We start from the raw sequence: 57671 nt of genomic DNA, 5'->3' as shown, positions 1-57671 counted from the left end.
ACACAGCGCCACTATGTTCACACAGGCCGTATTGCCGCTTTACTTTCATTGGCAATTGCTCTGATTGTCGCTGAACCGTTATTAGGTAAATTTGATCAAGCTTTCCAATATATCCAAGAATTTACAGGCTTCTTTACACCTGGCATTGTAGTGATTTTTGTCATGGGGATGTTTTGGTCGAAAGCCAGCTCTGCGGGTGCATTGTCGGCAGCGATTGGTTCAGCGGTATTTTCGTTGGCGTTGAAAATGTACTGGCCGGAGTTACCTTTTATGGACAGAGTAGGCTTAGTATTTTTACTTTGCTTAATATTATGTGTTGTGGTTTCACTCATCGGAAAAGGGCAGGATAACAACGAAAGTGTAAACTTAGATCAAGTCAGCTTTACAACCAGCAGCGGCTTTAATATTGCTGGTTTAGGAGTTGCCATCATACTTACTGCGCTGTATGCAACTTGGTGGTAACAATATCGATAAAAAAACCCGCTGATATCAGCGGGTTTTTTATTTATTTCAAATGGTAGTATAGCTTGCTGTTGATTCTCGTTTGACCAAACGCGGCACATGCTTAATACCTTGTGAATTAATCGTTTCGTGAGAGTTTGTAGCCAGCGCAATGGCCAGTTCAGCTGCCTGTTGTGCCATTTGTTCAATTGGGTAATGCATGGTGGTTAGTTTAGGTCTTGAGTAACGAGATAATAATACGTCGTCAAACCCTATTACTGAAATATCCTGAGGAACCCTAAACCCGTTATCTTCTAGTGTTGAAATAGCCCCAATGGCCATCGCATCGTTATATACAAATAACGCACTAAATTGATGATTAGAAGCGAGAAGTTTTTGAGTTGCTAATTCTCCGCCTCGCAATGTAGGCTCGCTGAAACTGGTTAATTCTGCAATTAAGTTAAAATTTGCACTTTCTAAGCCTTGCCTAAAGCCGTTAAGTCGTAAACTTGGATCTTCAATTTGATAATTACTGCTAATACAGGCAAAACTTTGGTGCCCTAGTGTAACGAAGTGTCTCGCAGCGGTTTTCCCTCCCTCTTGGTTATCTAACCAAACACAGCGCTGAGCAATAGCAGGAATAAAGCGGTCAATGATGACTAATCCTTTAATTTGTTGGCTTAAGTTAATTAAGGTGTCGTCATCTAAAAACTTGCTGTGTACCACAATAACATCACATTGTCGTTCAATGAGTAGTTGGATAGCTTTCAGCTCTGCATCGGCACTGATTTGTCCGGTACTTAACAACAATTGTCGTTTGTAAGCGCGGGCAACCTGCTCAACACCGCCTGCCAATGAGGCAAAAAAAGGATCGGTAAGCTCTGGAATAACCACGCCTACTGTGGAACTTTTTTGTGTAACTAGCGCTCTTGCATTGGCGTTAGGTGTATAACCTAGTTCCGTCATCACTTGTTTAACGTGTGCAATAGTTTTTTTACTGACTTTTGGTCCGTTGTTTACTACACGAGATACAGTTGCAACGGAAACGCCAGCCTTTTGAGCAACATCTTTTATTGTCGTCATGGGTAAATGTTTACATTTTTATGATGTTAGTTTCAGGTATAAAAGTAAGTTTACACAAATAATCTCTTAAAATATCTATTTAATCTGAAGTATTGGGTTGAAAAATTAAGGGTAAACGTTTACATTTTTGCCATTAGTGATTTTGAACTGACAATTATGACTGGTAAATTTGACCCCACTGAACATCCACACAGACGCTTTAATCCTTTAACAAATGATTGGGTGTTGGTTTCACCTCATCGTGCTAAGCGCCCTTGGCAGGGGCAAGTAGAATCAAGCGATGAAGAAGTAAAAGCTGCGTATGACGATACCTGTTATCTTTGTTCTGGAAACACTCGCATAAATGGTGAGATCAACGCCAAATATGAAAGCACGTATGTTTTTACCAATGATTTTGCCGCTTTAAAGCCCGACACCCCCATTGTTGACGTCGAAGATCCCTTATTTCGTATGCATACTGAACAAGGTGAAAGTCGAGTAATTTGTTTCTCACCTGATCACAGTAAAACCTTGCCTGAATTATCAGTTGCAGAGATCACAGAAGTGGTGAAAACCTGGCAAAAGCAATGTGAAGAACTCGGACGTAAATATCATTGGGTTCAAGTGTTTGAAAACAAAGGTGCAGTAATGGGGTGTTCAAATCCACATCCACACGGACAAATTTGGGCGCAGCAGTATTTGCCCAGTATTGTTGAGAAAAAGCAACAAGCACAAACGGCGTATCATCAAAAATATGGTCGTTCAATGCTACAAGATTACGTAGCAAAAGAAGCCAGTGCGTTGGAACGTATTGTGGTTGAAAATCAAGACTGGATGGTCGTTGTACCCTATTGGGCAAGTTGGCCGTTTGAAACCTTATTGTTACCTAAATTTGCTGTGACACGCATGACTGAATTGTCATCGGCACAACAAACAACACTGGCTGATATTATTCAAAAGGTGACCATACGATACGATAATTTGTTTAATTGTTCTTTTCCATATTCTATGGGCTGGCATGGCGCTCCCTATGATGGTGCGCAACATCCTGAATGGACCTTACATGCAAGCTTTTTCCCGCCACTATTGCGCTCTGCTACAGTAAGAAAGTTTATGGTGGGCTATGAAATGATGGCAGAAGCACAACGTGATCTAACACCTGAACAGGCTGCACAACGTCTACGTGAGCTACCTGAACAACACTACAAAGTGGCGAGGTAAAGTAAATGACATCTATTATATCTCGAGCTCAACATTTGTTTGAGCAACACTTTTCAGCGCCAGCTGCATTTGTTGTGCAAGCCCCAGGTCGCGTTAATTTAATTGGAGAGCATACCGATTATAACGACGGTTTTGTTTTGCCTTGTGCGATTAACTTTAAAACTGTGGTGTGCGCCACTAAACGTGATGATGGCTTAGTTAATGTGGTTGCTTGTGATTACAACCAAGCACCAGATGCGTTTTCTCTCGATGCTCCGATTAAAGCAAGCCATCAGCAATGGGCTAACTATATTCGTGGTGTGGTAAAACACTTGAAACAACGTGGTTATCAATTTCGTGGGGCAGATATTGTTGTTACAGGCGATATTCCACAGGGCACTGGTCTAAGTTCATCAGCTTCTCTTGAGGTGGCGATAGCTCAAACGTTTAAGGTTCTTTACCAGTTGGACATCAGTCAAACAGACATTGCTTTAAACGGGCAAGAGGCTGAAAATCAATTTGTTGGCTGCAACTGTGGCATTATGGATCAGCTCATTTCTGCACAAGCCCTAGCGAATCATGCCTCGCTGATCGATTGTCGCAGCCTCGAAGTTACTCCAGTCCCGTTACCTACAACCTGGTCTGTTCTTATTGTAAATTCGAATAAAAAGCGCGGCTTAGTTGATAGCGAATACAACACGCGTCGTATGCAGTGTGAAAAAGCGGCTAAAACCTTAGGTGTTCTTGCTTTGCGAGACTTAGATATTGCGACGTTTGAAGTCAATCAGCATAAACTAGATAGTGTAACCGCAAAACGTGCAAAACATGTTGTCACTGAAAATCAACGTACACTAGATGCGGCTATAGCAATGGCCAATGGTGATATGTTAACGCTACAAGCGTTGATGTCGCAGTCACATGCATCAATGCGCGACGATTTTGAAATAACCGTGCCGGAAATCGACACTTTGGTTGATATCATCAAACAAGCAATAGGTGAATTGGGGGGAGTACGGATGACCGGTGGTGGATTTGGTGGTTGTGTTGTTGCCGTTATGCCAAAGGAATTGGTGGCCGGTACGATTAAAGCTATTGAAAAAGACTATTACACACTAACTGGTTTAGTAGCTGAAACCTTTGTTTGCACGGCAGAAAACGGTGCAGGCATATTAACCGTGAATTAGGGAGGATATCGTGACTATTTTAGTAACTGGTGGAGCAGGCTATATTGGCAGTCATACCGTTTTAGCGCTTTTGACAAGGGGTTATGATGTGGTGGTGGTTGATAATCTTTGTAATTCATCCGAGCAAGCATTAGTTAGGGTGCAGCAACTTGCTGGTAAAGCGCTTTCATTTGCCCAAGTGGATATTCGAGATAAAGCCGAGTTAGGTAATGTTTTTCAACAATATAACATTGATGCAGTTATTCATTTTGCTGGATTAAAGGCTGTTGGGGAATCCAATGACAAACCACTAACTTATTATCAAAACAATATTCAAGGTACCATGACCTTGTTAGAGGTCATGCAAGAGTCTGGTGTCAAAACATTGGTTTTTAGCTCTTCTGCAACCGTTTATGGTGAACAAAATCCGCCGCCGTATCATGAAGAGCAGGCAATAGGGAGCCCCTCGAGCCCTTATGGCAAATCAAAAGCAATTGTTGAGCAGATACTACAAGATATTTGCCGTGCCCAAGAGCAATTTAAAGTAGCTAGTTTACGCTATTTTAATCCTATTGGCGCTGATGTCAGTGGCTTAATTGGTGAAGATCCTAATGGTATTCCAAACAATTTAATGCCTTTTGTCTCTCAAGTAGCGGTAGGTAAGCGAGAAAAACTATCAATATTTGGCAATGACTATCCGACAAAAGACGGGACGTGTTTACGTGATTATATTCATGTAACGGATTTGGCCAATGGGCATATCGATGCGTTAGCTTGGCTAGACAAACAAGTGAACGGTTGCTGTGACGCTTTTAACCTCGGAACCGGAAATCCGTTATCGGTTTTAGATATTGTCCAAGGTTTTGAGCAGTTTACTGGGCAAAAAGTTTGTTATGAGTTTGCAGCAAAACGACAAGGTGATTTAGCTGCATTTTGGGCTGATGCCAGTAAAGCGCGCACAGAGCTAGGTTGGCAACCTGTAAAATCTTTAAAAGATATGATGGTTGATACTTGGCGGTGGCAATCACAAAACCCTAATGGTTACTGTTAACAGCAGCATGTATGGTTTGTAACTTTGAGATAATATCTTGTTGGTCATTAGGGTGTAGTTTGTCGTTACAGGCACCATCAACAATCATCTGTGCTTGTTCTACTAGCGCATGTTGATAATTAACTCGCTTTAAATTTGTTGCAACTTGCGTCAGCATGTCAATAAATGCTATCACCACGCTTGGATGCGGCATGCTGTTTTGTCGTATTTGGTCACATGCTGCTTTTACTAAACCTTGGTAATCAACAACATTGCGTTTGATTCTAATGGTGTTGTTTGAATCAAAAAGTAAGGTCTCAGGAAAGCTGCGCTCAGCAGTTTTACGTAACGCACTGCCTAAACGATTAATACACAAAATAGCGGTAAAAGGGTCATTAATACTTGGCGATAATGCTCTTAGTGCGATTTCAACCAGCTGGTTGATGGCAAATTCTGGATCTTGAATAGGCGTTCTATTTTTACCTGATACCAAATGTGAGTTTAGTAAGTCTTTTGGTGGTTGCTCTTGCTTATCATCAGGCCAATATAAGGTGCCAATACATTGTCCGGCAATAACGTAATTCCCTGATTTTATATCTAGCTCTGCGCCAGCATGATGTTGTTCTAGCGCTGCCATTAGTCCCTGATAGTCAATAAGCTGAATATAGCCATTGTGTTGGCTGATCAGCGGATGAGGCGATAAATTTTTGTCCCACACCAAGGTATGATGACTGTGCTGCTCTTTGTTTTGTGCTGCTGGAAATAATCGGTCGATGTCTTTTTTTAAGCATTGCCAGCATTGAGCGACGACACTTTCTGCTTGAATCGAAACGGCTACATGATGAATTAAAAACACTAAGATAAATACTGCAATCACAGCGAGTATTGATGCAAGTGTTAATCCAATACCCGGGACAAAACCTGAATCTTGATTGGTACTGGCCAGTCGTATCAGTGCCAAACAGTAACTGAATGTGGCAACTAAACTACCTAACGCCCATTGATTTTTTTTATCCTGCATAAAGGTACGCAAAAGTCGTGGACCAAATTGTGATGAAGCTAGTGTGAGTGTTACCACGATCATGGAAAATGCAATACTTGTCATGGTGATGACTGAAGTGGCAATGCTAGAAAGCAGGCTACTGGCATTGTCGGGTGAAATATTATAAAGCGTTTTCAGTATTGAATTGTTAGTTTGCCACAATGATTTGTCTAACTGATAACAAAAATAAACCGCAAGAAAAGAGGTAAAAATACATAACACCGGCACAAACCAAAAACTGGTTTGAATAAGATCAAGTAGCTTTTTAATTTGTGCGCTGAGTAAACTTGGCTTCATTTCATATCCCTAATCAAAGAATATTTTCACCCGCCTCAGGCGAGCGTGCTGCATCTGCTTGGCGTTTAATTTCTGTGACATCAGAACTTAAATCTTCCGACACCTCAAGCTGTTCATCTAGCGAAGTCTTTGTTATAGCTTGTACAGGGGGTTGTTGATCCGCTTGGATAATGATGCGCTCTCTTGCGTCATCAGGCATAGATATATTTTCGTCAAGCAATAACTGTAGTATGTTTTTTTGCAACATCGATTTTGCTTTTGGTAACGAAGTATCGTGGCTGTCGACCCAAACGCTAACCGTTAAATTAATAGTCGATGCACCTAAGTTATCAACCAGAACTTGTGCTGGCGGTTGATTCAATACCACAGGGTAAGATTGTAACTTATCCAGTATGAGCGCTTGCACATAAGATACTGATGCATCGTAGCCTATGCCTATAGTAAATTGCACTCTAGTATTCGGGTTTGCGGTGTAGTTTTTAATGACATTTTTATAAACGGTTGCGTTGGGGATCTGAATATGATTTCCATCAAAATCAACAATTGTAGTTGCCCTTGATGTAACTTGATCAACAACACCAGTGTAGTTTTCTATTGTTAACACGTCACCAATACGAAACGGCTTTTGAATACTGAGCAATAGGCTAGAAATAAAATTTTCAGCAATATCTTTAAAGGCAAAACCAACTATTAACCCGGCTAACCCTGTGCCACTAATCAGCGCAAGCGCAAACTGTGTTAAACCCGCTAACCTCAAGAAGATATAAAACCCTAACATCATGATAAAAAAAGAAACTAACCTTCTGCTGACCACGGTAAACAGCTTACTTTTACTGACAAAGCCTAAGGGTTTTATGGCAAGTTGCGAAAGTGGTCTAGACAACAAAACAAATAAAACAAAACAGACTAATCCGATAGCAACTGGAATAGCATTTGTCGTCAGTTGTTCAACATCAAGTGCTAGTCCAGAAAAATAATCAGTATTAGAGGCTGTTGTTGTCATCAAGCTAAGCTGCATTGTTAATCACTCCTAAATTAAACGTTTAGTCTTGTTTGTCCTTGGATTTATTTATATCAGTATTTACCGCATTTAGTTGGCTTGCTAGTGTATCTCCGCCTTCGATAGCAAAATCCAACGTGCGGATCGGAAATGGCACGCTGATTCCGGCGTTATCCAGCGCCTGTTTTACTGTGACAAACCCCTGATGCCTTGCTTGTATATAGTCGGTTTCTCCAGGGTAATTAATCCAAAACCAAACTTTTAGTGTGATACTACTATCGCTAAAGGCGTCACCAAACACTATGGTGTCCTTTTTATTAATAACAAAATCTAGTTCATTAAGTGCATTGGTGATGGTATCTGCTGCAGATTGAATATCTTGTGAATAGGGAATACCAACCTCAATTTCAATCTTTCGTTGCTGAGTCGCGTGATAGTTGGTTAACGTATTACGAAATAAGATTTTATTGGGAACCACTTTATACTGGCCGTAAAACGTTTCCACTATGGTATTTCGCAAATTAATCGTTTGTACTGTACCAAAGACATCTTGGCATTTGATCACATCACCAATTTGAAATGGTTTTCTGATCCCCATGGCGATACCAGCAATAAAGTTTTCCGTCATATCTTGAAAAGCAAAGCCAATTGCTAAACCAACAATACCAGCACCAGCCAACAACGAAGTTACGGTACCTGACAAACCAATAATTTTTAAAGCGATAAAAAAGCCTACTGTGATGACAATAACTTTGACGATAGAGGTCAGTAGACTGACTATTTGTTGTGAGTGAATGACTTTTGACGCCATCTGCTCGGTTAAACGGCCAATGATTTTTGATAGGAATAAAAACAGTAGGCACGTCAAAGTTGCCAAGACAAAATTTGGTAGATGCTCTATCAACTGATGTGCCCAAGATACCAGCTTTTCAAAAATCAGGTCATAAGCCTTTTGTAAGGTTACTAACGAATCTTGGCTTTGAGCTGTTTTGTTTCCTTCTGTCATAATTGTCTCCGTGTTTGGTGATAAGCACAGCCCACCATGTTATTCAGCTAAACAAAGATGAGATTGCATTGAATTGTCCAATACGCAGTTAAATCCTTGCTCTTTTAGCCAATTGATAGCTTGTTCAGGTGTTTCGACAAAGGTACGTTGATATCGGCTGTCTTTAGGCGTTATCAGCTTGAGCTGATCTTTTTTAAGGCTACCTTTTTGCACAATAAAAACCTCGCGGGTTAAACCTTGCTCTACCAGCTCTTGTAACGCGCTTTCGGTTAAGTATTGAAAATCAGGCGTACCTAACTCCCATTGCCTTGCATCAACTAATTTGGCGAATTTATTACCATTAAGTGCTGGCAGTAATTGGCTTATACTTTCAAACAACTCTTGCGCTGCTTCCTTATTCCAACCGCCTGCAGCAGCTAGCACAATAACTTGGTTTTCAAGCCACAGTTTATATTTTCCATGAGCTGTAAAACGTTTCATCACAAATCTCCTTAATCAATTGCAATCAACTAAAAACTAGGCGTCGCTTTGCTTGTTTTGTTTATGTTTAATTGCAAAATAAACGCTCAATAAAGCGATGGCTGCAATAACAAAACTTGCTGCAATACCAGACGGATCTTGCATTATTTCAATTGCACCTTTGCCAAAGAAAACTGCACTTAAACCTAAGGGGGCAATGCCTATAACCGAACCTATTACATATGATCTGAAATTGAGTCTAAGTGCGCCACAGATCATACTGGTGACAGTAAACGGGGGCGTTGGAGCCATTCGTAGAGCAAGCACAGCCCACACTCCTTTGTCATCGAGCTTTTTATTAATTTTTTCTAGCCTTTGCTCAAATTTTTCACCAAATGCATCTTGGTCTATATATCTACCAAGCAAATATCCAGAGCTGCTCGCCAAAGCAAACCCTGGTATGACAATGGCAACAGCAAATAGAGGATCAAAAATAAGGCTAACCGCTAATGCCATTAATGGGATTGGCACCAACATTGCGCCACCTAAGATAAACAGTCCTAAACAAGCAATTGCAGTAATAGCGTTTTGTGGCACTGCTTCGGTTAATTCGGTTACTTTTTCTATGGTTAAAAATTCCTTTACGGGGGTGAAAAAGTAGATGGCCACGACAACGGCAATAATAGACGCGGCTATTAGCCAGTTTTTCCAATTGATGTTTTTCATAACTGTCCTCCATTGACTAACCATTTAAAAATTGCACGATGCTGTTTTAGATAAAACAGGTATTCTGGGTGCCATTGAACCCCCAGTAATGGACGCCCATCTTTAGCTTCAATAACTTGTGTGATACCTGCAGGTTCAACGCCGGTTTGTTCGAGGTTGTGACCAGTTTTTGCGACCGCTTGTGAATGTATGGCGTTAACTGGAAGTGGTTCGTCACCAGCAATGTCATGGATCAACGTGCCTTTTTTGGCGTAGAACACGGTTTTACGAGGCAGCACTGTTCTGATGCGCGCGTTATCGTTTAACAAGTCGAGTGTTGAGGTGTACAAGGTGCCGCCTAGTCTTGAATTTAATAGTTGGTGGCCGCGGCAAATCCCAAGTAACGGTTTGTTATGCGCTACTGCGTAATCAATAAATTTTTGTTCGAGCTCATCTCGAGGTTTATCGTATGAAGACTCGGATAATCGGCTTAAAGTCTCCATGGGATAAAGTAACCCTTCTTTTACTCTGGTTAACAAGCTGCGCTTACTCCTCTGGGGTACTGGTTCTTTTTGGCGATTGTCTGGGTGAATGTCAGCACCACCGCCAATCACGTAGGCGTCATAATCCAGCTTGTTATCAAAACTGTTTGGCGTAATTCTAATAGGGTGACCGCCTGCCAATCTAATGCTTAACGCCGTAAAAAACCATGCGATTGCACCACCTTGGTCTGGTCCTGTGACGACAATTTGCGGTTTTGTTTTATCTGGCATGTTTTGTCTTCCAAAATGAACAGGTAATACTAGAAGAGCAACTTGTGTGCCTGAATTTAAATGTAATTAAAACAAACGTTTGTAATGTTTGAGGTAGTATTTCAACGATAGAAGGTAGAAAAATTACATGCTTTTATGCATTTTTTACAACGCTTAGAACAACGGTATATGCATAGATTTAGAATGAACAAGAAAAAAGGGATGGTTGAAATGGCGCACCCAGCAGGAGTCGAACCTGCGGCCTCTGCCTCCGGAGGGCAGCGCTCTATCCAGCTGAGCTATGGGTGCACTTTGCCTTAGCGCGGCAATACTAATGTGAAAAAAAAGCCTTGTCTAGGGCTAAAACTTTAATCTGGAAAGTTTCTATCAACAAATTGCACTATAATTGCACGAAACGCATGAAATCGTTGTACTTTCGCCCTGCAGACGCTTAAAGTAGCACTATAATAAATACGTGTTACTCCAACAAGGTCGTTTTGTTTAATCGTATGAAACTTTCTGTTGCCATTTTTTTCATCATTTTAATTTTTACTTCAATGCCTGTTACGGCACAGCAATTTGAAGTAGAAAAAATTAGTGCCACTGATTACCAGCGCTTTGTAACTCGCGCAGGCAAAATTGAATTTAAACGCACTAACAAACTGTCTTTTAAAACACCTGGCTACTTGACCACACTAACTGTTGACGAAGGTGATTTCTTTAAAAAAGGTGACTTGTTAGCTAGTCATGATACAACTGAACTTAAAGCGATCAAAAACAGTCGATACTCTGAGTTGATGCAAGCTAAACGTGAGGTTAATCGTATTAAGCGTCTGATTGAGGCGGAATTAGCGTCACAGCAAGACTTGGACGTTGCAAACACGAAAGTGGATATAACTCGTGAAGCCTATCAAATCGCTTATTACAACCTAGAAAAAGCTGAAATTCGCGCACCATTTGATGGGGTTGTATTAGCTAGGTACGCCGCGTTAGATGAATTGCAAGGGCCTGGCACTCAAGCTCTTGAAGTTGCAGCGATTGACAATAATTTAATTGCTCGTGTCGGCATGACCTTCGATGAAATTGGTTACATAACCATAGGGCAAACTGTTGATGTTCGTGTTAACGGCGATAAAAACGTACAAGGTAAAGTGACTAAGGTTCCAGTGAAAACCAATGGTGCAGGTAACATGTTTATCATTGAAGTCACATTGGATAGTCTTCAAGTGGGACAAAATGCGGTAGCAGGGCAACTAGCTTATGTAAAAGTTGCTTTATCTAGTGCTGAACAGGTATTTGCTGTGCCTAATATTGCGTTGCTGGCCACTGATAATCAGGGATTTGCTCAACTCATATTACAAAATGATGATGGCAGCATGAGTAAGGCAAGCTTTGCCATTGTAGGACTGGATAATACGTTTATTTATCTTATGCCAAGTGATGAAAAATCGACATTAAATGTTATCACTAAGGGTTGGCAACAATTTGAATTCAGTGAGTTTTAATTGATGCAATTACCTAAAATATCAATTAATAATGCCCAGTTTACTATGACCATAGTACTCCTTATGGTTTTAGTGGGTATTGTTTCATATTTCACCATTCCTCGCTCAGAAGATCCTCAATTTGATATTCCGGTCACCTTAATTGAAGTGATTTATCCGGGAGCGTCTCCTCAAGATATTGAGACTCTTGTAGTTAAGCCACTGGAAGAGGAATTCAATGAAATTGAAGGCATAAAGATCATTGAGTCCCAGATAAAAAATGATGGTGCGCGTGTAACGGTACACTTTTTTTATGGCACTAACATTGATTTAGCTTTTAGTGAAATTAAGCTCGCTGTTGCTTCGGTTAAACCGGTTTTACCTCAAGGTGTGCAAGAAATTCAGGTCATTAAGGCAACACCAACCAGTGTTGCTGTTGTGCAATTGGCGCTATGGAGTGAACCAACTGACTATAAAACAATGGAGTTTTATGCAAAACAGTTGGAAAAGCGACTAGAAGGCATTAGTGCGGTAAAAAAAGCTGATGTTTGGGGATATTCACAGCAGGTGGTCGCCGTTGATATCGATACTAACCGATTGCAGCATTTTGGCATTGATATTAATCAGGTCAGTTATGTTTTGAATAAGCGGGCTGCGAATATCACACCAGGCTTTGTCGATGCCACAACTCGACGTTTTAACGTAAAAGCCAGTGGTAACTTTCAAACGCTTGATGAGTTAAAAGAAACGGTAATTGTTGCGAAACCTCAGGCTAATGTTAAGTTGAAAGATATCGCGACCGTTTCATTTAATAGTATGAAACCCGCGTATTTAGCTTACTACAATCAACGACCTGTAATTTTTATCACTGCAGAGCAACGCGCCAATACCAACATATTTGAATTGACTCGTGCTATAGAGCAAGAAATAGCGAAATTTGCTAGCCAGTTGCCGCAAAACGTAAAGGTTGATTTGTTTTTTAAACAATCAGACAGTGTGGAAACACGCGTCAATGGCTTTTTTGACAACCTTTGGTACGGCTTACTGTTAGTTGGCGTTATGTCGCTGTGTTTCTTGGGAGTGAGAGAAGCGATTGTGGTAATCGCGGTCATTCCTTTGTCCTTCTTAATTGCCTTTGGCTGGCTAGATTTTGCTGGTTTTGGTTTACAGCAAATGTCAATTGTTGGCCTGATAATCGCCTTGGGCTTATTAGTAGATAACGCTATCGTTGTTACTGAAAGTATTCATCGAGAAAAAAGTGCGAATAATCGCTTAAAAGATGCAGCAGCTACTGGTGCAAGTAAAGTTGGCTGGGCGATCACTAGTGGTACGGTAACTACCATGTTTGCCTTTTTACCTATGCTTATGTTGGCTAGTAATACTGGAGATTTTATCCGATCAATGCCAGTAACGGTTGTATTTGTGCTGTTAGCATCACTGTTACTTGCACTAAGTTTTACGCCTTTGCTGGCGAGTAAAATATTTAGTGCTAAACCCAGCCGCTTTATTACTTTACAAGTGTTAGTTAATAAGTTCGCTGATACGTTATACGCAAAGATGCTCACAGTATTTATGCGTCTTAAGTTTATTGTATTACTGATTTTTGTCGTGGCGCTTGTAGGAATGGGATCGCTGTTTGGCCAAGTTGGCTTAAGCTTATTCCCAAAAGCAGAAAAACCTATGATATTGGTTGACGTACAAACGCCGCAAAACTCTTCTTTGGCATACACTAAGCAAGTGATGTCACAAGTGACCGAATTTTTAAAAGCGCAGCCTGAAGTTGCTGAAGTTGCCGAAAACATTGGTAACTCAAATCCTCGTATTTATTACAATGAAATTCCCAAACGCGGCGTCGCGACACTGGGGCAAGCCTTAGTGATCATTGATGACTTTGAAGAGCAAAAAATGCTTACTTTGGTTAATAAGCTGCGTAACGAGTTTTCAACTTGGCCACAAGCTAAGATCAGCATCAAAGAATTCACCCAAGGACCAGTGACAGATCAACCGGTCACGATCAGGCTTATGAGTGAATCTTTGAGTGATTTAGCCTTGGTCGCCAATGATTTAGCTCGCCATATGGCGACTATTGAAGGCTTGGTTAATATAGAAAACCCGATAGGTTTAGCCAATACCGAATTAAAAGTTGATATTGACTATGAAAAAGCAGGATTACTCAATGTTGATATCAATCACTTGGATCAAACACTACAAACCTTAGTAACAGGACAGGTTACAGGGCAGTTTAGTGATAAAAATGGTGAAAGTTATCCAATTTTAGTGAGAAGCTTAAATCAGAATATTGATGTATTTGAGCAAGCTTTTATTGCAGATCGAAAGGGCAATTTAATTCCGCTAAAACAGTTGGTTAAATTAACGCTACATCAAGGTCATACCGAGTTTTTCCATTATCAAAAACAGCGTATGGCAAAAGTATCTGCTGATGTTGCTTCAGGCTTCTCTATTGCACACGCGACTCAACAAGCGGTAGATTATTTAGAGCGTTATCAGTTACCGTCTGGAATGTATTACAGCTTAGGTGGTGAAGAAGAATCGAGGCAGGAGTCGTTTTCAGGCTTATCGCAGATAATGATTATTACCGCTGTCGGTATATTTGCGGTCTTGGTACTACAATTTAAATCCTTTTTACAACCAGTGATTATTTTTACCTCCATTCCTTTTGCTATGGCGGGCTCTGTTATTGGTTTGTTTATCTTTGATTTATCGTTTTCTATGATGGCGTTTATAGGCCTAATTAGTTTATTTGGTATCGTGGTCAATAATGCCATTATTCTTATTGATACTGCGAATAAAAATATGCTGCAAACTCGTGATAAAAGAGACGCTATTATCGATGCAGCACGTGTACGCTTTACACCAATATTGTTAACAACATTAACCACTATTGGTGGCTTATTACCACTTACGTTGTTTGGTGGTAGCTTATGGCAACCTTTAGGTGTAGTGATTATTTCTGGCTTGTGTATATCGGCAATTGCTAGTTTTATTCTCGTGCCTATTTTGACTGAGCTGTTTACTCAATCTAAACATTAAAATAAGAAAGTATAAGTTATGGAATTTGTAGGCTTTGTTGGCTATTCGTTAAATTTTATCGCCTTTTTGATCTTCACTTTTATGTTGATCACGGCGCGTAACAAATTAACCCTAGCAAGGTGGACTATTGTTGCTGTATTAGCTTCAACCACCGCAGCGTTATTAGCGGCTGCACAACTTAAACTGCATTTTAGCCTGCAATGGGTGATGTTGGCCGATGGCATTAAAATAGCAACTTGGTCAATTTTAGTGTTGGTGTGTAATACCGAATTAACCTCAATTCGCCAACTGTTAAGTAATTACCATATCCGTCAATACACCAGTATTTGGGCAATTCTAATGGTGGTTTGTTGGTTGGCAACCTACTTTTTAGATTATACCTACGAGTACATTTTCTTGCTGTTCATCGTGCTAAACCTTTGGAGTTTGGTATTAATCGAACAGTTATATCGAAGTGCAAATGCAAAAGTGAGGTGGGCCATATGGCCATTGATCATTGCCTTAGCAAGTATCGCCATCTTTGATTTTGTTATGTATGCCCAAGCGACTATGGTGGGAGCTATCGACTTCGATTTTTGGTATAGCCGCGGCTTTATCAGTGTAGCAGTATTACCTTTACTATTAGTCAGCACCAGACGAATCAAAGACGGCTCTGTTCGTATTTTTGTGTCGAGACAGGTGGTATTTTACAGCTCTATTTTGATGATGGCTGGTGTGTACTTGTTGGTGATGGCATTTGCTGGATACGTTATTAACTATATCGGCGGCGAATGGGGCAGTGTTGTTAGCATTGGCTTTTTAATGCTCAGTGTTATCGTGCTTGTTGCCCTACTGATCACGGAATCGCTTAGACGAAAATTACGGGTATTTATTGCTAAAAACTTCTTTGCCAACCGCTATGAATATCGTGAAGAATGGTTAAACTTGATTGAAAAAATTGAAACAACAAGTGCTCAATCATACCACCAAATGGCTACTTCTATCATGATGTCTAAGCTAAACGCACATGGTGGTGCACTGTTAAAACGTAAAACAGATTTGCAGTTTGATGTAAAACATGACGATGGTTTGTCACTATCAACCGCATTTGATTTGCAGCTGACCTTGATCAGTCAATTTTGTCAGAAAAAAGGTTGGATTATTGATGTTGAAGAATATCGAGATAATCCTGCCATGTATCCTGATCTCAATTTAGATGTCGATTTATGTGAAAGCTTTAATGTGCGTATTATTGTGCCCGTGTTTATTGGTAAAGCATTTTATGGTTTGTTTTTAATTGGTCACGTTCAGGGTAAGAAACAGCTTAATTGGGAAGACAGAGACCTGTTATTTGCTATTTCAAAACAGCTAGGTAACTTTATATCTCTTAATGAGGCAAATGATGAACTCGCTGAATCAAAACAATTTGATGCATTTAATCGTATGTCCGCCTTTTTGGTTCATGATCTCAAGAACATTCAGGCTCAGTTGGCACTAATTACCACTAACGCCGAGAAGCATCGCGATAATCCTGCATTTATCGATGACGTTTTTGAAACTGTAGAATCTGCTACCGATCGACTCGACAAGGTGTTGTCGCAATTGAGGAATAAGCGAGTTGAACAATCTAAGAGTTCTGACGTTGATATTGCCGCTTTAGTGACTAAGGTTGTTGAGCAGCGCAATGTTGATACCCCGAAGGTTGTGGTTGAAGAATTGCAAGCAGCCAGTATGTCGACTAACAGCGAAAAGTTGTTTTCTGTGCTAAATCATTTAATTCAAAATGGTCAAGAGGCAAGTGAAAACGACGGGCTGGTAAAAGTCTCTTTAAAGTCTAACGCAAATCATGTCACAATTAGCATAGAAGACAATGGTTGTGGAATGAGTGAAGAATTCATAAAACAGCGATTATTTAAACCCTTTGATACCACTAAAGGTAATGCCGGTATGGGTATTGGGGTATTTGAGGCAAAACAATTTATCGAGAGCATAGCTGGCACAATACAAGTTACCAGCGCAGAACATCAGGGAACAAAGTTTAAAATTACTTTGCCAAAGCGCCCTGTATTTCAATAATAATAACGAACACCAAGGATTTACCTAAATGGAAAAGTTACTGATCGTAGACGATGATAAAGGCATTCAAAAACAATTAAAGTGGAGTTTGTCTGATTACGAAGCAGTGTTGGCGGGCGATCGTGAAAGTGCAATTGCTGCGGTTAGACGCCACGAACCTAAGGTGGTAACGTTAGATCTTGGCCTGCCGCCAGATCCTGCCAATGCTTCAGAAGGGCTTGCTGCACTAGAAGAAATTCTACGTATTGCACCTCACACAAAAGTTATTGTGATTACTGGTAACGATGACAGAGAAAATGCTCTAAAAGCTATATCACTTGGCGCATATGACTTTTATCAAAAACCAATCGAACCAGACGTTATTAATGTTATTGTCGCGCGAGCATTCAGTGTTGCTTCGATAGAGGAAGAAAATCGTCTTATGCGTGCAGTAGGCGGTAACGACATTGGAATTATTGGTAATAGCAGCTCAATTGATCGATTACGCACTATGATCAAGCGTATTGCGCCAACGCAAATTACCGCTCTATTGTTGGGTGAAAGTGGTACGGGTAAAGAAGTAACGGCCAATGCTATTCATTTAGCCAGTGATAGAAAGAAAAAGCCCTTTATTGCCATTAACTGTGCCTCTATTCCTGAAACCTTACTTGAAAGTGAGCTGTTTGGCTTTGAAAAAGGGGCATTTACCGGCGCTGTGCGCACGACTAAAGGTAAAATAGAGTGTGCCGAAGGTGGTACATTATTTTTAGATGAAATTGGCGATATGCCGTTTAACTTGCAAGCTAAACTACTTCGATTTTTACAAGAAAAGAAAATTGAACGGTTAGGTGGTCGACAAGAAATAGATGTCGATGTTCGTGTTGTGTGCGCAACTAACCAAAACTTAGAAGAAATGGTTGCGGCCAAAGAGTTTCGCGAAGATCTTTTTTATCGTGTCAGTGAAATCACATTAAACATTCCACCATTAAGAGACCGTGAAGAAGACCCTATTATTCTGGCGAAATTCTTTTTACAACGTTACGCACAAGAATATAAGTCAAATGTTAAAGCATTTGCTGAGGATGCATTGAGTGCAATAAAGCACCATAAATGGCCAGGTAATATCCGAGAGCTACAAAACAAAGTGAAAAGCTCGGTAATTATGGCAACAGGTACTCAGGTAACTGCGATGGATTTAGGCTTTTTTGATCACGAAGGTAAAGAGCTGCAACTAGACTTAAACCTGCGCAAGGTAAGGGAACAAGCTGAATGTTTGACCATTCAAAAAGCTTATGCGTTGACTGAAGGCAATATGTCTAAATGTGCTGAATTGTTAGGGGTAACTAGGCCAACGCTATATTCTCTTATTGAGAAGTATTCGCTCAACATTGCTAATGATTAGAACGTGTCATCAATAATAAAAAAACGCTTGTAGATACAAGCGTTTTTTTATGTTTCAATCTGTACAGTCCTAATCTTCGCTATTTTCAATATTTTCCATAGCGTACTGCTTACTTTTATGTTTCAGCAGCTTGTCGACATACCTGGCCATCTTAACTTTTTCTTTAATCGATGATTCTAAAATCTCTTCGACATCGCGTAAAACTTCTTTGATATGTTCAACATTTTCCGTTGAATTAACCACCATAGGTTGGCTGGGCTCAGTACTGTCTAATGCCTTGTTATTTAATGAGCCTGTTAGCTCTACTTCCATTTCTTCAGCAACAGATAAGATAGCTTCAGAATCGATGACATCCAACTCTTCTAAAAACCCAAACAGTAGCAGGCGATCAACAAAGATGTTTATTTTACGCGGCACACCCAATGTTTTTTCGTGAATAAGTTCAAAAGCGTTTTCTGAAAATAGGTCATCTCGCTCACAACCGGCCTGATGAACCCTGTGATTAATGTATTCTTTTACTTCTTCTACAGAGAGTGGCTTTAGGTGTGCCGAGGCAATGATACGCTGCCTAAACTGTTCCATATTTGGCGCTTGGATAATTGGTTTAAGCTCTTCCTGCCCCAATAAAAAGCTTTGAATCAGTGGCTTGTTATCACGCTGAAAGTTAGACAGCATTCTTAACTCTTCAACAGTCTCAGCTGGCAGATTTTGCGCTTCATCTACGATAAGCAATGCACGTTTACCTTGGCGATTTAATTCAACAAGAAACTGTTCAATGGCTTGAATAAGATCAGCCTTTTTGTCACCTTTTGCCTTAATATTAAATTCAGAAACAATAAGAGCTAATAACTCGTGTGGATCTAATTTCGTCGTGACTAATTGTGCTGCGACAATGCTCTCATCACCCAGTTGGCTCAATAAGTTTCGGGCAATTGTTGTTTTACCTGTACCAATTGGGCCAGTGATAACAATAAAACCTTCACCTTGATCTAAACCATATTGTAGATATGACAAGGCGCGCTGATGATGGTTAGAGGCAAAGAAAAAGCGCGGATCTGGACTGAGTTGGAACGGCTTTTCCGTGAATCCGTAGTGGCTTTCGTACATGTTTGACTAAAAATCCTTGATGATGCTGAGCGTCACGCGACCCTCATCATAGTTAAACTGACTGTCTGTTGAATGACGATTAACGTGACGTAGATCGAACTTAACGGTTAAATTTGAATTAAGTGATTTGTCATAACCTACACCTACTTGGCGGTATCTATCGGTACGTTCATCGGCGGTGTTCAACTGAAAACTGTTCTCAGTATATGACGCTGTTAGTTTTACATTAGAACGACCGCTGACTCGACGAGACGCTTCAAAGGAAGCGCGTTTCGAATCATTTTTGATGCGAGTATTAAGGTCTTCACGTTCAGTGGTTGCAGCATTAAAGATAAACTTGGTGCGAGTTAAGGAAAGTTCTGATCGCCAATTCAACGTTTTATTTAACGATAAAACGTCATCTTCAACAAGTTGATAATCAGTGATTCGAACTAAGCGGTAACCACTTTGATCAATATCAGAGTCGCCACTAATAAAACAGCTTTCTAAATTAGTTGCATTGCCGTCAGGACACCAGAATATGCCTTGGCTAATTGCTGCAAAATTGTTTCGGGTAAAGCTTAAAACTCTCTCGTCATAGCTTATAGTGTTCGTTAACCGTCTATTTTTATGAGTAAGGTTGAAGCGATATGTGTCACCAAAAAAACGTTGCGAATATGAAGCTTCGAGGCTAGTTCTTGATGTTGGTTGCCAGTTTAGTGTTGCATCAACATATTCTTTTTGTTCCTTACCTTCAATATCGACAGTATCGTCGATTGGGTTATTGTAAGAAATATCAAGGAACATGCGTGGGTTTATTAACCAGCGTACACCAATACCATATGAATTTGATTCATTGGTTCCACTGTTGGCCATAGTACCTGAATTGTCTTCATCGTAATAACGAATAAATGGGTTAATATGCCAGTTAGTAATCCAACCTATTTTAAGTTCGGCTTGATATTGCTCACTTTTACGTCCTGAATTTTTACGTTCTTGGTAGTTACTTTGCAAATTCCAAAAAACGTGATCAGCACTATTACCATTTTGCGTATTTAAGCTGGCAACGAATCCATTTTGTTCGCCGATATTATCTTCAGTTTTGATATCAGAATATATGATGCTGCTGGTAAGTTGAAACTCGCTGTTAGCAACATTGTAGCTCAACCCAGCACCATAATTTTCTACTCGTGCTGTGTCTGCCGATACAATATCAGCCAAGGCATTTCTAGCGGCATTTCTAGATTGATTACGAACTGAGACATTGCCGATAACGGCAAAGCCGCTATTGCCTAATTTTGCTGTGATATCACTTTTAACTTCATGAAAGTCATTATCAATATCATGATCATGACTATAAAAGGCATAGACACTTTTTGACTTCAGATTGAAATCAATTAATCGAGACTTGTATGAACTGTCGAATAACAGACCAGCTTGGCTAACCAAACTGGATATTTCATTGGTATCGGTAACTGCAACATTATCAGTGTATGTTTCTTCTAATGACACACTTGGCGTAAACTGCCAGTCAGCGGCTGCCGTCGAGTATGATAATAATGTTGCACAGATTGCTAAAGCTACTTTATTCTGCTTCACCGTATCCGTAGCCATAGTAGCCATACAAATCCTTATGAGATCTAATTGCTTTGTTTAATACAATACCAACAGCAAGCTCTTCATTCAAAGATTCAGTTGCTTCTTTAATGCTGGCAATACTTGTTTTAGATTCTTCAACGACCACAAGCGCTTGACCCATTAAATTTGCAAGCACCAAAGTCTCGGTAACACCCACCAAAGGTGGACAATCAAAAATAACAACGCGATCTGGATATCTATTGGCTAATTCATTAGCTAATACTGCCATTTTTTCACTGGCTAATAGCTCATTAGATAAGTGATGAGGATGCCCAGCAGGAATTATTTTTAACTTGTCGATGTTGGTGTTGAACATGACATCGCTTAATGGCTTGTCATCTTCCAATAAATACTCGATTAATCCTTCTGATTGCTCCACACCAAGCTCGCGGTTGACACTTGGCCTTAATACATCGGCGTCAACCAATAATACGGTTTTGTCTTGTTCTAAAGCGATGCTCAAGGCAAGGTTTATAGAAACAAAAGTTTTTCCTTCGTTTGGTTTTGCACTACTGATCATGATCAGGTTTGGATGATTAAGCATTTTCGATGCGCTACCAAAAGCATTATTGAGCAGCTTACGCTTAATTTGCCTGAACTCATCTTTAATGCTTTTACGGCTACCTGTATCGATTAAGTAGCCTTTGTCGTTTAGGCTAGCTTTGTCGATATGCAATACTTTATTTTCTGTATAAGTAGCATCTACGTTTTGTGAGCTTGGTTGTTGCTCGGCGGCACTATCTGCAGAATTCTTCACTTCTTCAGACTGTTTTTTGTCGTTAGGCTTGCTGTCTTTTTTCTTAGCCAAGGCTCTTTCAATGGAACTCATAATTACAGCAATCCTCTTAGTGGCGCCTTAATTTGTTCGGGGAACATGGCGTAAGCAATAAAACCGACTAACAACAGAAACAGAATAGTATTAGAAGCAATAAAAATTAACGTTTTTTTCTTATGCCACTTTTGTAATCCAAGGTTTTCTGTCGCAGAGACAACACCAAACACAGGTATACCTGTTTCTCGTGTGACTTGGTTACGTGAAGTAACAACAGGGTTTATTTGACTAAACACTAACGACAAACCTACACCTACTCCAACGGCTAAGATTGTACTAGCTATTAAAAATAGGATGCGAGGAGGACCGCTTGGTTTAGTTGGTGCTCTTGGTGGATCGATAACTCTAAAGTTAATTTTACTGGTTGTTTCGTCAGCCTGTTTAGCTAACTGGGCAGTTTCTTTACGAGTTAAAAATTCTTCATACTGTGCTTTTGTGATTTCATAGCCACGGTTTAAGCCAGTAAGTTCTGCTTCAATTTCCGGTAAAATGTGAATTTTATTTTCTAACTCTTTTACGTTTTCAGCGTAGTTATCGCGACGTACTTTAAGTGAAGCCACTTGATTTTCTAGCTGGTTGATTTGAATTTGTAGGCTCTGAATTACTGGGTTTTGAGACAACTGCATAGTACCCGCACCATCACGTGCTTCAACATATTCAGCAATTTCTTTGTCACGTTGCTTAACTAAGTGATCAAGCCTATTTTTAACTTCTACAACATCAGGATGTCTATCTGTATACTTAAGCAGTAAGCCATCTAACATCGATTCTAATTCATCGATTCGTTCATCGTAGCTAGTGGCTACGGAGTTTGAATCGACAATACTGTTAGACTTTTTACCCTCTGCTTGGCTTTGACCTAGCTGAGTTAAAGCATTTTTCAATTGGGTTTCTGTCTCAGACAACACAAGCTCAATTGACTTTAATTGCTCTTTGGCGACGTTTAATTTGTCGTAATAACCACCATACTGGTTAGGTAAAACGTCACTATATTTTTGTTTGAATTCAGTTAACTTAGCTTCGTCGGCAAGTAGTCTGTTTTCGTATTCTTTAATTTGTGCATCTAAAAACTTTTCAGCAGTATCAGATTCATTACGATTTTCGCCTAAGGTATTTTCGATGAAAACGGTTAAAGCTGATTGCACCACATTCTTCGCCATTTCTGGGTTCATGTGTGAATATTGGATGGTAAAAATATTTTCTCGAGCAGACTTATTTATCTCAATGTCTTTTTTTAAGTCGTCAATGAGTTTTTCGTACTCTTCAGGCGTGTTAACCTGAATATCGAGATCAGTCATGCGGGTAATTCGCTCCAAGTTTGGACGACTTAGAAGCGTTTTAACCATTAACGAAACCTGATAATCCGGGTTGGTTTCTACTGTCATCCCTTTAAGTAAAGGGCGTAAAATTGATTGCGTATCGGCGTAAACTCGTGCTTCAGATTCATAAACATTATTCATCTGAGAGATAAACACCCAAGCGAGTGGGCAGATCAACCATGTCGATACAATAATGTATCGACGTTTTAGCCATATACCTTTTAAATAGTCTATGACTTGTTCTATTAATTCTTGCATTCCTGACCTCTATACAACAGGCAAATCGCGATAAATTCTGTGTAAATTAAAACCAGGTCTCTGGAATAACAATTATATCACCCGGTAGTACGTCAACATTTGCTGAGATATCACCGTTTTTAATCAAGTTCTCGATGAAAATATTGTATTGCTTTTGTTCACCATTTTCTATGCGAACAAGCACTGCGTCGTTTCCATCAGCAAACTCTGTCAGTCCGCCCACTTGAATCATTACATCAAGCAGCGTCATATTTTGTACATAGTTTATCGACTGCGGTTGACCTGCTTCACCGATAACACGGATTTGCTCGTTAATTGGCCCAACAAAATCGTTAACGGTTACAGTAACCACTGGATCTCGTAAATAGGTAGAAAGAATTTCTTCGATAGCTCTGGCAAGCTCTGTTGGTGTTTTACCTGATACTGGTATGTCTTCTACCAACGAGGTAGTGATCATGCCATCAGGTCTAACAACAAATGTCCCTGAAACTTCAGGATTTCGCCAAACAAATATATTAAGTACGTCACCCGCACCAATAAGATATTTATAAGACGCTACATCAACCGTATCAGACTGATGTAAAGTAGCAGGAGGAAGCGTATTAGAGCTACATCCATTTAGAAAAGTTAACACAGTGAGTAGTATTATGGTTTTTATTTTCACAAAGGTTTTAAATTCCATGGCTTCAACCTTGAGTTAGTCATTACTGTTAGTAAATAAATAAGCTATCAGATTCTATCACGATTTTACAGAAACAAAATTAAATTTAACAACTGTCACAAATTGTTGAGATTTGATATATTCACGTCTTCGTTGGCATAGCGTTCACATTTTGTTTAATAATTTCAAATTTTAATCATAAACAATCTGTACTCTTACTTAAGGCAAAACGTATTTCAGGGACCGTTTTTTTATATGTCTAATACTAAGTTTGGTAATCTATCTACTGGTAGTAAATCTCTAGTAATCATAGAGTTAGTTATATTCGCAGGGGCGTTTTTATTAACTTACTCGTTAAATCGATACTTTAAATTGGTGAATCACCAAGAGTTGGCCAGTAATTTTGTCGCTATATATGCCATTATCTATGCGCTTATAATTCAGCTATCTTCTTTAGCGTTAGGTTTGTATAACACAAAGCTGCGTGAAAGTTACCGTGGCTTAGTTAGACGTATTTTAATGTCAGTTGCGATAGCATTTTTCATCGTTACTTTCCTCAATCCTTTTTATCCTAACGGTGGTTTAGCCACAGAATTGTTAGCGCTTTCAGCGTTACTAAGCTTCATCTTAGTATCGATATCTAGATATTTTATGCTTAAGGTGGATCTTTTTGGTCTAAATAAAAGAAAAGTTTTAGTATTAGGTGCTGGTGAGCGAGCATCTATTATAGAAAAACGTATGCGCCGTGATGTTGACCGACAAGGTTTCTCTATGCATGGCTTTGTCGTGATGGATGGCGATTCAGAAAACGGCATTGTTAATGAAAATCGCATTGTATTAGACGGCGCTCTTGTCACTTATGCTATCGAACATGAGATTGACGAAATTGTTGTCGCTAGTGATGAAAGGCGCAACAACCTACCAGTTGATGAGTTATTTGCCTGTAAAATTCGCGGTATTGAGATCACAGAGATACTCGATTTTATTGAACGAGAAACAGGCCAAATAGCGGTAAATCTTATCTATCCTAGCTGGGTTATCTATTCAAACGGCTTTGCAAGTAGCAACCATTTACGCAATACCTTGGATTGGCTGTTTAATGCCAGTATCGCCTTTGTTCTATTTTTAGTGACATGGCCTGTGATGTTGATCACGGCAATCTTGATTAAATTAGATGAAGGTTTTAAAGCACCTATCTTTTATTTCCAGGAGCGTGTAGGCCTTGATGGTCAAGCGTTTAAAATTTACAAATTTAGAAGTATGCGTGTTGATGCCGAAAAAAATGGTGCTCAAATGGCGCAAAAAGATGACGATAGAACAACTACTATCGGCAAATTTATTCGCAAATATCGTATTGATGAATTACCACAAGTTTATAACGTAATGCGTGGCGACATGGGTTTTGTTGGTCCAAGACCAGAGCGTCCGGAATTTGTGCAAAAGTTAATTAAAACCATTCCTTATTATAACGAACGTCATAATGTGAAACCTGGTCTAACTGGCTGGGCGCAACTTAAATACCCATATGGTTCAACGGAAGAAGATTCTTTGGAAAAACTTAAATATGATCTGTATTACATCAAACATAGAAGCTTTATGTTAGATCTTTTAATTTTGATACGTACCGTTGAAATCGTGTTGTTTGGGAAGGGACGCTAATTAATGACAGACGCAAAAATTGTTAACGCGATGACGGTTGACGTAGAAGACTATTTTCACGTATCCGCTTTTGATGGTGTGATTAAACCTGAGGATTGGTCGAGTTGTAAACCGACAGTTGACTATAACACTAAACGTCTTATCGATCTTTTTGCTCAATATGATACCAAAGCAACTTTTTTTATTTTGGGTTGGGTAGCACGCGCGTTTCCTGACTTAATAAAATCGATTGCTGATGCAGGGCACGAAGTTGCAAGTCACGGCACAAATCATAGACGAGCTTCTACCCAGACACGTGAACAATTAAAAGATGATATTACGACTAGCTTGGACTTGTTAGAACAAGCATCGGGTAAAAAGGTGTTAGGTTATCGAGCGCCAAGTTTCTCAATTAATAAATCAAACGAATGGGCGTTTGAGTTGTTAGCAGAACTTGGTTTGAAATACAGTTCGAGTACTTACCCCATTGAGCACGACTTATATGGCACGCCAGATTGGCCACGCTTTAAATACTGGCGTGACGAGGGTTTATGGGAAATTCCTATCCCTACTATTAGAAAAAATGATCGTAATGTGGGTATTGGTGGTGGTGGCTACTTTAGATTGTATCCTTATTTCTTATCAAAGAAGCGTATCGATACTTTCTTAGCGCAAGAAAAGCAACCATATAGCTTTTATTTTCATCCTTGGGAAATCGATGCTAATCAACCCAGGGTTAAAGGGGCTTCTTTAAAATCTAAGCTCAGACATTACATCAACCTATCTCGTATGGAAGGCAAAATAGAAAATCTATTAAAAGATTACAGCTGGAGTACGATGGAAAATGTTTATCTAAATAACAAGCCGTAAGATAACGAGGGACGATATCTTGAGTGTAACAATTACAATAATAAATGCTGCACAGCACCAAGTTTGGAATGAATATGTTGAACAACACCAAAATGGAAGCTTTTTTCATTTAGCTGGTTGGCAAACCGTCATTGAAAATAGTTTTGGTCATGCTTGTTATTATTTAATGGCACAAGGTGATACTGGTGTTTGTGGTGTTTTGCCACTTGTCGAAGTGAAAAGTGCCTTATTTGGCCATGCATTGGTTTCAACACCATTTTGTGTATACGGCGGTGCCATTGCTGACAGTGATGACATTCTGCGCCAGCTAGAAGCGCGGGCTAAAGAAATCAGTGAACAACTTCAAGTTGATTATTTAGAACTACGTTATCGACATGCGCAAGATAATGGTATGTTGTTAAAACAAGCCCATGCAACTTTTGGCTGTGAAATAGCAGAAGACAGTGAGCAAATTCTTGCCAAAGTGAAGAAAAAACAGCGTGCGGTTATTCGACATTCTCTACAAAACGATTTGCAATACGAGTTTTCACAAGAAATTGATGTTTTCTATCAGTTGCTTTCTGAAAGCTATAGAAATTTGGGCACACCAATTTTCAGCAAGAAATATTTTAGTGAGTTAGTACATACTTTTTCTGAAAGCTCTGACATTTTGCTGATTAAGGATGCCAATGGTCAGCCGTCCAATGCAGTGATGAATTTCTATTTCAAAGACCAAGTATTGCCTTATTATGGCGGTGGTAATGCCGATGCTCGCCATATTAAAAGTGCTGACTTTATGTATTACCAAGTCATGTGTCATGCGAGAGAAAAGGGCTGTAATTGGTATGATTTTGGCCGCAGTAAAAATGATAGCGGTCCTTATAAATACAAAAAAAATTGGGGCATGGAGCCAGAGCCATTGCATTATTATTATCATTTGGTTAAGGCAACTGAATTGCCTAATTTGAGCCCAAATAATCCCAAGTACAAAATGTTTATTAACTTGTGGCAAAAACTTCCTCTATCGATCAGTCAAATGATTGGTCCATTTTTATCTAAGTATTTGGGATAGTTGCTATGAGTAAAGAGCCGTTACTGTTTTTATGTCATCGTATTCCGTATCCACCAAATAAAGGTGATAAGATCCGCTCATTCAATATTCTAAAGAAATTGAGTGAAATTTATGATGTGCATTTAGCGTGTTTTATCGATGATCCTTTTGATAAGCAATACGTTTCTACTCTAGAGGAGTATTGCGCAAGCGTATGCGCGTTAGATCAAAACAAAACGTTAGCAAAAATAAAAGGTATGCAAGCCTTTGTAACAGGCAAAGCGATCACTTTACCTTATTATGCAAGCAGAGAAATGATGCATTGGGTAAGGCGCACATATCACTCAAATCAAATCAAAAAGATCTTTATCTATTCATCATCAATGGCACAGTATTGCGATGCTGACGAATTTAACAACGCGATAAAGGTCATTGATTTTGTTGATATCGATTCAGATAAATGGCGTCAATATGCCGAGAAGAAAACAGGTATTGCCAAGTGGGTGTTTCATCGAGAATTTATCAAACTTGCCCAATATGAAGCACAAATAGCACAGCAATTTCAACATAGCTTGTTTGTGTCCCCTGATGAAGCAGAAATGTTTAAGTCACTGCAGCCTTATGAGGTGCACGAAAAAATTCATGGCTTGTTAAATGGTGTCGATATTGAATTTTTTGACCCTCAAGCACAAATGGACCCCGAAGATACACCGGAAGCTCCTTATATTGCGTTTACCGGTGCGATGGATTATTGGGCCAATGTAGAATCGGTCGTGTGGTTTGCTAAACATTGTTGGCCAGCAATTAAAAAAGCGTCTCCTGATTGTCTGTTTTATATTGTTGGTGGCAACCCTTCTAATGAAGTAAAACAATTAGCGGAACTAGAGGGGATTGTTGTCACTGGCCGAGTGCATGATATTCGCCCATACATCGTTAATGCTCGTTGTGTGGTCGCGCCAATGCAGATTGCTAGAGGCATCCAAAATAAAGTTCTTGAAGCAATGTCGTTAAATAAAGCTGTTGTCTGCACGACAATGGCAATGGAAGGAATAAACGCGCCAGCAAACGACACCGTTGTTGTGACTGACGACGCTGCACAGTTTACCGATGCCTGTCTCAGATTATTATCAAATACTTTCGATTCAAATAATCGTCAGTGGATAACTGAGCACTTTACTTGGCAAGCAATTTTATCTGATGTGAATAAGTATTTCATACCAAAATAAGTAGGATAAGCAAGATGCGTGTGACAAATGGAAAGTTTTTGCTGTATTTTGGTGTGCTAATAGTTGCTTGGTTAAGTTTATATTGGCCAGCAATCATTGGTATGGAAAGTATTTGGCGCCGTTCAGATACTTTTGCGCATGGTTATTTCATTTTACCCCTATCTTGCTGGTTAATTTGGCGAGACCGTCAAGTACTACTCAATTCCGACATCTCTACTAGTTGGTTAGCTGCTATCGTTTTATTGGGGTCAGTACTACTTGGTGTGGTAGCTTCAATTGCTGACGTTGCAGTGATTAGTCAGTTATCTGCAGTGATCAGTTTAATTGCCGTTGTTTGGTTGTGTATCGGAGATAAACTAGCTTGGCACTATAAATTTCCGCTAGCTTATTTACTGTTCCTAGTGCCCATGGGAGAAAACTTAATCCCTTGGCTTCAAGATGTTACCGCCTGGTTTACCGTTTTCTTTTTACAACTAACCGGTATTCCTGTTTTCCGTGATGGACTTTATATTCAAACGCCTACGGGATTGTTTGAAGTAGCTGTTGCCTGTTCTGGTATTCGCTATTTAATTGCGTCTGCGGCTGTTGGTTCTTTATTTGCGTATTTGAGCTATACCAAGTTCAAAAAGCAGGTGATTTTTACCCTTTTTGCCGTGGTGTTACCAATAATCGCTAATGGGATAAGGGCATATTTAATTGTCATTATTGCTCACTATTCAGATATGAAGTACGCAACTGGCGCTGACCATTTAGTTTACGGCTGGTTATTCTTTGGTTTAGTGATTATGTTAATGTTTTGGTTAGGTGGAAAATTTGCTGATCCTGAGCCAGAAAAATCTTCACAAGGCATTACTAGCTCCTCACCTTTTAATGCTGTGTTACCCATGATCGCGGTACTAATATGTTTGCTATCATTTGGCTTCCTTAAACAGCAGCACGTTTCCACAGTGCCTAATACACCTCAAGCATTACTAGAGGGTGAAACAATAGATAATAGCAATTGGGGCATTAAATTTAACGCCTCATTAGCGCAATCACACATATATTTTGGTCAAATTGAGTTATTTGCAGCCAAATATGCAAATAAACAAAATCAAGGCGAGCTTATTTCGTTCGATAACAAGTTGCACGATCATGAAAGTTGGACCGTAATCACTAAAGAAGTATTTGAGTCTAACGATAAACAAGTCACTTATTTGCTACTCAGAAATACTCGAGGTCAAGAACGTGCTTATATGTATCTTTATCAATTGGGTAATTTCAGTACTGGTTCGAATTTAAAGGCTAAAGTGTTTCAAGTGATAAATACCTTATCTGGTCAGGCTAACAACAGCTATATCTTCGCCGTATCTGAGTTATTACAAACCAACAAATCAGTTGATAAAAAAGTGATGTTAGAGACTTTGGAAAACATGATTGAACAATTGGATGTTAATCGTGACTAAACCTCGCATTCGAATTGCTCATTTGATATTGCAGCTTGATATCGGTGGCTTAGAAAGAGTCATGCTCAATACGATTAAGCGTATGCAGGAGACAAACGAAGAGTATGAACATGTTATTGTCTCTTTAACTGATGCCAATGACTTTTCGCAGCAAGGTTTATTAAAACCGATTGAAATTCATTGTATGCATAAAAAACCAGGTAATGACTGGGGCTTACATCTACGCCTATTTAAGTTATTTCGGCAACTCAATATTGATGTCTTACACAGTTATAACTTGTCGACCATAGAATATCAGTTTGTCGCGATGTTAGCTGGGGTTAAAGGGCGAGTGCATGCTGAGCACGGCCGAGATATTGGTGATCCTCAAGGATTAAACAAGAAACATAACTTCTTAAGAAAGTTAATATCCAATTTTATCCATCGGTATATAGCCGTTAGTGACGAGCTTTACCAGTGGTTAAAAACAACAGTTGGAATTAAAGACAACAAAGTCACCTTAATTACCAATGGCATTAACACTGATCTATTTAACTTACCAAAATCCTCAAGTGATCAAGTAAGATTTATCAATGTTGCTAGATTGTCACCGATAAAAGACCATGAAAACTTATTACAGGCCTGTGAAATATTATCAAATAATAGTGGCTTAAACGCCAACTGGCAGTTAACTATAGTGGGTGATGGCCCATTGAAGGAACAGCTACACCAGTCAATGCAAGCCAAAGGATTGGGCGAGAAAGTGACTTTTTTAGGTGCGAGAAATGATATCGCGCAATTGATAAGTCAAAGTGATGTATTTGTACTTTCATCAATTGCTGAAGGTATCCCTATGACGATTTTAGAAGCGATGTCTGGTTCAACACCTGTCATATCAACGGCAGTAGGTGGCATTCCACAAGTAATAACACCTGATGTTGACGGCTATTTAGTTGAGAATAAAAATGCTGCGCAATTAGCACAAGCGATGCGCAACTATATTGAAAACGATGATCTTAAAACGACGCATGGTAAAGCGGCTCGTGAGAAAGTGCTAACTAAGTTTGACGAGAAAAACATGGTTGATGCATATCTTGATTGCTACCAGCAAATTTTGAAGAAGGACAAAGCATAATGTGTGGTATTACGGGCTATATCAAGCTCGCTAACAATGCAGCCGTAGCAGACGGTGTGCTAGACAAAATGAATCAAGCGCAATTTCATCGAGGACCAGATGAAGGTGATACCTATGTTGACGAATATGTTGGATTAGCGCATCGACGCCTTTCGATTATTGATCTCTCTTCGGGTCAACAACCTATGTCGACGGAAGATGAGCAGTTTGTTTTAATTTTCAATGGCGAAATTTATAACTTCCAAGAAGTACGCCAAGAGCTTGAGCAACTAGGTCACACTTTTAAAACGCATTCTGATACCGAAGTAATTTTGCAAGCTTATGTCGCCTGGGGCGCTAAAAGTGTTGAAAAACTTAGAGGGATGTTCTCTTACGTATTGTGGGATAAACAGCAAAAACAAGTTTTCATCACCCGTGATCGATTAGGCATTAAGCCTTTGTTTTACAGCATCATTGATGATGTATTGTATTTTGCCTCTGAACTTAAAAGTATTAAGTTGTTGCCTGGATTAGACAAAACTATCGATCCAAAAGCATTGGAACAGTATTTTGCCTTTGGTTATGTTGCCGAGCCTAAAACTATATATCACTCAGTAACTAAGCTAAACCCAGGTCATGCCATGTTGCTTGACTTAACCAAGGTGGAAATTGCACCTTATCAGTACTGGGATGTTAGTTACGCTCACCAAGAAGAGTTGTCTGAACAGGAATATGAACAACAACTTGTTGCTGAAATGAAAAAAGCTATCGACAGTCATATGATGGCGGAAGTACCGCTTGGCTCTTTCTTATCTGGCGGAGTAGATTCTAGTGCCGTTGTTGCCATGATGTCGCAGCTGAGCGATAAAAGTGTAAAAACGTGTTCAATCGGATTTGATGTAAAAGACTATAACGAAACAGAATTTGCCCAAATGGTGGCAAAGCGTTACAACACAGACCATGAAGAGCGTACTGTTGCCAGTGATGACTTTGATTTATTAGATGAACTTGCAGGTTTATACGACGAGCCATACGCCGATAGTTCAGCTATGCCTACTTATCGAGTGTGTCAGTTAGCAAAAGAAAAAGTAACGGTATGTTTGTCAGGCGATGGTGCTGATGAACTTCTGGCGGGTTATAGACGTTATGCACTGATGATGAATGAAGAAAAAGTGCGAAATGCTATCCCAGAGTCAGTGCGTAAACTTATTTTCAAACCTCTTGGTAAGTTGTATCCAAAACTAGATTGGGCACCACAATTTTTAAGAGCAAAAACGACCTTTCAATCATTAGCGATGGACACTACGGAAGGATACTTCCATGGTGTTTCTATTTTAAATAATGAACAGCGCAAAGCGTTGTTTTCTGACAAAGTACTCAATTCACTCAACGGTTACTCTGCATTGCAAGTATTTCGTGAGCACGAAGCAAATTTTGATGGTCATGACCCATTATCGTTAATTCAATATTTAGATTTAAAAACTTACCTTGTTGGTGACATTCTAACTAAAGTTGATCGCGCGAGTATGGCGCACAGCCTAGAAGTTAGGGTGCCATTTTTAGATCATGAATTTGTCGAATGGACGGCAAAAGTCCCTACCTCCTTGAAACTTAAAAATGGACAAGGCAAATATATACTGAAAAAAGCAATGGAACCGCATTTACCGCATGACGTGCTTTACCGCAAAAAAATGGGCTTTAGAGTACCACTAGCGGATTGGTTTAGAGGCCCGTTGAAAGACAAACTAAAAGACGCCTTGTTAAGTCAGGAAATGCGAGAGTCGGGCTTGTTTAACATGAATACAATCAGACAGTGGATTGACGATCACCAGTCAGGCCGCAAGGAATATAGCGCTCCATTGTGGACATTGCTGATGTTTGCTTCGTTTTATCGTCAATCGCTAAGGTAGTCCTATGAAAGTTTTGCATGTATTTGATCACTCAATCCCGTTGCATAGTGGTTATACTTTTCGTTCTCGCTCAATATTGAAGCAACAACATGCTTTGGGCATTGAAACTTGTCATGTTACCAGCCCAAAACATGGTAACGATGAAAAAGAAATTGAAGAGGTTGACGGCCTAACATTTTATCGCTCTGCACCCCCGAGTGGCTTAATGAGCAAATTGCCCGTATTACATCAGTTTGCCAATATTCAGCCAATGACAGAACGTATTCTCGAAGCCATTGAAATTGAGAAACCAGATATTATTCATGCTCATTCGCCAGCACTTAATGGCATAGCGGCTTTGCAAGCGGGTAAGAAGTCTGGTTTACCTGTAGTCTATGAAATTAGAGCATTTTGGGAAGACGCAGCCGTTGACCACGGTACATGTAAAGAAGGTGACTTGCGCTACAAAATGACGCAATCACTTGAAAATTATGTGGTTAAAAATGCTAACGCTGTCACTACCATCTGTGAGGGACTTCGTGGTGATTTGATTTCTAGAGGTTTTCCAGAGTCTAAATTTACCGTAATACCCAATGCAGTAAACATTGAGCACTTTGATGTAATCACTGAAAAAGATACTGATTTAGAGGCGTCTTTACAGCTTCAAGGTAAAACCGTGTTAGGATTTTTAGGGTCGTTTTATGCCTACGAAGGCATCGATTTAACCATTAAAGCATTAGCTAAAGTAGTTAAAGATAGACCTGACGTTCATTTGTTATTAGTTGGCGGTGGTCCTCAAGAAAATAATTTAAAAGTATTAGTGAGTAGTTTATCTCTAGAAAAGCACGTAACTTTTACTGGCCGCGTACCACATGAGGTTGTAGGCAAGTACTACAGCTTGGTGGATCTGTTAGTGTACCCAAGAAAATCAATGCGACTTACAGAACTGGTAACACCGTTAAAACCACTAGAAGCTATGGCGCAGGGTAAATTGTTAATGGCGTCGGATGTTGGTGGTCATCATGAACTGATTAAAGATAAAGAAACCGGCTATTTATTTAAAGCTGACAACGTTGATGAGCTAGCGAACAAAATTATACAGGCGCTGGGAGACCACGAAAATTGGCCTTCAATCATTGCTAACGGTAGACGATTTGTAGAGCAAGTGAGAAATTGGCGTGTTAGTGTTGAGAACTATTTACCCTTATACAATAAACTAATTGGACGTTAGTACAGTGGATGAATTAAAACACGTCACAATCGTTGGGCCTTTACCACCTCCTGCAGGAGGCATGGCGAATCAAACAAGAAAGCTAGCTGAGTTTTTACGTGGTGAAGGGCTTGAGGTAAATGTTGTTCAGGTAAACCCACCGTATTTTCCACGCTTTATTGAAAAGGTCCCTGTGGTTCGTGCTGGTTTTAGGTTAATTCAGTACTTTTTTTCACTATTTAAAGAGCTACGTAAAACCCAAGTGGTGCATATTATGGCAAACTCAGGCTGGTCTTGGCATTTGTTTGCAGCACCCGCTATTTGGATCGCGAGATTGTTGAATAAGCCAGTGGTACTCAATTATCGAGGTGGTTATGCACAAACCTTTTTTGAAGCATCTTGGCGTTGGGTAAAACCTAGCATGAGCCGTTGCCAAAAAGTGTTAGTGCCTTCAGTGTTTTTGGAAGAAGTGTTTGCACAATTTCAATGTAAAGCCGAAATCGTGCCTAATGTGCTTGATCAACAGAATTTTTACCCTTCAAATAAAGCGTTTTCTGTCGACGCTCCGCACATTATTGTTACTCGAAATTTAGAAGAAATTTATGATGTAGAAACCGCTGTTCGTGCATTTGCTCAAGTGCATCAGCAATATCCTAAAGCGACGCTTTCTGTAGCGGGAACGGGGCCAGAGTTAAGCAGCTTAGAAGCTTTAGTAAATACACTACAAATTAAAGAACATGTTAAATTTGTTGGTCGCCTGTCCCCAACAGAAATAGCTGAGCTATACCGCAGCGCAGACATAATGGTAAATACCAGCGTTGTTGATAATTCACCAAACTCAATTATTGAGTCTTTGGCATGTGGTACGCCAGTTGTTTCTTCAAACGTTGGAGGCATCCCTAAGTTGGTGACTCACGAACATGATGCTATTCTGGTGGAACCCAAGCAGCCAACCCTTATCGCTAATGGTATTTTTAAGCTATTAGAAAATGAAGAGTTCTGTCAGCAAATAAAAGAAAATGGGCAACAAACGGTAAGTAAATTTTACTGGCAAAATGTATGGAAGCTATTAAACGAGCATTATCAGCAGGCCATGCGAAGCTCAAGGTAACTGGAATCACACGATGTATACAAAACTAGTCAGTTCATTCTTATTTCCGCTTCATGAAAAACTGAAGAAGCATGACACGGTTGCGATTAAAAAGTCGCTGGAGCAATCTCAATGGTTGTCTAAAGATGAGCTGTTAGCGCGGCAGCAGCAGCGTTTACAATCTTTTATTGCTAATGCCGTTAAACACGTGCCTTATTACCAAGGGGTATTTAGTTCACTTGGCTTATCGCCAGATGCTATTCAATCAGTTGAAGATTTGCAGCAGCTGCCTTTTTTAGATAAAGCAACCATCAAACAAAACTTTGAATCAATGAAGTCAAACTGTGCTGGTCCTACTAGTCCCTTTACGACAGGCGGCTCGAGTGGAACACCGTTAACCTTTTTATTGGGCAATGAACGAGTCAGTCATGATGTTGCTGAAAAATGGCGTGCAACTCGCTGGTGGGACGTCGATATTGGTGATACTGAAATAGTTGCTTGGGGCTCGCCGATTGAGCTTGGTGCGCAGGATAAGGTCAGATTGATACGAGATAAGTTGTTTCGTTCTACACTTGTGCCCGCATTCGATATGGACGAAAGCAAACTGCTAGGCTTTATTGAGCAAATCAAAAACCAAAAACCAAAAATGTTATTTGGTTACCCTTCTGTGTTTAGTTTAATAGCGAAAACGGCTGATGAGCACAATATAAAGCTCGATGACTTAGGCATTAAAGTTGTCTTTGTTACGTCAGAGCGTTTATATCCTTATCAACGTGAGACCATCGAATCAACATTTGGCGCACCAGTGGCTAATGGTTATGGCGGTCGCGATGCTGGTTTTATTGCCCATCAATGCCCAGGCGGCAAAATGCATATCAGTGCCGAAGATATTGTTATTGAAATCATTGATAAAGAAGGCAACCCTGTCCCTGATGGTGAAAAGGGGGAAATTGTAGTAACGCATTTAGCTACGTCAGATTTTCCGTTTATTCGTTACCGTACTGGCGATGTCGCGGCAATAGATCCCCAGCCGTGCAGCTGTGGACGAGGACTACCTTGTTTGATGGATATTGAAGGTAGAACAACAGATTTTGTTGTCGCCCAAGACGGCACCGTTATGCATGGTTTAGCCTTAATTTACGTGTTACGTGAGTTGCAGGGGATTAATGAATTTAAAATTATTCAAGAATCTAAGTTACTCACTCGTATTCAAATTGTGCCAACCGAAAAAGAGTTACCAAGCGCGCTAAAAGAAGAAATCATTACGGGATTCAAAAAACGTTTAGGTGATGACGTGGAAATTGAACTGGAAGTTGTTGAGAAAATTGAAGCCGAAAAGTCAGGCAAGTTCCGATATGTAATCAGTAAGGTGTCATAGCGTGATTGATTCGTTATTTTACATTGCTGATATCGTATGTTTGATTTACTTGTTTCACTGGGCAGTAAAACAAGACTCTGAAACAGACTCTTCAGATAATAATCAACATTCAAGACGCAAAAAAAACAGGTTTAGATAACAATGCGTGATATTGCCGTTCTGATTCTTTTCGTCTTTTTAGTATTCTTTGCGCTAAGAAGGCCTTTTATCGGTGTTTGTGCATGGATATGGGTTGCCATGGCGTTTCCTGCAGGTTGGGCCTGGGGGTTTTCCTCGTCTTTACGCATTAACTTTACCGTCGCCATTCTTACTTTTGTTGGTTATATCTTTTATAAGAACAAAGCCAAACTGCGGCTCGATGGCATTTCAGTATTAATTGCCATATTTTGGGTGATTGCCTTAATCAGTACAATAACGACCCAATCACTACTGAAGGAATTTGTTTGGTCAAAGTTTTTTGACGTGTCTAAGATTCTTCTACTTTATATTGCGGTTATTCTTATTATCGAGAAAAAACTGCACATCGATACCTTGATTTGGGCTATTGTGCTGTCAATTTCGGCATATGCAGGGATGGAAGCTGTTAAATTTATTTTGTCAGGCGGTGGTCACCGAGTTGCAGGTCATGCGGGTCACGTGTTGGGTGATAGAAATGACTTAGTTGTCGCAATAAATATGGGCTTACCATTACTTATTTACCTAATAGGGCAAACTAAACATAAATTGCTTAAACAAGGTTTGATTGGCTTATTTATTTTAAATTTGGTGGCGATTATAGGCAGTTATTCTCGTGGTGGGTTTATCGGTTTAACCATTTTAACCTTGTACTTTTTCCTCAAATCAAATCGTAAGTTTATTTGGTCAATGCTCTTTGTTATTACTGTTCCCATTGCTGTACAGTTTGCACCGAGTGAGTGGACGTCGAGAATGAATACCATTGAAAGTGCATCTTCTGATGATAGATCATTTATTGGACGATTATGGGCTTGGAAGATTTCCACTAAAATTGCTAATGATAACTTTTTTGGTAACGGCTTTTACGCCACTCAAGATCCTTTGGCTTGGGAGACGTATAAGCACCAGATCGACAACTTTGGCCCGATAAAAACGCCACCAGTGGAGGATAGGATTAAACCTAAAGCGGCACATAGTATCTACTTCCAAACGTTGGGTGATTTAGGCTACCTAGGTTTAATTGTTGTACTGTTGATTTTAAGTAGTTTCTTCTTTCGCTTGAGAAAAATTGCAAAACTAGCACGTGAACAAGGAATAGAGTGGGCTGAAAAATTAGCTACCCTGATGTCAGTTTCCATTGTGGCTTATGGTATTACCGGCGCATCTGTAAGTTTAATATACTTCGACTTATTGTTTGTATTGTTTGGTATCTCATATGTACTGCTTAATCGCGTAGTCGATAGCCCAAATAAGGTCGTGAAGCGACCCCAATTCGCCAAATAAGGGATTGTAAATAGATGAGTCAAAATTTGGAGCGTTGGCTGTTTGGAGTGTTCAGTAAAGCGGTTTCCCACAAGTCTTTGGGAAGAGCTACTATTCTTACTTTCCATCGAGTTTCAGATAACAATTCCTTGTTTGGGCAAGAAGAAGTCGGCATTTTAGAGTTTCGCGATAAAATGCGTTTATTAAAAAAGCACTTCAATGTAGTCTCGATCGATGAGCTATTAAATGCTCGTGTTAATGATGAGCTTAAACCTTACACAATTGCACTTACCGTTGATGACGGCTATGAAGATTGTTATTCAGTTATTACACCTATATTGGATGAATTAAAACTGCCAGGCGCATTTTTCATCACAACAGAAGGTATTGAACAAGGCGGTTTGTGGAACGATAAAATTGCCAATGCCTTGTTGTTAACTGAACAACAGTCGATTCATATTGATGGCGAAGAAATTTTTATTGGTGATGATGCAAGTAAACTCATCGCATTTGAAAAAATTCTTGTTAAATGTAAATACAAGAAATTGCATGAAAGATCTCAGTTTATCGCTTTACTTAATGAGCAATGTAAAACGGAATTTACTGACTACGATTTCTTAACCGAAGATAAAATCAGAGCAATTGCCAATGCCGGTATGATTATTGGCGCCCATACCCATTCACATCCTATTTTAGCGGTTGAAGATGAGCAGGTTTGCATTACTGAAATCAAAAAATCCAAAGAAATTTTAGAAAACATTACCGATAGTAGTATCAAGCATTTTGCTTATCCTAACGGTATGGTTGGTCGAGATTTTAACGGCAAACATGAGTCAATGTTGAAGAAGTTAGGGTTCGAAAGTGGGTTTAGTACAACCTGGGGGCACTTTAGCCCTGATAGCAACAGATTTGCTATTCCACGTTTTACCCCATGGGACAAAAACGTTTATCGTTTTGCATTTAGACTTGTTAGACATTCGTGTAAAAAATATGGCTAAGGTACCTCAACATATTCTGATGATTGCGTTTGATTTCCCTCCTAGGGGCGGATCTGGCGTTGAGCGTACGTTGAAGTTTGCTCGCTTTCTGTCAACTTTTGGCTGGAAGCCTGTGGTACTAACCGTGAATGAGTCGACTCATGGAGATTTTGTTGATCATAGTAATCAACTTGAAAATGACATTATTGTAGAAAGAACATTTTGTTTAGATGCAAGTAGACATTTGGCGTTTCGTGGACGTCATTTTGAGTTTACTAAGAAGCCTGATCGTTATTGGGGATGGTCTTTTACCGCTGTGCCTAAAGCCATGTCTTTAATCAAGCAATATGACATAAAGTGTTTATGGTCGACTTATCCAGTAATGACTTCACACATTATTGGTTATGTATTAAACAAATTAACGAAATTGCCTTGGATAGCTGATTATCGCGATCCACTTCAATGCTATTACGATGAACTGGTTTACCATAAGTCTAAAGCAGCACGATTTTTCGATAAATTAGTGGTTAAAAATGCAACTAAGCTTGTTTTTGTTACCAACAATGCATTGTCGCTTTATGCCGATATCTATGGCGAAAGGGTTTTGGAAAAGAGTGCAGTTATTGAAAATGGCTTTGATAGCAAAAACCTAGAAGCGCTTTCAAGAACCTTAGAAAATGACAAATTTGTACTTTTTCATGGGGGATCTCTGTACGAGACAGGAAGGCAACCTCAAGTGTTATTTGATGCATTGAAATTGCTTAAAGCTAAATTAGGTAACGATTTTGACAAGGTTAAGTTGAATTTACTCGGTGCGCACAATCAGCAATTTAATAAAGTGCGTGCTGAGCAATATGAAATTTCACAGGCTGTAGAGTTTAAACCTCAACAGCCGTACCAACAATGTTTGCAGGCAATGCTTAATGCAGATGTTTTGGTGGTGATTCAAGGGCAGGTTTTTGATAATCAAATACCCGGAAAAATATATGAGTATCTTAATACCGATTTACCCATAGTGGTTATTACGCCAAATAACAGCGCAACGGATGTTTTAGTGAAAGCGTACCCAGGAGTATTAAGCTCTGAAGAACCAACAGAAATAGCAGTATTTTTAGCAAGTGCTTTTACTGAAAAAATCCGTTATGTGCGTGATACCAAGAAATTAGAGCGCAGAGAAAGAACACAAGAGCTGGCACAGCTACTCGATAGCTGTGTTTGATTTAAAAATTTCCTAGCAGGAACTGACATGAGTATAACGTCTCTTTTACTTACTGGAGGAGCTGAAAAGAGCTCTTCGAAAAATGAATGGACTGGTTTTCAAAGTGCACTAGCCTTAGTGTGTGATGTTAAAACGGGTGAGTGTAAAGAAGTCATCAATTATTTTACACCAGAAGAATTCAGACCACCGATGCCTGATTGTTCTGTTTTGTTTAAGTCGGCAGAAATTCAACAAGGTATGTTGGTAGCAACGACACAAACAGAAGTGCTGCTATACGATATTAAAACATATCAGTTAAAAAATCGTATCTCGTTACCATGTTTTAATGATGTACATCATGCCAGGCTAACCGAGAGTGGTTCATTGCTTGTTTGTGCGACCGGTTTAGATGCAGTGTTTGAATTGGATCTTGATGGCAATGTACTTAAAGAGTATCCGGTGTTAGGCCAAGATATTTGGCATAAGTTCTCAAAAGAGCAAGACTATCGTCAAGTACTAACGACAAAGCCTCACGAGTCGCATCCTAACTTCTGTTTTGAGTATCAAGGTGAGTATTTTGTCACACGTTTTAAACAGAAAGATGCCATTAGTTTAGTCACTGATAAAAGGTTTGATATCGCCGTTGGTGGTCCCCATGACGGCTATGTTCTGGGAGATGAAGTGTACTTCACGACGGTTAACGGTTTTATCGTTGGTTTTAATATTGCCAGCGGCGAAAAAATAATGGAGCGAGACTTAAACCAGATTGAAAATCCACACAAAAAGAATTTAGGCTGGTGTCGCAGTTTATTAATGTTAAACAAAGATGAAGCCATTGTTGGTTTTAGTCGCATGAGAACAAGTAAATTCTCAGATTATCTAAGCTGGGTAAAAGAAAAAACAGGCGCTGGTACAGCCAATGCTGAACCGACAAGAATTGTAAAATATAATTTTAAAAGTGGTTCAATTGACTGGTCAGTTAATATCGAGCGATTCAATATTAATGCGGTTTTTTCTGTATTGGATAATTCTGAGAACATTTAATGTCAACTATTAAAAGCCAAGTTGTTTCTGGCGTTAAATGGTCACTTTTTGCTAAAGGTGCATCGCAGCTATTCTCGTGGATTTCGACATTTTTTGTTATCAGGATTTTAACGCCAAATGATTTTGGGATCATCGAGTTAGCAACGGCTATTATTAGTTTAGCCATGGCGCTTGGCATCAGCGGTTTTTCTGATGTTATTGTGCAAAAGAAAGAACATGACACCAAGCTTTGCAATCAAGTGTTTACTATTTCCTTGTTGGTAAACCTGTTGTTGTTCATTATTATTTTTAGCAGCGCAGGCGCGGTTGCCCAATGGTTTGATGCACCTAATCTTGAACAAGTTGTGCAATTGTTGAGTGTCAATGTATTAACCATTGCATTTACAGTGGTTCCTTCTGGCATCTTAAAACGTGACATGAAATTCAAACCGTTATCTTTGATCCAGTTAGTGATGGCACTATCTAATGCCGCGATTAGTTTAACGTTTGCACTAAATGGCTTTCAGTATTGGTCGATTCCATTAGGGGCTTTTTTCAGCATGATAATTTTTGCCGTATTAATTAACGCGCAAGTCAGACAGAAAGTCGCCATCACCTTTGATTTTTCAGATTTTAGAACCTATTTCAACTTCGGTATGTTTACCATTATTAATCGAACGTTGAATTTTATCTTCTTAAAAGCAGACACTTTTATTATTGGTAAGGCACTGGGTATTGCTCCACTTGGAACCTATTCCGTTGGTAGCCAGCTTGCTAATTTACCACTGGAGAAGACCGCTGCGACGTTAAACCAAATTAGCTATTCAGGTTATGCGCAAATAAAAAATGAACCTAACTCGGTCGCTTATTATTTTGTGCAAAGTAACCGAATTTTATCGATATTGGTTTTCCCTATTTTTTGGGGAATGGCGGCAGTAGCGGAGCTTATTATTGGTATTTTATTAGGTGAAAAATGGCTTGGTGCGGTGGTTGTTTTTCAGTTACTTGCGTTAGCTATGCCATTTCGCATTTTCCAATTAGCGACACATTCGGCAATCGCTGGCCTTGGTAATCCGAAATTTAATACAAAGAACCTATTTGTATTATGTTTGCTGATACCACCAAGCATTGCTGTTGGTGTCAACTGGGGAATAGCAGGGGCTGCATTAGCCTGGAGCATTGCTTACTTACTGTTTTTTGTCTGGATGATGGGACGAAGCCTTGGCTATTTGAACGTTAAAGTACAAGACTTTTTAGCGGCCATCTTTAAGCCTATTATTTCTGGCATTTTGATGGTGGTCTGCACATTACAAGTTATCTCTTTTATGGGAGATAGCAGTCTAGTAACATTAATATCTGCCATTATCGCTGGTGCAGTGACTTATGCTGTCACGTTATTGGTATTGGATAAAGAAGTAATTCAAACGATCAAAAAACTTAAATCGTGATAAAAGGATCCGCATGAAAGCAAAATTATTCATTTATTTCATTCTATGTTTAGTTTTGCTGACATGTTCAGGCGCTTTATTTTTTCAGTATTATTTTCAAAAGCCTTTTAGCGAAGCGGTTAATATCAAACCCTATAAAAAATGGCAATCTGAATTACTAGAAACAAAGCTGTTAAATCCCAATGTACCTTCAGCTCAATTCTGGTTTGACAAACCTGTGGGTCCTAAAGCGCCAATACAATGGAGTCCGACCCACAACAATACCTTGTACGTAAATAGCGAAAAGGAAGTGATTGCTGCGCTCAACAAGGCAAAAGCGGGTGAAACTATCCATGTGTTACCTGGTACCTACCGATTTACAGGGCACAGTTTAAATACTAAAAATTCAGGAACTCCTAGTCAGCCAATTGTTATCATGGCTAGTCATATAGGCGATGTTACTTTTGAATTTGATCTAAAAGAAGGGCTATTAATTGCTCATCCTCACTGGCGTATTGGCAATATCCAGTTTAGAGGTGTGTGTGAACAAGATTATAAATGTGAACACGCTCTGCATGTCGTTGGCCAAGGTAGTAATACCCATATAGAAAACAACGTGTTTCTAGATTTTAACTCCCCGATCAAAGTGAACCAGGCTAATGGTGATTATCCTGACAAAGGCCTTATTAAACACAATGCATTTATTTATTCCAGGGCTCGAAAAACTGCTTCTCCTGTTACCGCGATTGATATTGTTGCCGCCAACGATTGGCTTGTTAGACAAAACTTCATCTCAGATTTCACCAAAGCTAAAGGTGACCATGTAAGTTATGCCATGTTTTTTAAAGGCAATGGCCAGGGAAATGTTGCAGAGCGCAATGTGGTCTTTTGCGAATGGTTATTCTCTGGAGGTCAGCGTGTTGGAATTTCAATTGGCGGTGGTGGCACTGGCAATAAATTTTGCCGAGACGGTAGTTGTGCGGTTGAACAGAGTGATTCAACTATTAGAAACAACTTAATTGCCCATTGCCCAAATGATGTAGGTATATATGTAAACAAAGGTAAAAACTCCATTATAAACAACAATGTATTGTATAAGACTCGAGGTATGGATATTGCGTTCGAACAGTCTTCCACCACCTTATTATTTAACGTTTATGACGGTAGAGTTTTTGCAAAAAATGGTGCAATTGTTGTTGAGCATAACAATGTTGGCAGTGTGGTTTCAGCGATGCTTTTAAACTCTGAAGTAGAAAACCGTTATATAAATCCAGCCAGCGGAAACTTCATTGCGCTTGATGATAATGTGTTACCCGTCCCCAAGGGTTTCGAATTTGAGCTTGGGCTAGATATTTGTGGTACGCAGCGTAATGAACGTGTATCGCTTTATGGTATGACGAGTACACTAGTACCTAGTTGTAAACTGGATTTTACTTACTAATCAATATATTTATGTATGCTGCCTAAGCATAGATTTAGTTACTTGATTTAGGAAAAAACAATATCTAACTTGATGTTTTCAGTTTTGATTTCATTGTTTTTTTCGTTACATTTGACAAAATCATCAAGTACAATTCCATGGTATAGGGTTTCGAACTATAGTCGAATAAGGAGATATTTGTGAGTTCACCACTAATGTGTTTAGGCATGCCACGCTCTGGAACAACGTGGGTTGCTAAAATTATAGATAGCCACCCAGATGTTTTTTACAATCATGAGCCAGACAGTGTTTTTTGTAGTCGCTTATCTGAAGTAAAACTGTTAACTACTGAAATAAAAAATAACGACATTGAAGCTGTTAGTAGTTTGGTGAGAGGGTTACCTTATACACATGAAAAGTGCTTGGGGAAAAGGCCATTTTTTAATAAAAACTACCGTTCATTTATAGCGGAAAAGCTATTTCAATTATCGATTATTTCAACAAAAGCTACTGGTGCTAATTTAATTATCCCTCAAGATAAATATCGTCAAAACGATCGCGTTAAACAGATGTTTAAGTCGATTGAATCGATGGGGCGTTTGAACTTGTTTTTACATGCAGTGGATGATTTAAAAATATTATTTATTGTTCGTTCAGTGTTTGGCCAAATTAACTCTGTGATCAAAGGAAGTTCCGCAGGGGAATTTTGTGATAACCAAATGAACCACGTTGCTCAGCAAGAATTAAAGCGTTTTTATGATATTCACGGTGAAAACAACCACCATGAGTTAGAGAAGGTTCTCAATTATAGTCCGGTAGAACAATTGGCTTATAAATGGCTTGTTTACAATGAAAAAGCCTTAATCGATGCTGAGGCGTTTAAAGAACGGGTTAAGGTTATTTCCTACGATAAATTGTGCGACCAGCCTCTAGAAGGTGCAAAGGAAATATTCAAATTTTTCGATTTAAGCTTTGATCAGCAAAGTGCGGATTTTATCAAAGAAAGCACCTCTTCGCACAGTGACACCTTTTATAGCGTAAACAAAGACCCTAAAAAAGCAAAAGCAAGTTGGAAGAAAAACCTTAACGATGAACAGGTTGAACTTATTTTAGAGGTAGTTAAAGGCAGTAGAGCCCAAGCTGTGATGCAACAATAACTTGCCTAATCTATCTTCAGTTTACATTTTGCCAGTATCATAATACTTATACTGGCAAAATGTGCTGAACGTGAATATCAATCTTCTATTCTAGGTAAAATTGCCCATTTCGGGTTGTTATCATAAATGGTTTTATGCAACACATTTTGCATAATGTATTGCCAAGGAACTGGTGTTTCTCGGTCATAAGCATAAGCAGCAGCGGCCATACCTATACTGTAGTAACCATGTTCAGTGTCACGCCCCATAATCAAGCGATTATTAATTAACTCAAGGTAACCATCTTGATAAGTGTTTGCTATAGCTGAAACGCTATTAAACCATTGATTGTCTTGGTTCAATGTTGGTGTGATATATGCGGAAAACATATGATTTGGCAATACAGGGTTTTGCAACACTTGATTTAGATAGCGGCTAGAATACTGCACTAGGTTATGGGTGTCATAGCCCAGCTCTTGTGCTCGTCCTAAGCTAATGGTCACAAAGTTTTGCATCCATGGGGCTATCGCTTGGTTAACAAGTTCGGTATCAACATAATCATCACTCACATAGGCAGGGCTAGATACTCCTTCATTCCAAAAACCAAGGGGCGACGGTTGGCCTGAATTTACAAATACACTGTCAGCAACTATGTTTCTCGCATGTTCATAAATGGCCGACTTATTTGGATACGTATTTTGTAAGTCAAACAATCCTTGAAAGGCGGCAAATGCATTTTCATTTAAAGTATTAAAGTAACTTTTTTCAGGCCAATCATCAGGCAGTATGTCGTAGGTATGAACACGTGTTCTAATTGCCCATGCTTGGCCTCTGACTTCGCCTGAATACAGCAAACCTTCAGAGCCGGTTTGACCTCTGCCAAGGCGTGAATTAAATCCTTTAGCGTTATTATTCCCTGTAACATAGGCAGCAGAAAACAACATTTGGTCCAGGTAAAATTTGTCACCAGTTAATAAAAATTGCAACGAAGAGATATCGGGGTGATGGGCAGTATCTGGTCGCCAATTGCTGCGGCTGAGCTCGGTAATTGGGATAATTTTGTCAGCATCATTTACTTCATGCCAATCAGGTCTTTCTGTCCAGTGTGTAGGTCTTGCCCCAGGAGCAATTGAAACAATTTTACCTTGTGCATCTATACTCTGATTTAAATCAAACTTAAGACCCGCTTTGCCTTCTCTTAAATGCATAGGCCATGCACTGGCTAGATCAGCTTGGGTCAAAGCTATTTCGGTTAATCGCCAATCGCCAGTAAACAGCCATTTTACCGCCCAGGACGGATATAAGCCGATATCAGGTCGGCCACCGCCTACCGCCATCGCAGATTGCCATAATCCACTATCGTATAGATCTTTATTTTTACCTTGCCATACATTCCAATATGCCTGAATGGCTGTATCTGAAATTTCACGTGAAATATCAAAATAAGGAACTGACTTGGTTTGCACCAAGTAACGGACATTATGGTTTAGGTTATAGACGGGATTTTCAAAGGTAGAATACTTTTTAGTCCAAATAGATCTCGCCTGATGAGGGACTTGGCTTTTTTGGTAAACACTTTGAGCGTTCTGACCAATTAACAACTGCAAGTCGTAACTTTGATCTTGCAAGGCTATCGTGTTGGTATTTTCACTTACATACCTAACCGTATATTTATTTAGTGCCTTCCAAAACGTTACGTGAAACATAGGACGTACTGAGCGATAACTGTCGCTACCTACATCGTAAACTCTATTTTGTGAATGATCCGCTAATACAATAGTTGTGGCAACCGGTCCTTCTAACCAAGTACTGTAGTCATTGTTTTTCAACATAGTTCTTGCGGAAATTGTATTCACTTGGCCACTTGCAAAACTATATTCCTGAATAGCGTCAAAACTAAATTTGTCGCTTAACATTTCTTCTTTTGTTAAGGCATCACCTGACGGTGGAACACCATTTTCAATGGAAGCAACCAATTCTCCATTAGCTGGCAACTGATCGAGAACAAAATTAATGATGGCATGTTTTACTGAACCATCTTGGTGGCGTTGTTTAATCGACGCTTGAGAAATTATTGATTTTCCGGCAATTTTAACGACAGGGTAGGTCGCTATTTCACCTTCAACAAAAGGGCGAGCAATTTGAATTGGTATGTTGAATGACGTTTTACCCAAGGGCTCTTTAATGGTAAATGTATTGTCGCTAGACGCTGGGGGCTGTTGATAAAAAGCATTGACTGTTAAATCATCGCTCACTACTAAAGTGCAGGAACCCTCTTCTCCTTCACAAGCGCCAGACCAGTTTAAAAATACCTTATTTTCGTCTTGCTGTGCAGTAATGGAAATATTGCTACCAATATCGAATTCATAAATACAACTGTTAACACAGGGCTCTGGTTGGTTGTTTATGGTTACAGAGCCCGCGCCATAAACATTTACTGTCACGCCAGCTGACTGTTGTTGCGAGCTAAATTTTGCCTCTATTGTTGTATCGGCACGAACGGTTAATGGGCACTGCTCCGCATCACGGCAATCATTGCTCCAGCCATAAAACGTACTATTTGAAGAGTTTTTTGCTACTAAATTATAAACTTGTTCACTGGTAACATAATAAGTACATTCACTAGTACATTCGGTTTTTAGTGTAGGTATCGATACAGTTCCGTCGCCAATAACATGAATTGTCAACCTGTGGGTATTTGCACTATCTTCAAAAAAAGCTGAAATATTGGTATTTCGGTTTAATTCTAACGTGCACTTTTTTCTATCTAGATAAGCGCAATTTTCACTCCAATATAAAAATTGAAAATCAGCATTTGCAGGCTCGGCAACCAATGATAAAGAGCTTTTTTCAGGTAAAGATAACGTACAATCAACTGAACAATATTGATTTAGTTCTTCTATATAAACGCGCCCTAAACCACCGCCATCAATGGATAAGGAGAGTTGGTATTCTTGAGCATTTGATACTGGGGGATTTGCGGCTTTATTACTTCCACCGCTACCACAGGCAAGCAGCATTGTGGTAACAAATAAAGTAATCGTTTTCATAAGCGCATTAAAATTCATGAATTCATTCCATTGGTGGCATAAAGGTTACAGCTTACGACGAAGGTTTTGCCACATTATTAAACTTTTGTTTAACGCAAGCTTCTCGTCTTCTAATAACTTATCAATAGTGTCTGTAGTTAGCGGCTTTCCAAAGCTATCTGTACTGTTAGTATAGATGGTGTTAAGGATAACATCGCCCAATTCTCGATTATAGTGAGCAGGCTCCCAAAACCATTTCATATTGTTAAAAGGTGCTTCAAAGTTCTCTGGTTCTAAGGTGAATTCATTAAATCCACTAAAGTCAGTTATTTGTAGTAGCTCATTTTGGTTATCGTTAACAAACACTGTTAGCATTTCTTTCCACTTTAGATATAAATCGAAATATCCATTGTCTGATATTTTATGCAAATATGAGTAGTGATACGGATTGATAAATAACTTTAGTTCAATGCCATTGTTCTTGGCTGCAACGATAAGCTCTTTCAGCTTATCGAATTTGGGACTGTAATGATCTTTGTTATTGATTCTTAGCTGCCAAGACTTTTCTTGAAGCTTGTTATCGATAAACGCTAATTTTTGTGCAAATAGTGGTATTTTTCCTTCATTTTTCATAATACGCACATAAGATTGCGCATCATTAAAACCCAAATTTGTAATATTGTCAGTGACTAGTTGTTGACTCATTAAAGTTGTTGCAGAAGATGAAAGAGCATCAAGTGAATAAATCAATGAAAGTATTTCAACACCATATTTCTTCTGGCTTTGCCAGTTGGCAAAAGGGGCTAACCTGTGCTGGTACTGCCTCTGGTTTTCACTATGGTGACCTGTTTCTTTGCTGACTAAAAAATCAAAAAAATCGATACCCAATATAATAGTTTCTAGCTGATTAACCTCTTGAATGGCATATAAAATATGATCAATTTGATAATGCAACGTAGCGCCGGCGATTGAAAGGTTGTAGACCTTTTTATCTGCAAATACTTCATGCTCTGGCGAGAGCCCGAGTTCGGTACGAGAGTTTCCCATAATTAGAACTTGTGGCTGCACTTGCGTTAGCCTAAAAGGCTTAGTAACACGTATTCTATTGCTAGCCTGAGGTTTCTTTTGGTTAACGCCTTCAATCTGAGGTGACCAATACATGGCAAAGGGGTCGATAAACCAATTAAATAGTCCAATACTTGCTAGTATCAAAAAAACATACAGAGTAAAAAGTTTGATGTATTTCATAATTAAAACTGAAAGTATAAAAATTCACTGACCTGGTTGAGTGTTAACAACCCCAATACAAATGCAAGCGCACTGCAGAAAGCAAACTTTTTATTTGGTATAAATGTTAATTTGTAAACCATCGACTTTAATGGCCATATTGCGTTTTTACTGTCATAGCTTAAATCGCTCAGTGACGCGTTATGTTTGGCAAACATATCTTGAATGTTTGGTAACACCAATGCGACAAATGTCAGTGCAATTATCCATAACCAAGTTGCTACAAAGTCGTTACCGCCCCCAAGAAATGATGTAATTCCTGCAGCTTCAAACAAAGAGTGCAGTGGTTGTAATTTAACAAAAATAGCATTAGGAAGTGCGATCCCATTCATGCCCATCATACCGCTTAACATGGCAAGCGCTCCATCTAACGTTGGCGCTCTGAAAAATACCCAACCGACAATAACTGCAAGCATAGTAATAGACCATGCTGCGTACTTATAGAAGGAATTATCTTGTACATCCAATTTTGCAAATTTCAGCAAGTATTGCCATCCATGGTTAGTGACCAAATACAAACCATGTAGTCCACCCCAAATGACGAAGTTCCAACCTGCTCCATGCCAAAGACCACCTAAAAGCATAGTAATCATCAAGTTAGTGTAGCGCGAAGCTTGGCCTTTTCGGTTTCCTCCAAGCGCAATGTAGACATAATCTCTAAGAAACTGGGACAGTGTCATGTGCCATCGGCGCCAGAACTCTGAGATATTTGCAGCTTTGTATGGAGAATAAAAATTCAGAGGCAGCACAATACCAAAGATCCTGGCGAGTCCAATCGCCATGTCTGAATAGCCAGAAAAATCAAAATACAGCTGAAAGCTGTAGGCTAATGCTCCACCCCACGCAGTTAAAAAGTCGATGCTTTGTCCCTGTTCAGCCAGACTAAAAACTGGGTTGGCATACACACTTATTCCATCAGCCAAAACGGTTTTCTTAAAAAATCCAATGGCAAATATTGTTAAACCGATGGCCACATCATTACTGTTGAGTTGATATGCCTTAGTTCGGTTGAACTGCGGCAACATATCCTTGTGATGAACAATGGGGCCCGCTATTAATTGAGGAAAAAATGATACAAACAATGAGTAGTGTAAAAAACTATACTCCTTAGTAATGCCTTTATATGAATCAACTAAGTAAGCAATTTGCTGGAAGGTGAAAAAAGAAATGGCTAATGGTAATACGATATTGCCTAATGAATAGTTACTGTCAGTAAACGCGTTAACATTTTGTAAGATAAAGCCAGCATATTTGAAATAGGCAATGGCAAATAAGTTAACTGAAATACCAAAAACTAACAGCTTTTTGTTGGCGTTGTTACTTAACCTGTTACCTAAATGGTAGTTAAATACCATGGATCCACATAGAAGGACTAAATATGCAGGGTTCCACCAACCATAGAAAAATAACGAGCAAACAACCAATCCTGCGATAGCTATTTGATTGCCAAAGTTTTTAGCGAGCTGTAAAAACAGAAATATTGTTATTGGAAGAAAAAGGAATAAAAACTCGGCTGAATTGAATAACATCTCTTTCCCTGTGTCAGCCTAATGAGAGGCTAAAAGATTAATTTAAGTTTAACAAAGATACTCTGTTTCTTTTGATAGAGTACTTTCGAAGCCTGCTTAAATCACTTATGATGGAGCGTATTATAAATAAATTCATCATTTATGGAAGATCAATGGATAACTCTGTCATTATTCCGGTAATTCTTTGTGGTGGAAGTGGTACACGTTTATGGCCACTATCTCGCACATTCACACCTAAACAGTTTTTACCTTTAACATCAAAAAATTCAATGGTGCAAGAAACCATTTTACGTTTACCCCAAGGTATGGCTGACGCTACATTTATTTGTAACGAAGAACATCGATTTATGTTGGCAGAGCAATTGCGTCAAATAGGCCAAGATAATGCAACAATTTTACTTGAGCCAGAAGGCAGGAATACCGCTCCTGCAGTAGCGCTGGCGGCATTGCATGCCTATAAAGATAACCCTGATGCCGTATTACTAATTCTCGCAGCTGATCACGTGATTGAAGATCAATCAGCTTTCCACAAAGCAATTGTTCATGCTGCATCAGCAGCGGCAAGTAACAAGTTAGCTACTTTTGGCATTGTTCCTGATCGCGCAGAAACTGGCTATGGCTATATTCAGTTTGAAAGATCTTCCGAAGACTTTAGTGCGGTAAAACAGTTTGTCGAAAAACCTAATCAAGCGGTTGCTGAGCAATATGTCGCATCAGGTGAATACCTTTGGAATAGCGGCATGTTTATGTTTAAGGCAAAAACCTTTTTAGATGAATTAGAAAAGTACTGCCCAGAAATACTGTCTGTATGTCAGCAAGCTATGAGCAATGTTCAACACGATCTAGACTTTTTACGCCCAGATAAAGAAGCATTTTTATCTTGTATAAGCGAGTCTATTGATTATGCCGTGATGGAAAAAACAGCACAGGCTGTAGTTGTTCCACTTGATGCAGGTTGGAACGATGTAGGCTCATATTCAGCATTGGCCGACGTGCTTCCAGCAAGTGATGACAATAATAACGTGTGCTTTGGTGATGTTGTAACTGATGACACCCGCAATTGTTATCTCAATAGCAGTAGTCGATTAATTGCAGCATTGGGTGTTGAAAATTTAGTGATTGTTGATACGCCAGACGCTGTACTTGTTGCAGATAAAGACAAAGCGCAAAATGTAAAAAATATTGTTGAACAGTTAAAACAAGCTAATCGTTCGGAAGTATCTTTCCAGCGTGAAGTTTATCGTCCTTGGGGTAAGTACGATTCTGTTGATAACGGCGAGCGTTTCCAAGTTAAACGCATCACCGTTAAACCAGGTGCAAAATTGTCAGTACAAATGCATCATCATAGAGCTGAACATTGGATTATTGTTTCTGGTACAGCAAAAGTGACCATTGACGATAAAACGGTATTGTTAACGGAAAATGAATCAACATACATTCCAATAGGTGCGGTACATGCACTTGAAAACCCGGGTAAACTACCTTTAGAAATGATTGAAGTGCAATCAGGTAGTTATTTAGGTGAAGATGACATTGTTCGCTTTGAAGATCGATACGGTCGAGCCTAGAAATTAGATAAAATTAAAGTTAAGTTAGAGAAGTTTGAAATGAAAGTAACCGTTTTTGGTACAGGATATGTCGGTTTAGTACAAGCGGCAGTATTAGCCTCTGTCGGGCATCACGTAGTATGTGTCGATATAGATCAGCGTAAAATTGACGATTTAAAAAAAGGCATTATCCCTATCTATGAACCAGGCCTTACACCATTGGTACAAGAGGGGTATCAAAACGGTTTATTGGAATTTACCACGAGTAGTGAGCATGGGGTATCTCATGGCGATATACAATTTATTGCTGTCGGAACGCCACCTGATGAAGACGGCTCGGCAGATCTAAAATACGTATTAGCGGTTGCGGCAACTGTTGCTACTCATATGGAGCAGCACAAAATAATCGTCAATAAATCAACAGTCCCTGTTGGCACTGCTGATAAAGTGCGAGCTCAAATTGCAGAGGTGTTGGCCCAACGCAATGTCACTATTGATTTTGATGTGGTATCAAACCCCGAATTCCTCAAAGAAGGCGCGGCGGTTAACGATTGTAAAAAGCCGGATAGAATCGTTGTTGGTAGTGAAAACGAAAAATCAAAAAAGGCGATGACAGAATTGTATGCGCCTTTTAATCGCAATCATGACCGAATGATATTTATGGATGTTCGTTCGGCCGAGCTAACGAAATACGCAGCTAATTCCATGCTGGCGACAAAAATTTCATTTATGAATGAAATGTCTAATTTGGCAGAGCGTTTAGGAGCTGATATTGAGGCTGTTCGTCGCGGTATCGGGTCGGATTCTAGAATAGGCTATCAGTTTATTTATCCAGGCTGTGGTTATGGTGGCTCTTGTTTTCCCAAAGATGTACAAGCATTAATTCGAACTGCTCATGAAGTGGATTACCAGCCGGCGGTCTTACAAGCGGTAGAAAACGTCAATGTAAAACAAAAACAAAAGCTATTTGAAAATTTAAGTGATTATTTTGATGGGCAGCTTGCCCAAAAAAACATAGCCCTATGGGGTTTATCATTTAAGCCGCAAACTGATGATATGCGAGAAGCTTCATCAATTGCATTGATGGAAGCCTTGTGGAGTGCCGGGGCTTCAGTGCAAGCATATGACCCAGAAGCCATGGAAGAATGCCAACGCCTTTTTGGTAAACGAGACGATTTACGCTTGATGGGTACCAAAGAAGCTGCTTTACAAGGGGCCGATGCACTAGTCATATGTACTGAATGGAGCCGCTTTAGAGCGCCAGATTTTGATCTGATTGTAGCCGAATTAAACCACCCTGTGATTGTTGATGGTAGAAACCTCTATGAACCAGATGCAATGGAAGAAAAAGGCATCGTTTATTATGGCATCGGACGTGGGCAGAGTGTTAAAAAAGCAGCGATATAGTCGTGCTAAGCAACAGGTAATTGCATGAAAATTTTGGTAACAGGCGCAGCAGGGTTTATCGGGTTTTATGTGACTCAGCGCTTGTGCCAAGCAGGTCATGACGTTGTTGGTCTGGATAATCTCAATGATTATTATGATCCTAAGCTTAAATTTGCTCGACTAGAACAGCTAAAGCAATATCCGTGTTTTACGTTTGTGCAAATGGACTTAGCTGATGACAAAGCCATTTCTCAACTGTTCAAGGAACAAAAGTTTCAACGGGTGATTCATCTGGCTGCGCAGGCAGGCGTTAGATACTCGATTGATAATCCTTTAGTGTATGGACAATCCAATTTAATAGGGCACCTTAATATTCTCGAAGGGTGTCGCAACACAGATGTTGAGCATTTGGTGTATGCGTCTTCAAGTTCGGTTTATGGCTTAAATAACAAAACGCCATTTTCAACTAATGATTCAGTTGATCACCCCGTTTCATTGTATGCTGCAACTAAAAAATCCAATGAGTTGATGTCACATAGCTATGCCCATTTGTATCAATTACCCACTACGGGGCTTAGGTTTTTTACCGTTTATGGGCCTTGGGGGCGACCTGATATGGCCTTATTTAAATTTACCAAGGCCATCCTCGAAGGTAAACCAATTGAAGTATACAATCATGGGGATATGTTCCGAGATTTTACTTATATTGACGATATTGTCGAAGGTATTATCCGTATTCAAGATGTTATTCCTAAATCAGACAAAACTTGGACTGTTGAAATTGGAAATGCTTCAACTAGCTCGGCGCCGTATCAAATATTCAATATTGGTAATGGCCGTCCGGTAAAGCTATTAGATTTTGTTCAAGCTCTTGAACAATCTTTGGCTAAAAAAGCTAATATAAACTTTTTACCAATGCAGCCTGGCGATGTTTATCAAACGTATGCCGATGTAGAAGATTTATTTGAAAAGGTTGAATTTAAGCCTAATACGGAACTTAGTGAAGGTGTAGATAAATTTGTACACTGGTACAACTCGTTTTATTAATAATTGAATAAAGAATGACAAATATGGACACAAAAAAACTCACTTGTTTTAAAGCTTATGACATCCGCGGCAAATTGGGTGAAGAATTAAACGAAGATGTTGCTTATCGAATAGGTAGAGCCTATGCGCAATTTACTCAAGCAAAAAATGTCGTTGTTGGTGGCGATGTTAGGTTAACAAGTGAATCATTGAAAAACGCGTTGGCACAAGGCCTAACTGATGGCGGAACTGACGTTATTGATTTGGGGTTAGCGGGTACGGAACATATTTATTTTGCTACTAGCCATTTAAATGCCGGTGGTGGCATTTGTGTAACCGCAAGTCATAACCCGATAGATTACAATGGTATGAAGTTAGTGCGTGAACACAGTAAACCTATCAGTGGTGATACAGGTTTACGCGATATTCAAATACTTGCTGAAGAGAACAGTTTTGTCGCAGTTGAAAAGAAAGGACAAATAACACAACACGATATCAGTGAAGCATATACTGAACATTTACTTTCTTACATAGATACGAGCAATATCAAACCCTTGCGTATTGTTGTTAACGCCGGCAATGGCACAGCAGGCCCAGCTTTAGATCATATTGAACATGCATTTAACAAGCTTAATTTGCCTGTAGAGTTCATTAAAATCCACCATGAACCAGATGGCACTTTTCCAAATGGCATTCCAAACCCGTTACTTCATGAAAATCAGCCGGTAACAACCAATGCAGTACTAGCACACAAAGCTGATTTAGGTATTGCGTGGGATGGCGATTTTGACCGTTGCTTTTTATTTGATGAAAAAGGGCAGTTTATTGAAGGGTATTATATCGTTGGCTTATTAGCAGAAAATTTCTTATCTAAAAATCCAGGTGCAAAGATCATCCATGACCCTCGATTAACATGGAATACTATCGACATTGTTGAGCAAGCGGGCGGTCAAGCGATTGAAAGTAAAACAGGGCATGCTTTTATTAAAGAAAGGATGCGTGCCGAAGATGCCGTTTATGGTGGTGAAATGAGTGCGCACCATTATTTCAAAGATTTCGCTTATTGTGATAGTGGCATGATCCCTTGGTTACTTGTTGCTGAGCTTATTTGTTTAAAAGGTCAACCTTTATCAACGCTGGTGGCCGATAGAATTGCCCTTTATCCATCACCTGGAGAGATCAATAGCAAATTAACTGATCCAAAAGCCGCAATTGAGCGAGTTTTAAATCAGTTTAAAGATGAGGCTTTATCGATTGAATACGTCGACGGCATCAGTTTGAGCTTTGAACAATGGCGTTTTAATCTGCGCTCAAGTAATACAGAACCTGTGGTAAGACTTAATGTCGAGACGCGTGGTGACGAGCAGTTAATGCGCGACAAAACCGATCAAATATTGGCGATTCTTAGACAAAATTAATGACTTATCATTATCGAGTCATCGAGTTAAGTGAACTGTGCCCCGAGGTTTGGCAGCAACAGTTTGTGCCTAAATATTTCGAACATACTTTGCATTGGCTGCTAGCTACTGATCGATACTTAAACAATGATAATGTCTGTCAGGCTCATACGTTATGGCAGGCAGGTGAATTAGTGGCAGCTTTGCCACTAATAAACACCAAGAATTCGTCTGGTATGATTCAGCTGGCCAATTTAACGAGTTTCTACTCATGTGAGGCCAAAATATTTACTAAAGATGACAAAGAGCATTTTAAGCATAAATTGTTGCATCACATTGTTAATAACAACGTTTGGCATCAGCTATTGCTTGGGCCATTAGATCAGCTAGAAAGCAAAGTCATTGTGCAAATACCTGTCTTTAAACGTAAAGTCGCCATTCAGCACAACTGGTTTGAAACCGATATTAATTCTTATGAACATTATCTAAGTGAGCGACCGTCTAGGCTTAAAAACACCATTAAAAGAAAACTTAAAAAAGCTCAGTCCTTAGGTGTGAATATTGAATATGCGGTAGATTTGCAAAGCTTTGATAAATTGTTTGCCCATTACCAAGAGATATATCAATTGAGTTGGAAGGGCGATGAGTATAGTTATGCCTTTATTCGAGAGATGTGTTTAGAAGCGTTAAAAGCCAACAAGCTATGTTTTGCCATGTTAACCATTGATAAAAAGCCAGCAGCAGCACAGATTTGGTTTATCGAGAATCGATGTGCGTCAATTTTCAAATTAGCCTACGATCCTCATTTTCAGCATTTATCAGTAGGCTCACTGCTTTCCGCCGACATGTCAAAATGCGCGATTGAAAAGTTTGGTGTACTAACAATAGATTTTGGTATGGGTAATGAAGCCTATAAACAAGAATGGATGAGTCAGAGCCGGTTGCGCAGTAGCTACTTGTTGTTTAACTGTCGAACTTTCTTTGGTATTTTGTCATGGTTGAAACGCGGCTTTTTGCCGACACTAAAACACTTATTAACCTCTATTTTACGGAAAAAAAAT

47 protein-coding genes and 1 tRNA gene (3 of these 48 running past the window's edge) are annotated in these 57671 nt (G+C 39.4%); 32 read left to right on the top strand and 16 right to left on the bottom strand.

The window, feature by feature from the left end; translation table 11 throughout:
- Positions 1-462, top strand: the 3' portion of a protein-coding gene (locus IE199_RS15275; RefSeq protein WP_189772212.1) for a sodium/sugar symporter. It extends 1101 nt beyond the left edge of the window; 462 of the gene's 1563 nt are visible here — the last part of the coding sequence; the start codon falls outside the window, past its left edge; its stop codon occupies positions 460-462.
- Positions 463-510: 48 nt separating this feature from the next.
- Here the strand turns inward: IE199_RS15275 and IE199_RS15270 are convergent, their stop codons facing one another.
- Positions 511-1524, bottom strand: coding sequence for a LacI family DNA-binding transcriptional regulator (locus tag IE199_RS15270; protein WP_189772210.1), 1014 nt, complete (start codon positions 1522-1524; stop codon positions 511-513).
- 156 nt (positions 1525-1680) lie between these two features.
- Here IE199_RS15270 and IE199_RS15265 point away from each other — a divergent pair, with 156 nt between their 5' ends.
- The 3 genes from IE199_RS15265 to galE are packed head-to-tail and all read left to right on the top strand — an operon-like array spanning position 1681 to position 4917.
- Complete coding sequence (locus IE199_RS15265) at positions 1681-2724, top strand: UDP-glucose--hexose-1-phosphate uridylyltransferase (protein WP_189772208.1); 1044 nt, start codon at positions 1681-1683, stop codon at positions 2722-2724.
- A gap of 5 nt (positions 2725-2729) precedes the next feature.
- Entirely contained in the window at positions 2730-3887 is a 1158-nt protein-coding gene (gene galK / locus IE199_RS15260; RefSeq protein ID WP_189772206.1) for a galactokinase, read from the top strand.
- Positions 3888-3894: 7 nt separating this feature from the next.
- Entirely contained in the window at positions 3895-4917 is a 1023-nt protein-coding gene (gene galE / locus IE199_RS15255) for a UDP-glucose 4-epimerase GalE (protein ID WP_189772566.1), read from the top strand.
- Here galE and IE199_RS15250 read toward each other — a convergent pair.
- The 7 genes from IE199_RS15250 to IE199_RS15220 form a co-directional block, all read right to left on the bottom strand.
- Positions 4901-6235, bottom strand: coding sequence for a DUF2254 domain-containing protein (locus tag IE199_RS15250; protein ID WP_189772204.1), 1335 nt, complete (start codon positions 6233-6235; stop codon positions 4901-4903). The genes galE and IE199_RS15250 overlap by 17 nt on opposite strands.
- Before the next feature lie 13 nt (positions 6236-6248).
- Positions 6249-7253, bottom strand: a complete 1005-nt coding sequence (locus IE199_RS15245) for a mechanosensitive ion channel family protein (RefSeq protein WP_189772202.1) — start codon at positions 7251-7253, stop codon at positions 6249-6251.
- Between the two features lie 25 nt (positions 7254-7278).
- Positions 7279-8241 carry a mechanosensitive ion channel family protein gene (locus IE199_RS15240; RefSeq protein WP_189772200.1) on the bottom strand — a complete coding sequence of 321 codons (963 nt, stop codon included), beginning with the start codon at positions 8239-8241 and terminating at the stop codon, positions 7279-7281.
- A gap of 39 nt (positions 8242-8280) precedes the next feature.
- A complete protein-coding gene (locus IE199_RS15235; RefSeq protein ID WP_189772198.1) occupies positions 8281-8721 on the bottom strand; it encodes a hypothetical protein in 441 nt (146 codons plus the stop codon).
- A gap of 36 nt (positions 8722-8757) precedes the next feature.
- A complete protein-coding gene (locus tag IE199_RS15230) occupies positions 8758-9426 on the bottom strand; it encodes a TVP38/TMEM64 family protein (protein ID WP_189772196.1) in 669 nt (222 codons plus the stop codon).
- Positions 9423-10178, bottom strand: coding sequence for a gamma-glutamyl-gamma-aminobutyrate hydrolase family protein (locus IE199_RS15225; RefSeq protein ID WP_189772194.1), 756 nt, complete (start codon positions 10176-10178; stop codon positions 9423-9425). Before IE199_RS15225 ends, IE199_RS15230 begins: the two co-directional genes overlap by 4 nt.
- Positions 10179-10389: 211 nt before the next feature.
- Positions 10390-10466 (bottom strand) — tRNA-Arg (locus IE199_RS15220).
- Between the two features lie 200 nt (positions 10467-10666).
- Between IE199_RS15220 and IE199_RS15215 the strand changes: the two genes are divergently transcribed.
- Genes IE199_RS15215 through prsR form a run of 4 tightly spaced genes read left to right on the top strand, consistent with a single transcriptional unit; the run spans position 10667 to position 18128 of the window.
- Positions 10667-11662, top strand: coding sequence for an efflux RND transporter periplasmic adaptor subunit (locus tag IE199_RS15215; RefSeq protein WP_189772192.1), 996 nt, complete (start codon positions 10667-10669; stop codon positions 11660-11662).
- A gap of 3 nt (positions 11663-11665) precedes the next feature.
- Positions 11666-14692 (top strand): efflux RND transporter permease subunit, encoded by a 3027-nt coding sequence (locus IE199_RS15210; RefSeq protein ID WP_189772190.1) that lies wholly within the window; start codon positions 11666-11668, stop codon positions 14690-14692.
- An 18-nt stretch (positions 14693-14710) separates the two neighbouring features.
- A complete protein-coding gene (gene prsK / locus IE199_RS15205) occupies positions 14711-16747 on the top strand; it encodes an XrtA/PEP-CTERM system histidine kinase PrsK (RefSeq protein WP_189772188.1) in 2037 nt (678 codons plus the stop codon).
- 28 nt (positions 16748-16775) lie between these two features.
- Complete coding sequence (gene prsR / locus IE199_RS15200; RefSeq protein ID WP_189772186.1) at positions 16776-18128, top strand: PEP-CTERM-box response regulator transcription factor; 1353 nt, start codon at positions 16776-16778, stop codon at positions 18126-18128.
- A gap of 69 nt (positions 18129-18197) precedes the next feature.
- On the opposite strand, the gene IE199_RS15195 is transcribed toward prsR, so the two are convergent.
- Genes IE199_RS15195 through IE199_RS15175 form a run of 5 tightly spaced genes read right to left on the bottom strand, consistent with a single transcriptional unit; the run spans position 18198 to position 23943 of the window.
- Positions 18198-19235: an XrtA/PEP-CTERM system-associated ATPase gene (locus tag IE199_RS15195; RefSeq protein WP_189772184.1), complete on the bottom strand. Its 1038-nt coding sequence runs from the start codon at positions 19233-19235 to the stop codon at positions 18198-18200.
- 6 nt (positions 19236-19241) lie between these two features.
- On the bottom strand, positions 19242-20837 hold the full coding sequence (locus IE199_RS15190; RefSeq protein ID WP_189772182.1) for a TIGR03016 family PEP-CTERM system-associated outer membrane protein: 1596 nt from the start codon (positions 20835-20837) through the stop codon (positions 19242-19244).
- Positions 20800-21681, bottom strand: coding sequence for an XrtA-associated tyrosine autokinase (locus tag IE199_RS15185; protein WP_189772180.1), 882 nt, complete (start codon positions 21679-21681; stop codon positions 20800-20802). The genes IE199_RS15190 and IE199_RS15185 overlap by 38 nt, the downstream gene beginning before the upstream one ends.
- Positions 21682-21683: 2 nt before the next feature.
- Positions 21684-23261 carry an XrtA system polysaccharide chain length determinant gene (locus IE199_RS15180; RefSeq protein WP_189772178.1) on the bottom strand — a complete coding sequence of 526 codons (1578 nt, stop codon included), beginning with the start codon at positions 23259-23261 and terminating at the stop codon, positions 21684-21686.
- A gap of 46 nt (positions 23262-23307) precedes the next feature.
- Positions 23308-23943, bottom strand: a complete 636-nt coding sequence (locus IE199_RS15175) for an XrtA/PEP-CTERM system exopolysaccharide export protein (protein ID WP_189772176.1) — start codon at positions 23941-23943, stop codon at positions 23308-23310.
- Positions 23944-24177: 234 nt separating this feature from the next.
- On the opposite strand from IE199_RS15175, the gene IE199_RS15170 reads away from it, so the two are divergent.
- From IE199_RS15170 to IE199_RS15090, 18 genes are all read left to right on the top strand, one after another.
- The gene (locus IE199_RS15170) at positions 24178-25581 is read left to right on the top strand and encodes a TIGR03013 family XrtA/PEP-CTERM system glycosyltransferase (protein WP_189772174.1); all 1404 of its coding nucleotides are present in this window, start codon (positions 24178-24180) and stop codon (positions 25579-25581) included.
- A 3-nt stretch (positions 25582-25584) separates the two neighbouring features.
- The gene (locus IE199_RS15165; protein ID WP_189772172.1) at positions 25585-26430 is read left to right on the top strand and encodes an XrtA system polysaccharide deacetylase; all 846 of its coding nucleotides are present in this window, start codon (positions 25585-25587) and stop codon (positions 26428-26430) included.
- A 19-nt stretch (positions 26431-26449) separates the two neighbouring features.
- Positions 26450-27481 carry a FemAB family XrtA/PEP-CTERM system-associated protein gene (locus IE199_RS15160; protein WP_189772170.1) on the top strand — a complete coding sequence of 344 codons (1032 nt, stop codon included), beginning with the start codon at positions 26450-26452 and terminating at the stop codon, positions 27479-27481.
- A 5-nt stretch (positions 27482-27486) separates the two neighbouring features.
- Complete coding sequence (locus tag IE199_RS15155) at positions 27487-28686, top strand: TIGR03087 family PEP-CTERM/XrtA system glycosyltransferase (protein ID WP_189772168.1); 1200 nt, start codon at positions 27487-27489, stop codon at positions 28684-28686.
- 14 nt (positions 28687-28700) lie between these two features.
- A complete protein-coding gene (gene xrtA, locus IE199_RS15150; protein ID WP_189772166.1) occupies positions 28701-30131 on the top strand; it encodes an exosortase A in 1431 nt (476 codons plus the stop codon).
- Positions 30124-31245, top strand: a complete 1122-nt coding sequence (locus tag IE199_RS15145; protein ID WP_189772164.1) for a TIGR03088 family PEP-CTERM/XrtA system glycosyltransferase — start codon at positions 30124-30126, stop codon at positions 31243-31245. Before xrtA ends, IE199_RS15145 begins: the two co-directional genes overlap by 8 nt.
- Entirely contained in the window at positions 31245-33134 is a 1890-nt protein-coding gene (locus tag IE199_RS15140; RefSeq protein WP_189772162.1) for an XrtA/PEP-CTERM system amidotransferase, read from the top strand. The genes IE199_RS15145 and IE199_RS15140 overlap by 1 nt, the downstream gene beginning before the upstream one ends.
- Positions 33135-33138: 4 nt before the next feature.
- On the top strand, positions 33139-34344 hold the full coding sequence (locus tag IE199_RS15135) for a TIGR04063 family PEP-CTERM/XrtA system glycosyltransferase (protein WP_189772160.1): 1206 nt from the start codon (positions 33139-33141) through the stop codon (positions 34342-34344).
- 4 nt (positions 34345-34348) lie between these two features.
- The gene (locus IE199_RS15130) at positions 34349-35434 is read left to right on the top strand and encodes a glycosyltransferase family 4 protein (RefSeq protein WP_229854756.1); all 1086 of its coding nucleotides are present in this window, start codon (positions 34349-34351) and stop codon (positions 35432-35434) included.
- Between the two features lie 13 nt (positions 35435-35447).
- Positions 35448-36791 (top strand): phenylacetate--CoA ligase family protein, encoded by a 1344-nt coding sequence (locus tag IE199_RS15125; RefSeq protein ID WP_189772158.1) that lies wholly within the window; start codon positions 35448-35450, stop codon positions 36789-36791.
- Between the two features lies 1 nt (position 36792).
- Positions 36793-36930 carry a hypothetical protein gene (locus tag IE199_RS21960; RefSeq protein WP_229854755.1) on the top strand — a complete coding sequence of 46 codons (138 nt, stop codon included), beginning with the start codon at positions 36793-36795 and terminating at the stop codon, positions 36928-36930.
- Positions 36931-36932: 2 nt separating this feature from the next.
- Positions 36933-38249 (top strand): putative O-glycosylation ligase, exosortase A system-associated, encoded by a 1317-nt coding sequence (locus tag IE199_RS15120; protein WP_189772156.1) that lies wholly within the window; start codon positions 36933-36935, stop codon positions 38247-38249.
- Between the two features lie 14 nt (positions 38250-38263).
- Complete coding sequence (locus IE199_RS15115) at positions 38264-39226, top strand: polysaccharide deacetylase family protein (protein WP_189772154.1); 963 nt, start codon at positions 38264-38266, stop codon at positions 39224-39226.
- A complete protein-coding gene (locus IE199_RS15110) occupies positions 39219-40424 on the top strand; it encodes a glycosyltransferase (RefSeq protein WP_189772152.1) in 1206 nt (401 codons plus the stop codon). The genes IE199_RS15115 and IE199_RS15110 overlap by 8 nt, the downstream gene beginning before the upstream one ends.
- Positions 40425-40451: 27 nt before the next feature.
- A complete protein-coding gene (locus tag IE199_RS15105) occupies positions 40452-41447 on the top strand; it encodes a hypothetical protein (protein WP_189772150.1) in 996 nt (331 codons plus the stop codon).
- Positions 41447-42874 (top strand): lipopolysaccharide biosynthesis protein, encoded by a 1428-nt coding sequence (locus IE199_RS15100; protein WP_189772147.1) that lies wholly within the window; start codon positions 41447-41449, stop codon positions 42872-42874. The genes IE199_RS15105 and IE199_RS15100 overlap by 1 nt, the downstream gene beginning before the upstream one ends.
- Before the next feature lie 13 nt (positions 42875-42887).
- Entirely contained in the window at positions 42888-44294 is a 1407-nt protein-coding gene (locus IE199_RS15095) for a chondroitinase-B domain-containing protein (protein WP_189772146.1), read from the top strand.
- Positions 44295-44473: 179 nt separating this feature from the next.
- On the top strand, positions 44474-45430 hold the full coding sequence (locus tag IE199_RS15090; protein ID WP_189772144.1) for a sulfotransferase: 957 nt from the start codon (positions 44474-44476) through the stop codon (positions 45428-45430).
- Between the two features lie 77 nt (positions 45431-45507).
- On the opposite strand, the gene IE199_RS15085 is transcribed toward IE199_RS15090, so the two are convergent.
- From IE199_RS15085 to IE199_RS15075, 3 genes are read right to left on the bottom strand one after another with little or no spacing between them, the layout of a single operon-like run.
- Entirely contained in the window at positions 45508-48477 is a 2970-nt protein-coding gene (locus tag IE199_RS15085; RefSeq protein WP_189772142.1) for an InlB B-repeat-containing protein, read from the bottom strand.
- A gap of 27 nt (positions 48478-48504) precedes the next feature.
- Positions 48505-49686, bottom strand: a complete 1182-nt coding sequence (locus IE199_RS15080) for a hypothetical protein (protein ID WP_189772140.1) — start codon at positions 49684-49686, stop codon at positions 48505-48507.
- A 2-nt stretch (positions 49687-49688) separates the two neighbouring features.
- Positions 49689-51254, bottom strand: coding sequence for an MBOAT family O-acyltransferase (locus IE199_RS15075; protein WP_189772138.1), 1566 nt, complete (start codon positions 51252-51254; stop codon positions 49689-49691).
- A gap of 167 nt (positions 51255-51421) precedes the next feature.
- Here IE199_RS15075 and IE199_RS15070 point away from each other — a divergent pair, with 167 nt between their 5' ends.
- Positions 51422-52822 (top strand): mannose-1-phosphate guanylyltransferase/mannose-6-phosphate isomerase, encoded by a 1401-nt coding sequence (locus IE199_RS15070; RefSeq protein ID WP_417852000.1) that lies wholly within the window; start codon positions 51422-51424, stop codon positions 52820-52822.
- 39 nt (positions 52823-52861) lie between these two features.
- Positions 52862-54208 carry a UDP-glucose dehydrogenase family protein gene (locus IE199_RS15065; protein ID WP_189772134.1) on the top strand — a complete coding sequence of 449 codons (1347 nt, stop codon included), beginning with the start codon at positions 52862-52864 and terminating at the stop codon, positions 54206-54208.
- Positions 54209-54232: 24 nt separating this feature from the next.
- A complete protein-coding gene (locus IE199_RS15060; RefSeq protein WP_189772132.1) occupies positions 54233-55234 on the top strand; it encodes an NAD-dependent epimerase in 1002 nt (333 codons plus the stop codon).
- A 23-nt stretch (positions 55235-55257) separates the two neighbouring features.
- Entirely contained in the window at positions 55258-56631 is a 1374-nt protein-coding gene (locus tag IE199_RS15055) for a phosphohexomutase domain-containing protein (protein ID WP_189772130.1), read from the top strand.
- Positions 56631-57671 carry the 5' portion of a GNAT family N-acetyltransferase gene (locus tag IE199_RS15050; RefSeq protein WP_189772128.1) on the top strand. 6 nt of this gene lie beyond the right edge of the window, so 1041 of the gene's 1047 nt are visible here — the first part of the coding sequence; its start codon is at positions 56631-56633; the stop codon falls past the right edge of the window. The genes IE199_RS15055 and IE199_RS15050 overlap by 1 nt, the downstream gene beginning before the upstream one ends.
- Positions 57670-57671: a 2-nt sliver of an acyl carrier protein gene (locus IE199_RS15045; protein WP_229854754.1), read on the top strand. 247 nt of this gene lie beyond the right edge of the window; only 2 of the gene's 249 nt are visible here; the start codon is cut by the window's right edge — 2 of its three bases fall inside, at positions 57670-57671; its stop codon lies beyond the right edge, outside the window. Before IE199_RS15050 ends, IE199_RS15045 begins: the two co-directional genes overlap by 8 nt.

Source organism: Thalassotalea marina, assembly GCF_014656435.1.
Classification (GTDB): domain Bacteria; phylum Pseudomonadota; class Gammaproteobacteria; order Enterobacterales; family Alteromonadaceae; genus Thalassotalea_C; species Thalassotalea_C marina.
Note: the sequence above shows the minus strand (reverse complement) of the source record. Positions and strands in the feature narration are given on the sequence as shown.

Bases quoted from the DNA above. Each gene is read 5' to 3' on its own strand.
- IE199_RS15060 (WP_189772132.1), top strand. From the start codon at position 54,233: ATGAAAATTTTGGTAACAGGCGCAGCAGGGTTTATCGGGTTTTATGTG.
- IE199_RS15175 (WP_189772176.1), bottom strand. From the start codon at position 23,943: ATGGAATTTAAAACCTTTGTGAAAATAAAAACCATAATACTACTCACT.
- IE199_RS15265 (WP_189772208.1), top strand. From the start codon at position 1,681: ATGACTGGTAAATTTGACCCCACTGAACATCCACACAGACGCTTTAAT.
- IE199_RS15065 (WP_189772134.1), top strand. From the start codon at position 52,862: ATGAAAGTAACCGTTTTTGGTACAGGATATGTCGGTTTAGTACAAGCG.
- IE199_RS15095 (WP_189772146.1), top strand. From the start codon at position 42,888: ATGAAAGCAAAATTATTCATTTATTTCATTCTATGTTTAGTTTTGCTG.
- IE199_RS15125 (WP_189772158.1), top strand. From the start codon at position 35,448: ATGTATACAAAACTAGTCAGTTCATTCTTATTTCCGCTTCATGAAAAA.
- IE199_RS15270 (WP_189772210.1), bottom strand. From the start codon at position 1,524: ATGACGACAATAAAAGATGTTGCTCAAAAGGCTGGCGTTTCCGTTGCA.
- IE199_RS15195 (WP_189772184.1), bottom strand. From the start codon at position 19,235: ATGTACGAAAGCCACTACGGATTCACGGAAAAGCCGTTCCAACTCAGT.
- IE199_RS15135 (WP_189772160.1), top strand. From the start codon at position 33,139: ATGAAAGTTTTGCATGTATTTGATCACTCAATCCCGTTGCATAGTGGT.
- IE199_RS15105 (WP_189772150.1), top strand. From the start codon at position 40,452: ATGAGTATAACGTCTCTTTTACTTACTGGAGGAGCTGAAAAGAGCTCT.
- IE199_RS15140 (WP_189772162.1), top strand. From the start codon at position 31,245: ATGTGTGGTATTACGGGCTATATCAAGCTCGCTAACAATGCAGCCGTA.
- IE199_RS15055 (WP_189772130.1), top strand. From the start codon at position 55,258: ATGGACACAAAAAAACTCACTTGTTTTAAAGCTTATGACATCCGCGGC.
- IE199_RS15110 (WP_189772152.1), top strand. From the start codon at position 39,219: ATGGCTAAGGTACCTCAACATATTCTGATGATTGCGTTTGATTTCCCT.
- IE199_RS15185 (WP_189772180.1), bottom strand. From the start codon at position 21,681: ATGAGTTCCATTGAAAGAGCCTTGGCTAAGAAAAAAGACAGCAAGCCT.
- IE199_RS15225 (WP_189772194.1), bottom strand. From the start codon at position 10,178: ATGCCAGATAAAACAAAACCGCAAATTGTCGTCACAGGACCAGACCAA.
- prsR (WP_189772186.1), top strand. From the start codon at position 16,776: ATGGAAAAGTTACTGATCGTAGACGATGATAAAGGCATTCAAAAACAA.
- IE199_RS15230 (WP_189772196.1), bottom strand. From the start codon at position 9,426: ATGAAAAACATCAATTGGAAAAACTGGCTAATAGCCGCGTCTATTATT.
- IE199_RS15240 (WP_189772200.1), bottom strand. From the start codon at position 8,241: ATGACAGAAGGAAACAAAACAGCTCAAAGCCAAGATTCGTTAGTAACC.
- IE199_RS15170 (WP_189772174.1), top strand. From the start codon at position 24,178: ATGTCTAATACTAAGTTTGGTAATCTATCTACTGGTAGTAAATCTCTA.
- IE199_RS15075 (WP_189772138.1), bottom strand. From the start codon at position 51,254: ATGTTATTCAATTCAGCCGAGTTTTTATTCCTTTTTCTTCCAATAACA.
- IE199_RS15190 (WP_189772182.1), bottom strand. From the start codon at position 20,837: ATGGCTACTATGGCTACGGATACGGTGAAGCAGAATAAAGTAGCTTTA.
- IE199_RS15245 (WP_189772202.1), bottom strand. From the start codon at position 7,253: ATGCAGCTTAGCTTGATGACAACAACAGCCTCTAATACTGATTATTTT.
- IE199_RS15180 (WP_189772178.1), bottom strand. From the start codon at position 23,261: ATGCAAGAATTAATAGAACAAGTCATAGACTATTTAAAAGGTATATGG.
- xrtA (WP_189772166.1), top strand. From the start codon at position 28,701: ATGCGTGTGACAAATGGAAAGTTTTTGCTGTATTTTGGTGTGCTAATA.
- IE199_RS15250 (WP_189772204.1), bottom strand. From the start codon at position 6,235: ATGAAGCCAAGTTTACTCAGCGCACAAATTAAAAAGCTACTTGATCTT.
- galK (WP_189772206.1), top strand. From the start codon at position 2,730: ATGACATCTATTATATCTCGAGCTCAACATTTGTTTGAGCAACACTTT.
- IE199_RS15165 (WP_189772172.1), top strand. From the start codon at position 25,585: ATGACAGACGCAAAAATTGTTAACGCGATGACGGTTGACGTAGAAGAC.
- IE199_RS15085 (WP_189772142.1), bottom strand. From the start codon at position 48,477: ATGAATTTTAATGCGCTTATGAAAACGATTACTTTATTTGTTACCACA.
- IE199_RS15155 (WP_189772168.1), top strand. From the start codon at position 27,487: ATGAGTAAAGAGCCGTTACTGTTTTTATGTCATCGTATTCCGTATCCA.
- IE199_RS15120 (WP_189772156.1), top strand. From the start codon at position 36,933: ATGCGTGATATTGCCGTTCTGATTCTTTTCGTCTTTTTAGTATTCTTT.
- IE199_RS15235 (WP_189772198.1), bottom strand. From the start codon at position 8,721: ATGAAACGTTTTACAGCTCATGGAAAATATAAACTGTGGCTTGAAAAC.
- prsK (WP_189772188.1), top strand. From the start codon at position 14,711: ATGGAATTTGTAGGCTTTGTTGGCTATTCGTTAAATTTTATCGCCTTT.
- IE199_RS15215 (WP_189772192.1), top strand. From the start codon at position 10,667: ATGAAACTTTCTGTTGCCATTTTTTTCATCATTTTAATTTTTACTTCA.
- IE199_RS15115 (WP_189772154.1), top strand. From the start codon at position 38,264: ATGAGTCAAAATTTGGAGCGTTGGCTGTTTGGAGTGTTCAGTAAAGCG.
- IE199_RS15080 (WP_189772140.1), bottom strand. From the start codon at position 49,686: ATGAAATACATCAAACTTTTTACTCTGTATGTTTTTTTGATACTAGCA.
- IE199_RS15100 (WP_189772147.1), top strand. From the start codon at position 41,447: ATGTCAACTATTAAAAGCCAAGTTGTTTCTGGCGTTAAATGGTCACTT.
- IE199_RS15210 (WP_189772190.1), top strand. From the start codon at position 11,666: ATGCAATTACCTAAAATATCAATTAATAATGCCCAGTTTACTATGACC.